The sequence below is a fragment of the Frondihabitans sp. OV104 genome (assembly GCF_057787745.1).
In genome coordinates this window covers 1131880-1189550 of record NZ_CM173541.1, presented here as the reverse complement: position 1 = coordinate 1189550, position 57671 = coordinate 1131880, and the positions used below count along the sequence as shown (strand labels likewise).

At 70.4% G+C, this 57671-nt stretch carries 59 protein-coding genes (2 of these 59 only partly in view); 53 read left to right on the top strand and 6 right to left on the bottom strand.

What is annotated here, in order from left to right:
- From AC3CBB_RS05625 to AC3CBB_RS05560, 14 genes are all read left to right on the top strand, one after another.
- Positions 1-157: the end of a hypothetical protein gene (locus AC3CBB_RS05625; RefSeq protein WP_488626287.1), read on the top strand. The gene continues 1079 nt to the left of window position 1, outside the view; 157 of the gene's 1236 nt are visible here — the last part of the coding sequence; its start codon lies off the left edge, out of view; it ends in the stop codon at positions 155-157.
- Positions 158-191: 34 nt separating this feature from the next.
- Positions 192-2201, top strand: a complete 2010-nt coding sequence (gene thrS / locus AC3CBB_RS05620) for a threonine--tRNA ligase (RefSeq protein ID WP_123504626.1) — start codon at positions 192-194, stop codon at positions 2199-2201.
- Positions 2202-2203: 2 nt separating this feature from the next.
- Positions 2204-2770 carry an HIT family protein gene (locus tag AC3CBB_RS05615; protein WP_370454034.1) on the top strand — a complete coding sequence of 189 codons (567 nt, stop codon included), beginning with the start codon at positions 2204-2206 and terminating at the stop codon, positions 2768-2770.
- A gap of 6 nt (positions 2771-2776) precedes the next feature.
- The gene (gene pdxS / locus AC3CBB_RS05610) at positions 2777-3673 is read left to right on the top strand and encodes a pyridoxal 5'-phosphate synthase lyase subunit PdxS (protein WP_488626286.1); all 897 of its coding nucleotides are present in this window, start codon (positions 2777-2779) and stop codon (positions 3671-3673) included.
- Positions 3674-3683: 10 nt separating this feature from the next.
- Positions 3684-4271 carry a pyridoxal 5'-phosphate synthase glutaminase subunit PdxT gene (gene pdxT / locus AC3CBB_RS05605; RefSeq protein ID WP_488626285.1) on the top strand — a complete coding sequence of 196 codons (588 nt, stop codon included), beginning with the start codon at positions 3684-3686 and terminating at the stop codon, positions 4269-4271.
- A 79-nt stretch (positions 4272-4350) separates the two neighbouring features.
- Positions 4351-5112: a YebC/PmpR family DNA-binding transcriptional regulator gene (locus tag AC3CBB_RS05600; RefSeq protein ID WP_488626284.1), complete on the top strand. Its 762-nt coding sequence runs from the start codon at positions 4351-4353 to the stop codon at positions 5110-5112.
- Between the two features lie 30 nt (positions 5113-5142).
- Positions 5143-5724: a crossover junction endodeoxyribonuclease RuvC gene (gene ruvC / locus AC3CBB_RS05595; protein ID WP_488626283.1), complete on the top strand. Its 582-nt coding sequence runs from the start codon at positions 5143-5145 to the stop codon at positions 5722-5724.
- On the top strand, positions 5721-6332 hold the full coding sequence (gene ruvA / locus AC3CBB_RS05590; protein ID WP_488626282.1) for a Holliday junction branch migration protein RuvA: 612 nt from the start codon (positions 5721-5723) through the stop codon (positions 6330-6332). Before ruvC ends, ruvA begins: the two co-directional genes overlap by 4 nt.
- Complete coding sequence (gene ruvB, locus AC3CBB_RS05585) at positions 6329-7357, top strand: Holliday junction branch migration DNA helicase RuvB (RefSeq protein WP_488626281.1); 1029 nt, start codon at positions 6329-6331, stop codon at positions 7355-7357. Before ruvA ends, ruvB begins: the two co-directional genes overlap by 4 nt.
- Positions 7358-7443: 86 nt before the next feature.
- Positions 7444-7851, top strand: a complete 408-nt coding sequence (locus AC3CBB_RS05580) for a preprotein translocase subunit YajC (protein ID WP_488626280.1) — start codon at positions 7444-7446, stop codon at positions 7849-7851.
- A 91-nt stretch (positions 7852-7942) separates the two neighbouring features.
- A complete protein-coding gene (gene secD, locus AC3CBB_RS05575) occupies positions 7943-9709 on the top strand; it encodes a protein translocase subunit SecD (RefSeq protein ID WP_488626279.1) in 1767 nt (588 codons plus the stop codon).
- Positions 9709-10695, top strand: coding sequence for a protein translocase subunit SecF (secF, locus tag AC3CBB_RS05570; RefSeq protein WP_123504617.1), 987 nt, complete (start codon positions 9709-9711; stop codon positions 10693-10695). The genes secD and secF overlap by 1 nt, the downstream gene beginning before the upstream one ends.
- Positions 10692-11039 (top strand): rhodanese-like domain-containing protein, encoded by a 348-nt coding sequence (locus AC3CBB_RS05565; RefSeq protein WP_488626278.1) that lies wholly within the window; start codon positions 10692-10694, stop codon positions 11037-11039. Before secF ends, AC3CBB_RS05565 begins: the two co-directional genes overlap by 4 nt.
- A gap of 69 nt (positions 11040-11108) precedes the next feature.
- A complete protein-coding gene (locus AC3CBB_RS05560; protein ID WP_488626277.1) occupies positions 11109-13427 on the top strand; it encodes a RelA/SpoT family protein in 2319 nt (772 codons plus the stop codon).
- A gap of 229 nt (positions 13428-13656) precedes the next feature.
- Here AC3CBB_RS05560 and AC3CBB_RS05555 read toward each other — a convergent pair whose 3' ends face one another.
- The 3 genes from AC3CBB_RS05555 to AC3CBB_RS05545 form a co-directional block, all read right to left on the bottom strand.
- A complete protein-coding gene (locus AC3CBB_RS05555; RefSeq protein WP_488626276.1) occupies positions 13657-14160 on the bottom strand; it encodes a hypothetical protein in 504 nt (167 codons plus the stop codon).
- Between the two features lie 122 nt (positions 14161-14282).
- Positions 14283-15515 (bottom strand): DUF349 domain-containing protein, encoded by a 1233-nt coding sequence (locus AC3CBB_RS05550; protein WP_123504614.1) that lies wholly within the window; start codon positions 15513-15515, stop codon positions 14283-14285.
- A gap of 121 nt (positions 15516-15636) precedes the next feature.
- A complete protein-coding gene (locus tag AC3CBB_RS05545; RefSeq protein ID WP_488626275.1) occupies positions 15637-16437 on the bottom strand; it encodes a peptidylprolyl isomerase in 801 nt (266 codons plus the stop codon).
- A 121-nt stretch (positions 16438-16558) separates the two neighbouring features.
- Between AC3CBB_RS05545 and AC3CBB_RS05540 the strand changes: the two genes are divergently transcribed.
- From AC3CBB_RS05540 to mltG, 6 genes are all read left to right on the top strand, one after another.
- A complete protein-coding gene (locus tag AC3CBB_RS05540; RefSeq protein ID WP_488626274.1) occupies positions 16559-17992 on the top strand; it encodes a replication-associated recombination protein A in 1434 nt (477 codons plus the stop codon).
- Between the two features lie 226 nt (positions 17993-18218).
- Complete coding sequence (rpsD, locus tag AC3CBB_RS05535; RefSeq protein WP_123504611.1) at positions 18219-18848, top strand: 30S ribosomal protein S4; 630 nt, start codon at positions 18219-18221, stop codon at positions 18846-18848.
- A 110-nt stretch (positions 18849-18958) separates the two neighbouring features.
- Complete coding sequence (locus AC3CBB_RS05530) at positions 18959-19141, top strand: hypothetical protein (RefSeq protein WP_123504610.1); 183 nt, start codon at positions 18959-18961, stop codon at positions 19139-19141.
- A 50-nt stretch (positions 19142-19191) separates the two neighbouring features.
- Positions 19192-21852 carry an alanine--tRNA ligase gene (gene alaS, locus AC3CBB_RS05525; RefSeq protein WP_488626273.1) on the top strand — a complete coding sequence of 887 codons (2661 nt, stop codon included), beginning with the start codon at positions 19192-19194 and terminating at the stop codon, positions 21850-21852.
- A 4-nt stretch (positions 21853-21856) separates the two neighbouring features.
- The gene (gene ruvX / locus AC3CBB_RS05520; RefSeq protein ID WP_488626272.1) at positions 21857-22381 is read left to right on the top strand and encodes a Holliday junction resolvase RuvX; all 525 of its coding nucleotides are present in this window, start codon (positions 21857-21859) and stop codon (positions 22379-22381) included.
- Between the two features lie 3 nt (positions 22382-22384).
- Complete coding sequence (gene mltG / locus AC3CBB_RS05515; RefSeq protein ID WP_488626271.1) at positions 22385-23854, top strand: endolytic transglycosylase MltG; 1470 nt, start codon at positions 22385-22387, stop codon at positions 23852-23854.
- Positions 23855-23980: 126 nt separating this feature from the next.
- Here mltG and AC3CBB_RS05510 read toward each other — a convergent pair whose 3' ends face one another.
- The gene (locus AC3CBB_RS05510; protein ID WP_488626270.1) at positions 23981-25129 is read right to left on the bottom strand and encodes an epoxide hydrolase family protein; all 1149 of its coding nucleotides are present in this window, start codon (positions 25127-25129) and stop codon (positions 23981-23983) included.
- An 81-nt stretch (positions 25130-25210) separates the two neighbouring features.
- On the opposite strand from AC3CBB_RS05510, the gene aroC reads away from it, so the two are divergent.
- Genes aroC through aroB form a run of 3 tightly spaced genes read left to right on the top strand, consistent with a single transcriptional unit; the run spans position 25211 to position 28085 of the window.
- The gene (gene aroC, locus AC3CBB_RS05505) at positions 25211-26458 is read left to right on the top strand and encodes a chorismate synthase (protein ID WP_123504606.1); all 1248 of its coding nucleotides are present in this window, start codon (positions 25211-25213) and stop codon (positions 26456-26458) included.
- Positions 26458-26988: a shikimate kinase gene (locus tag AC3CBB_RS05500; protein WP_488626269.1), complete on the top strand. Its 531-nt coding sequence runs from the start codon at positions 26458-26460 to the stop codon at positions 26986-26988. Before aroC ends, AC3CBB_RS05500 begins: the two co-directional genes overlap by 1 nt.
- Entirely contained in the window at positions 26985-28085 is a 1101-nt protein-coding gene (gene aroB, locus AC3CBB_RS05495; RefSeq protein WP_488626268.1) for a 3-dehydroquinate synthase, read from the top strand. The genes AC3CBB_RS05500 and aroB overlap by 4 nt, the downstream gene beginning before the upstream one ends.
- 42 nt (positions 28086-28127) lie before the next feature.
- On the opposite strand, the gene AC3CBB_RS05490 is transcribed toward aroB, so the two are convergent.
- On the bottom strand, positions 28128-28556 hold the full coding sequence (locus AC3CBB_RS05490; protein WP_488626267.1) for a hypothetical protein: 429 nt from the start codon (positions 28554-28556) through the stop codon (positions 28128-28130).
- A gap of 36 nt (positions 28557-28592) precedes the next feature.
- On the opposite strand from AC3CBB_RS05490, the gene AC3CBB_RS05485 reads away from it, so the two are divergent.
- From AC3CBB_RS05485 to rpoZ, 14 genes are all read left to right on the top strand, one after another.
- The gene (locus AC3CBB_RS05485) at positions 28593-29399 is read left to right on the top strand and encodes a dienelactone hydrolase family protein (protein ID WP_488626266.1); all 807 of its coding nucleotides are present in this window, start codon (positions 28593-28595) and stop codon (positions 29397-29399) included.
- Between the two features lie 89 nt (positions 29400-29488).
- Entirely contained in the window at positions 29489-30052 is a 564-nt protein-coding gene (gene efp, locus AC3CBB_RS05480; protein ID WP_488626265.1) for an elongation factor P, read from the top strand.
- A 3-nt stretch (positions 30053-30055) separates the two neighbouring features.
- Positions 30056-30472 carry a transcription antitermination factor NusB gene (gene nusB / locus AC3CBB_RS05475; RefSeq protein WP_123504601.1) on the top strand — a complete coding sequence of 139 codons (417 nt, stop codon included), beginning with the start codon at positions 30056-30058 and terminating at the stop codon, positions 30470-30472.
- 157 nt (positions 30473-30629) lie between these two features.
- Positions 30630-31064 (top strand): MarR family winged helix-turn-helix transcriptional regulator, encoded by a 435-nt coding sequence (locus AC3CBB_RS05470; protein WP_488626264.1) that lies wholly within the window; start codon positions 30630-30632, stop codon positions 31062-31064.
- 45 nt (positions 31065-31109) lie between these two features.
- Positions 31110-31553, top strand: coding sequence for an OsmC family peroxiredoxin (locus tag AC3CBB_RS05465; RefSeq protein WP_123504599.1), 444 nt, complete (start codon positions 31110-31112; stop codon positions 31551-31553).
- 156 nt (positions 31554-31709) lie between these two features.
- Positions 31710-32249, top strand: a complete 540-nt coding sequence (pyrR, locus tag AC3CBB_RS05460; protein ID WP_123504598.1) for a bifunctional pyr operon transcriptional regulator/uracil phosphoribosyltransferase PyrR — start codon at positions 31710-31712, stop codon at positions 32247-32249.
- Positions 32246-33196 (top strand): aspartate carbamoyltransferase catalytic subunit, encoded by a 951-nt coding sequence (locus AC3CBB_RS05455; RefSeq protein WP_123504597.1) that lies wholly within the window; start codon positions 32246-32248, stop codon positions 33194-33196. Before pyrR ends, AC3CBB_RS05455 begins: the two co-directional genes overlap by 4 nt.
- An 11-nt stretch (positions 33197-33207) precedes the next feature.
- Positions 33208-34551 (top strand): dihydroorotase, encoded by a 1344-nt coding sequence (locus AC3CBB_RS05450; RefSeq protein WP_488626263.1) that lies wholly within the window; start codon positions 33208-33210, stop codon positions 34549-34551.
- Positions 34548-35078, top strand: coding sequence for a PH-like domain-containing protein (locus AC3CBB_RS05445; protein ID WP_488626262.1), 531 nt, complete (start codon positions 34548-34550; stop codon positions 35076-35078). The genes AC3CBB_RS05450 and AC3CBB_RS05445 overlap by 4 nt, the downstream gene beginning before the upstream one ends.
- Positions 35075-36226 (top strand): glutamine-hydrolyzing carbamoyl-phosphate synthase small subunit, encoded by a 1152-nt coding sequence (gene carA, locus AC3CBB_RS05440; RefSeq protein WP_123504594.1) that lies wholly within the window; start codon positions 35075-35077, stop codon positions 36224-36226. Before AC3CBB_RS05445 ends, carA begins: the two co-directional genes overlap by 4 nt.
- Positions 36226-39531 (top strand): carbamoyl-phosphate synthase large subunit, encoded by a 3306-nt coding sequence (gene carB / locus AC3CBB_RS05435; RefSeq protein ID WP_123504593.1) that lies wholly within the window; start codon positions 36226-36228, stop codon positions 39529-39531. The genes carA and carB overlap by 1 nt, the downstream gene beginning before the upstream one ends.
- Before the next feature lie 2 nt (positions 39532-39533).
- Entirely contained in the window at positions 39534-40373 is an 840-nt protein-coding gene (gene pyrF, locus AC3CBB_RS05430) for an orotidine-5'-phosphate decarboxylase (RefSeq protein WP_123504592.1), read from the top strand.
- Positions 40370-41290 carry a guanylate kinase gene (gmk, locus tag AC3CBB_RS05425; RefSeq protein ID WP_123504591.1) on the top strand — a complete coding sequence of 307 codons (921 nt, stop codon included), beginning with the start codon at positions 40370-40372 and terminating at the stop codon, positions 41288-41290. The genes pyrF and gmk overlap by 4 nt, the downstream gene beginning before the upstream one ends.
- A gap of 8 nt (positions 41291-41298) precedes the next feature.
- A complete protein-coding gene (gene rpoZ / locus AC3CBB_RS05420) occupies positions 41299-41565 on the top strand; it encodes a DNA-directed RNA polymerase subunit omega (protein WP_123504590.1) in 267 nt (88 codons plus the stop codon).
- 174 nt (positions 41566-41739) lie between these two features.
- On the opposite strand, the gene AC3CBB_RS05415 is transcribed toward rpoZ, so the two are convergent.
- Entirely contained in the window at positions 41740-42420 is a 681-nt protein-coding gene (locus tag AC3CBB_RS05415) for an SDR family NAD(P)-dependent oxidoreductase (protein WP_488626261.1), read from the bottom strand.
- Positions 42421-42563: 143 nt separating this feature from the next.
- Here AC3CBB_RS05415 and metK point away from each other — a divergent pair, with 143 nt between their 5' ends.
- The 16 genes from metK to lgt form a co-directional block, all read left to right on the top strand.
- On the top strand, positions 42564-43790 hold the full coding sequence (metK, locus tag AC3CBB_RS05410) for a methionine adenosyltransferase (RefSeq protein WP_488626260.1): 1227 nt from the start codon (positions 42564-42566) through the stop codon (positions 43788-43790).
- Positions 43791-43798: 8 nt separating this feature from the next.
- Positions 43799-45895 carry a primosomal protein N' family DNA-binding protein gene (locus AC3CBB_RS05405; protein ID WP_488626259.1) on the top strand — a complete coding sequence of 699 codons (2097 nt, stop codon included), beginning with the start codon at positions 43799-43801 and terminating at the stop codon, positions 45893-45895.
- Positions 45896-45927: 32 nt separating this feature from the next.
- Complete coding sequence (gene fmt / locus AC3CBB_RS05400) at positions 45928-46863, top strand: methionyl-tRNA formyltransferase (protein WP_488626258.1); 936 nt, start codon at positions 45928-45930, stop codon at positions 46861-46863.
- A complete protein-coding gene (locus tag AC3CBB_RS05395) occupies positions 46860-48335 on the top strand; it encodes an RsmB/NOP family class I SAM-dependent RNA methyltransferase (RefSeq protein ID WP_488626257.1) in 1476 nt (491 codons plus the stop codon). Before fmt ends, AC3CBB_RS05395 begins: the two co-directional genes overlap by 4 nt.
- Before the next feature lie 119 nt (positions 48336-48454).
- Positions 48455-49123: a ribulose-phosphate 3-epimerase gene (gene rpe / locus AC3CBB_RS05390; protein WP_123504584.1), complete on the top strand. Its 669-nt coding sequence runs from the start codon at positions 48455-48457 to the stop codon at positions 49121-49123.
- 4 nt (positions 49124-49127) lie between these two features.
- Positions 49128-49391 (top strand): phosphoribosyl-ATP diphosphatase, encoded by a 264-nt coding sequence (locus tag AC3CBB_RS05385; RefSeq protein ID WP_123504583.1) that lies wholly within the window; start codon positions 49128-49130, stop codon positions 49389-49391.
- Positions 49392-49431: 40 nt separating this feature from the next.
- Complete coding sequence (hisG, locus tag AC3CBB_RS05380) at positions 49432-50271, top strand: ATP phosphoribosyltransferase (protein ID WP_123504582.1); 840 nt, start codon at positions 49432-49434, stop codon at positions 50269-50271.
- A gap of 2 nt (positions 50272-50273) precedes the next feature.
- The gene (hisF, locus tag AC3CBB_RS05375) at positions 50274-51047 is read left to right on the top strand and encodes an imidazole glycerol phosphate synthase subunit HisF (protein ID WP_488626256.1); all 774 of its coding nucleotides are present in this window, start codon (positions 50274-50276) and stop codon (positions 51045-51047) included.
- A 44-nt stretch (positions 51048-51091) separates the two neighbouring features.
- On the top strand, positions 51092-51469 hold the full coding sequence (hisI, locus tag AC3CBB_RS05370; RefSeq protein WP_123504580.1) for a phosphoribosyl-AMP cyclohydrolase: 378 nt from the start codon (positions 51092-51094) through the stop codon (positions 51467-51469).
- Positions 51462-53015, top strand: coding sequence for an anthranilate synthase component I (locus AC3CBB_RS05365; protein WP_488626255.1), 1554 nt, complete (start codon positions 51462-51464; stop codon positions 53013-53015). Before hisI ends, AC3CBB_RS05365 begins: the two co-directional genes overlap by 8 nt.
- Positions 53016-53025: 10 nt before the next feature.
- Positions 53026-53643, top strand: coding sequence for a Trp biosynthesis-associated membrane protein (locus AC3CBB_RS05360; protein ID WP_123504578.1), 618 nt, complete (start codon positions 53026-53028; stop codon positions 53641-53643).
- 78 nt (positions 53644-53721) lie between these two features.
- Positions 53722-53979, top strand: a complete 258-nt coding sequence (locus AC3CBB_RS05355; protein ID WP_123504577.1) for a DUF6704 family protein — start codon at positions 53722-53724, stop codon at positions 53977-53979.
- Positions 53980-54753, top strand: coding sequence for an indole-3-glycerol phosphate synthase TrpC (trpC, locus tag AC3CBB_RS05350; RefSeq protein WP_123504576.1), 774 nt, complete (start codon positions 53980-53982; stop codon positions 54751-54753).
- Positions 54753-55967: a tryptophan synthase subunit beta gene (trpB, locus tag AC3CBB_RS05345; RefSeq protein ID WP_123504575.1), complete on the top strand. Its 1215-nt coding sequence runs from the start codon at positions 54753-54755 to the stop codon at positions 55965-55967. The genes trpC and trpB overlap by 1 nt, the downstream gene beginning before the upstream one ends.
- On the top strand, positions 55964-56761 hold the full coding sequence (gene trpA, locus AC3CBB_RS05340) for a tryptophan synthase subunit alpha (protein WP_488626254.1): 798 nt from the start codon (positions 55964-55966) through the stop codon (positions 56759-56761). The genes trpB and trpA overlap by 4 nt, the downstream gene beginning before the upstream one ends.
- A 72-nt stretch (positions 56762-56833) precedes the next feature.
- A protein-coding gene (gene lgt, locus AC3CBB_RS05335; protein WP_370454060.1) for a prolipoprotein diacylglyceryl transferase crosses the window boundary here: on the top strand, positions 56834-57671 show its 5' portion. The gene runs 176 nt beyond the window's last position; the window shows 838 of its 1014 coding nt (coding positions 1-838); its start codon is at positions 56834-56836; its stop codon lies beyond the right edge, outside the window.

The following is a 57671-nucleotide window of genomic DNA, read 5'->3' as shown; positions in this document are numbered from 1 at the left end:
CACCTGCGACACATCGCCGACCGAGGGCTGTCTGATCGACGTCGAGACCGACGGCTCGTGGCTTCGCGTCGGCCAAGGAGCAGGAGTCGGGTCGGATCGCCTCGGCGTACTGGTGAGGGTCGCCGCCTCGCTGATCGCAGGTCAGAAGGGTCGCTAGGCTGGACGCCACCCCCTGAAGCAAAGGAACAGACGTGTCAGACGCCGGAGAACCCACGACCGCCATCGATCCGATCGAGGTCACGGAGACGACGACGGGCTTCGAGCTGTTCCCGCAGCGCGAGGTGGTGGCTGTCCGCGTCGACGGCGTGCTCTTCGACATGGCCGGCGAGTTCCTGCCCGGGACTGTGGCCGAGCCCGTGCTGATCGACTCGCCGCAGGGCCTCGAGATCCTGCGCCACTCGACGGCGCACGTCATGGCGCAGGCCGTGCAGTCGATCAACCCCGAGGCCAAGCTCGGCATCGGCCCGCCCGTCGTCGACGGCTTCTACTTCGACTTCGACGTCGCCGAGCCCTTCACCCCGGAAGACCTCAAGGCGATCGAGAAGGTCATGGAGCGCATCGTCAAGGCGAACCAGCGCTTCGTGCGCCGAGTGGTCTCCGAAGACGAGGCGCGCGACCTGATGGCGAACGAGCCGTACAAGCTCGAGCTGATCGGCCTCAAGGGCGGCACCGACCTCGACCAGGACGCCGGCGAGGCCGGCGTCGAGATCGGCGGCGCGGAGCTGACCGTCTACGACAACGTCGACCCCAAGACCGGCGACGTCGTCTGGCGCGACCTCTGCCGCGGCCCTCACCTGCCGTCGACCCGCCTGATCCAGAACGGCTGGAAGCTCATGCGCAACGCCGCGGCCTACTGGCGCGGCTCGGAGAAGAACAAGCAGCTCCAGCGCATCTACGGCACCGCCTGGGCCACGAAAGACGACCTGCGCGAGCACCTCGCCCGCCTCGAGGAGGCCGCCAAGCGCGACCACCGCAAGCTGGGCGCCGAGCTCGACCTGTTCTCGTTCCCCGACGAGCTGGGCTCCGGCCTCGCCGTCTTCCACCCCAAGGGCGGCATCATCCGCCGCGCCATGGAGGACTACTCGCGCCAGCGCCACGAGCAGGAGGGCTACGAGTTCGTCTACACGCCCCACATCACCAAGGCGAACCTCTACGAGACCTCGGGCCACCTCGACTGGTACAAAGACGGCATGTTCCCGGCCATGCACCTCGACGAGGCGCGCAACGAGGAGGGCGAGATCGTCCGCCAGGGCGCCGACTACTACCTCAAGCCGATGAACTGCCCGATGCACATCCTCGTGTACCGCTCGCAGGGCCGCTCGTACCGCGACCTGCCGCTGCGCCTGTTCGAGTTCGGCACCGTCTACCGCAACGAGAAGTCCGGCGTCATCCACGGCCTCACCCGCGTGCGCGGCATGACCCAGGACGACGCGCACATCTTCACCACCCGCGAGGAGATGGCGAACGAGCTCAAGAACACGCTCGGCTTCGTGCTGTCGCTGCTCAAGGACTACGGCCTGAACGACTTCTACCTCGAGCTCTCGACGAAGGATCCCGAGAAGTACGTCGGCGACGACGCCACCTGGGAGGAGGCGACCGAGACGCTGGCGCAGGTCGCTCGCGAAACCGGCCTCGAGCTCGTGCCCGACCCCGCGGGCGCTGCCTTCTACGGCCCGAAGATCTCCGTCCAGGCGCGCGATGCGATCGGCCGCACCTGGCAGATGTCGACCGTCCAGCTCGACTTCAACCTTCCTGAGCGCTTCGACCTCGACTACACGGCGGCCGACGGCACTCACCAGCGCCCCGTCATGGTCCACCGAGCGCTGTTCGGCTCGATCGAGCGCTTCTTCGGCGTGCTGACCGAGCACTACGCCGGCGCCTTCCCGGTGTGGCTGTCGCCCGTGCAGGTCGTCGGCATCCCGGTGGCCGACGAGTACGGCCCCTACCTCGACGAGATCGCCGCACAGCTGCGCGCCGAGGGCGTGCGCGTGCAGATCGATCACGGCAACGACCGCATGCCGAAGAAGATCCGCACGCACACCAAGGCCAAGGTCCCGTTCCAGCTCATCGCCGGCGAGGAGGACCGCGCGGCCGGCAGCGTGAGCTTCCGGTACCGCGACGGCTCGCAGGAGAACGGCATCCCGGTCGCCGACGCGATCGCGAAGATCGTCGAGGCCATCGAGACCAAGGCGCAGGTCTGACCGTGCCGGAGGCCGGGGCGGAGTCCTCCGCCGACTTCGCCGCGGCTCCCGACGCGTTCCAGCGCCTCTGGACCCCGCACCGCGCCGTCTACGTCGAGAAGGGGCAGGGCGCGCACGACGACGACTGCCCGTTCTGCAGCGCCCCGTCGAAGCCCGACGCCGAGGTCCTGATCGTCGCGCGCGGCGAGCACGCCTACGCGCTGCTGAACCTCTTCCCGTACAACCCCGGCCACCTGCTCGTCTGCCCTTACCGCCACATCGCGAACTACGACGAGGCCACGGCCGAGGAGGTCGCCGAGATCGGCGAGATGTCCCAGACCGCGATGCGCGTGCTGCGCGAGGTCTCGCACGCCCAGGGCTTCAACCTCGGCATGAACCAGGGCTCGGTGGGCGGCGCCGGCATCGCCGCGCACCTGCACCAGCACGTCGTGCCGCGCTACGGCGGCGACTCGAACTTCTTCCCGATCATCGCCGAGACGAAGGCGATCACGCAGCTGCTCGGCGACGTCCGCGAGGCGGTCGCGACCGCGTGGCCACCGCGCACCGGGAGGCCGCGCACCGTAAGCTAGGGGACCATGAGCGACAGCACCCCCACCACCGGATCCTCCCTCGTCAAGCGCGGCCTCGCCGACATGCTCAAGGGCGGCGTCATCATGGACGTCGTCAACGTCGAGCAGGCGACCATCGCGCAGGAGGCCGGCGCGACCGCCGTCATGGCCCTCGAGCGCGTGCCCGCCGACATCCGCGCGCAGGGCGGCGTCGCTCGCATGTCCGACCCCGACATGATCGACGAGATCATCAAGGCCGTCGACATCCCCGTCATGGCGAAGGCCCGCATCGGCCACTTCGTCGAGGCGCAGATCCTCGAGACCCTCGGCGTCGACTACATTGACGAGTCAGAGGTGCTCAGCCCGGCCGACTACGTGAACCACATCGACAAGTGGAAGTTCACCGTGCCCTTCGTCTGCGGTGCCACCAACCTGGGCGAGGCGCTCCGTCGCATCACCGAGGGCGCGGCCATGATCCGCTCCAAGGGCGAGGCCGGCACCGGCGACGTCTCCGAAGCCACGAAGCACATCCGGACGATCACGAAAGAGATCGCCGCCCTGCGCCACCTCCGCGACGACGAGCTCTACGTCGCCGCCAAGGAGCTCCAGGCCCCGATCGAGACCGTCCGCGAGGTCGCCGCCACCGGCAAGCTCCCCGTCGTGCTCTTCACGGCGGGCGGCGTCGCGACGCCCGCCGACGCCGCGCTCATGATGCAGCTCGGCGCCGACGGCGTCTTCGTCGGCTCCGGCATCTTCAAGTCGGGCGACCCGGCCGCCCGCGCCGCCGCGATCGTCAAGGCGACCACGTTCTTCGACGACGCCACGATCGTCGCCGAGGCCTCCCGCGGGCTGGGCGAGGCCATGGTGGGCATCAACGTCGCAGACGTGCCCGCGCCGCACCGCCTCGCCGAGCGTGGCTGGTAACGGCCCGAGAGTGCGCATCGGGGTCCTGGCCCTCCAGGGCGACTTCCGCGAGCACCTGCACGTCGTCTCGTCTCTCGGCGAGACCGCGGTGCCCGTCCGGCGCGAGGCCGAGCTGGCCGAGGTCGACGGGCTGATCATCCCCGGCGGCGAGTCCAGCGTCATGGACAAGCTGTCGCGCACGTTCGGCCTCGCCGAGCCGCTCAAGGCCGCCATCGCCGCGGGCCTGCCCGTCTACGGCACCTGCGCCGGCCTCATCATGCTGGCCGACCGCATCCTCGACGGCATGGCCGGCCAGCAGACGCTCGGCGGCCTCGACGTCGCCGTCCGCCGCAACGCGTTCGGCTCGCAGCGCGACTCGTTCGAAGAAGACCTGAGCGTTCCGGCCCTGCCCGGCGACACGGTGCACGCGGTGTTCATCCGCGCACCCGTGGTGGAGTCCGTGGGGGAGCGCGCGACTCCGCTGGGCACCCTGGCCGACGGCCGGGTCGTCGCGGTCGAGCAGGGCGACCTGCTCGGCACGTCGTTCCACCCCGAGATGACGAACGACTACCGCTTCCACGAGTACTTCCTCGGCAAGGTGCGTGCTCGCACGACCTGAACGCCCCGCCGGTACACTTATCGAGACTTTCGTACCAGAGCAACGCAGACTCAGAGAACAGAGCAACGACAGGAGCACCGTGTCCGGGCATTCCAAGTGGGCGACGACCAAGCACCAGAAGGCCGTCGTCGACGGTCGGCGGGCGAAGTCGTTCGCGAAGCTGATCAAGAACATCGAGGTCGCGGCCAAGATGGGCGGAGCCGACTTCGAGGGCAATCCGACCCTGGTCGACGCCGTCCAGAAGGCCAAGAAGACCTCGGTCCCCAAAGACAACATCGACCGCGCCGTCAAGCGCGGTGCCGGCCTCACAGGCGATGCCGTCGACTACCAGACGATCATCTACGAGGGCTACGCGGCCAACGGCATCGCCCTCATGATCGAGTGCCTCACCGACAACAAGAACCGCGCGGCCGCCAACGTCCGCACCGTCATGAGCCGCAACGGCGGCACGATGGCCGACCCGGGCAGCGTCGCCTACAACTTCGCGCGCAAGGGCGTCATCACCGTCATGAAGACCGACGGCCTCACCGAAGACGACGTCATGGGTGCCGTCCTCGACGCGGGTGCCGAAGACGTCATCGACCAGGGGTCCGGCTTCGAGGTGCAGACCGACCCGAGCGACCTGGTCCCGACCCGCACGGCTCTCCAGGCCGCCGGCATCGACTACGACGCCGCCGACATCGAGTTCGTTCCGGGCCTCAAGGTCGAGGCCGACGTCGAGACGGCACGCAAGGTGTTCCGCCTCATCGACGCGCTCGACGACGACGACGACGTGCAGAACGTCTACTCCAACATCGACGTCACGGCCGAGGTCCAGGCCGAGCTCGACGACGACGAGTAGTCGCACGTCCATGAGGGCGGGGGCTCGGGCGTGAGCCTCCGCGTCCTCGGGGTCGACCCGGGCCTCACCCGCTGCGGCGTGGGCATCGTCGAGGTGGCCGCCAACCGGGTGCCCCGCCTGGTGTCGGTCCACACGATCCGGTCGGCCTCCGATGCTCCGCTCGAGCAGCGCCTGATGATCATCGCGCGCGGCATCGAGGCGCTGGTCGACGAGTTCCATCCCGACGCCATGGCGATCGAGCGCGTCTTCGCGCAGAACAACGTCCGCACCGTCATGGGCACGGCCCAGGTCAGCGGCCTCGCGCTGCGCGCCGCCGCCGAGCGGGGCATCCCGGTCGCGCTCCACACGCCCTCCGAGGTGAAGGCCGCCGTCACCGGCTACGGGAACGCCGACAAGAAGCAGGTCGGCGCGATGGTCGCCCGTCTGCTCGGCCTCGCCGAGGTGCCCAAGCCCGCCGACGCCGCGGACGCCCTGGCCCTCGCCATCTGCCACGCCTGGCGCCGCAACACCCCCGATTCCGTCGCAGGAACGCCTGGCGGGTCCCTCACCCCCGCCCAGCGTGCGTGGCGCGACGCCGAGAAGTCGGTCCGCACTCCTAGGCTTGGGGGATGATCTCCAGTCTCCGCGGCACAGTCGCCGTCGCCGCCGGGTCCACGGTCGTCGTGGAGGTCGGGGGAGTCGGGCTGAAGGTCGCCGTCACGCCCCAGGTCGCGCTGACGATGCCCGTCGGCACGGTCGCCCACCTGTTCACGACCCTCATCGTCCGCGAGGACGACCTCTCGCTCTTCGGGTTCCAGACCGCCGACGAGCTCGAGGTGTTCGACCTCCTCCGCGGCGTCACCGGCGTCGGCCCGAAGTCGGCGCTCGGCGTGCTCGGCCACCTCACGCCGTCGCAGATCGCCCAGGCCGTCGCCGCGGAAGACGACGCGGCATTCCGCCGAGTGTCGGGCATCGGCCCCAAGACGGCGAAGCTGATCATCGTGCAGCTCACCGGCAAGCTCGACATCCGCGTGCAGGCGCCGAGCGTCACCGCGACGACCACCACGTCGGCCGACGTGCTCACCGCCCTCATCGGCCTCGGGTGGTCGGAGCGCGACGCGGGGGCCGCGATCGATGCGGTGCTCGAAGACGCTGATCCGTCGGTGACCGGCGCAGTTCCTGCGCTCCTCAGGGCAGCGCTGACCCGCCTCGGGCCGCAGCGCGCCGGATCCACTCGATGACCGCCGCCCCGGTGGACGACGACCTCACCAACCCCGAGCCCGAGTCCGACGCCGAGCTCGCCTTCGAGGGGGCACTGCGCCCGAAGTCGCTGATCGAGTTCGTCGGCCAGACCAAGGTGCGCGGCCAGCTCGAGCTGCTGCTCAAGGCCGCAGCGATGCAGGGCCGCACCCCCGACCACATCCTGCTCGCGGGCCCTCCCGGCCTCGGCAAGACGACGCTCGCCATGATCGTGGCGCACGAGAGCAACCGGCCGCTGCGCATGTCGTCGGGCCCGGCTATCCAGCACGCGGGCGACCTCGCGGCCGTGCTGTCGTCGCTCGTGCCGGGTGAGGTGCTGTTCATCGACGAGATCCACCGCATGGCGCGGTCGGCCGAAGAGATGCTCTACCTCGCGATGGAGGACTTCCGCATCGACATCATGGTCGGCAAGGGCGCGGGTGCGACGAGCATCCCGCTCGAGCTGTCGGCGTTCACGCTGGTCGGCGCCACGACGCGCTCCGGCCTCCTGCCGAACCCGCTGCGCGACCGCTTCGGATTCACCGCGCACCTGGAGTTCTACGACGAGGCCGAGCTCGAAGAGGTGATCCGCCGGGCGGCGAAGCTGCTCGACATCGACATCGACACGGCCGCTCTCGCCGAGATCGCCGGCCGGTCGCGCGGCACGCCCCGCATCGCCAACCGCCTGCTCCGCCGCGTGCGCGACTACGCGCTGGTGCACGGTCAGGCCGCCGACATCCGCACGGTGAAGGCGGCGCTGGAACTGTACGACGTCGACGCTCTCGGCCTCGACCGACTCGACCGCGCCGTCCTCGAGACCGTCCTGACCCGCTTCGACGGCGGCCCGGTCGGCCTCAACACCCTCGCGGTCTCCGTCGGGGAGGAGTCCGACACGATCGAATCCGTGGTCGAGCCGTTCCTCGTCCGGGTCGGCCTGCTCACCCGCACGCCCCGGGGCCGCATCGCCACACCGGAGGCCTGGGCGCACTTCGGGCTGACGCGGCGCACAGGAGGGCTGTTCGACTGATGTCCTATAATCCTCGAAGGCTTCCAGCGGTCGTGTCTGATTCCACGCGGCAACACCTTCCCTCACCTGCGAAAGAAGACTGATTCATGTCGAATGCCACCACCTACGTGATGCTCGCCCTTCTGGTGGTGCTGATCTTCTTCATGTTCCGCAACCGCCGCAAGCGCGCCGCCGAGCAGCAGAACCTGCAGAGCAAGCTCGTGCCCGGCGTCGAGGTCATGCTGACCTTCGGCCTGTACGGCACGATCGTCTCGATCAACGACGACGAGAACATCGCCGAGGTCGAGGTCGCCCCCGGCACGATCATCCGCGTGCACCGCCAGACCCTGGGCCGCGTCGTCGAGCCGGTCGTCGCCGTCGACGAGCCCACCGTCGCCGAAGAGTCGTCGGCGAGCTACTCGCTCAACAAGGACTCGGCCATCCCGGCCACCGACCCCTCGTACGGCGAGCGTCTCGACCAGACTCCCACGACCGACGACGACACCAAGCACTGACAGTCCAGCGCTCGGCCTTCCGGCTGGGCACCGAACCGGCGCGGGCCGCTCCTGAGAGAGCCCGCGCTGCCTGAGAAAGCTGAGTTCCTCCGTGGCACGATCGACGCCCGCGAAGAAGGCCATTCGCTCACTGACGTGGCTCCTGATCATCATGGCCGCGATCGCCGCGCTCAATGGTGCAGCGACCATCCTGCACAAGACGACGAACACCACCGACGGGTGGTGGAGCAACGCCAGCTTCGTCCCGGAGCTCGCGCTCGACCTCCAGGGCGGCACGCAGATCACCCTCCAGGCGCAGCTGCAGAGCGGCAAGACCGTCTCGTCCGATCAGCTCAACCAGGCCGTGTCGATCATCCGCCAGCGCGTCAACGCCAACGGCGTGAGCGAGGCCGAGATCAACACGCAGGGGCGAAACAACATCGTCGTGTCGATTCCCGGCAGGCCCGACGCCGAGACCCTGAAGCGGATCGAGTCGGCCGCGCGCCTGACCTTCCGGCCCGTGCTCTACACCGAGACCGTCGCCGACTCCTCCGTGGGCGCGTCGGCGTCCGCGTCTGCGACGCCGTACGTGCCCAGCAAGACGCTCGAGGCGACTCCGACCGCGAAGCCGACCGATGCCTCCGACATCAGCTGGATCAGCGCCCGCCTGGCCGACCTCTACACGAACTACAACTGCGCCGCTCCCGACGACGTCACGAACGCGCCCGACTCCGAACCCCTCGTCACCTGCTCCACCGACGACAGCGGCGCGACGTCGAAGTTCATCCTCGGACCGGTCGAGGTCGAGGGCTCCACGATCAGCGACGCGACCAGCGGCCTCGCCACCAACTCCCAGGGCAACAGCACCGGGCAGTGGGCCGTCAACATCAACTTCAACGGCAAGGGCACGACCGAGTTCAAAGACGTCACGAGCCGCCTGGTCTCGCTGACCGCTCCGCGCAACCAGTTCGCGATCGTCCTCGACGGCCTGGTCATCACGGCCCCGTCGACGAACAGCGCCATCACCGACGGCTCGGCCCAGATCACCGGCTCGTTCACCTCCGACTCCGCGAAGACGCTCGCCGACCAGCTCAAGTTCGGCGCGCTGCCCATCAGCTTCGACGTCCAGAGCACCGAGGTGATCTCCGCCACGCTCGGCACCACCCAGCTGCTCTCGGGCCTCATCGCCGGCCTGGTGGGGCTGATCCTGGTGATCATCTACTCGATCATCCAGTACCGCGCCCTCGCCTTCGTCACGATCCTGTCGCTGGCGATCTCGGGTGGCATCACGTATCTGACCATCGACTTCCTCTCCTGGCACGACGGCTACCGCCTGTCGCTGGCGGGCGTGGCAGGTCTGATCGTGGCGATCGGAATCACGGCCGACTCGTTCATCGTCTACTTCGAGCGAATACGAGACGAGCTGCGTGACGGCAGGCCGCTCGAATCGGCCGTGGAGCACGGCTGGTCGCGCGCCATCCGCACGATCCTGGCGTCCGACACCGTCAACTTCCTGGCCGCGGTCACGCTGTACGTCCTCGCCGTCGGCAGCGTCAAGGGCTTCGCTCTCACCCTGCTGCTGACCACGCTCGTCGACATCGTCGTCGTGGTGCTGTTCACGCATCCGATGCTGCGCCTCATCGCGCGCACCAACTACTTCGGCAGCGGCCACCGGTTCTCGGGCCTCGACCCGAACGCGCTCGGTGCCGTCTATCGAGGCCGCGCCCAGTTCCGCGCTCCCGTCGAGCCGGGGCGCAAGCGCGCCGGCGGCAAGGAGGCGGCCATCCGCCAGACGATCGCCGAGCGCCGGGCCGCCGAGAAGGCCCGGGGCGACCAGGGCACCACCACGAACACGAACGACTCGGAGAAGGACTCCTGATGGCCAGCTTCTCGCAGTTCGGCAACGACCTCTACACCGGCGCCCGCTCGGTCAACATCGTCGGGCGCCGCAAGATCTGGTACGCGATCGCCGCGTTCCTGGTCCTCGCGTCGATCCTGATCCCGATCGCCCGCGGCGGGTTCCAGTTCAGCATCGACTTCACCGGGGGCTCGGAGTACCAGATCTCCGGCGTCGCCGATCCGAAGCAGACCACGGCGATCGACACGGTGACGGCGTACAAGGCCGACGCCACGCCTCTCGTCTCGGTGGTCGGCGGCGACACGGTCCGCGTCCAGGTCAACGACCTGACCACCCGCCAGACCGACGCTCTCGGCATCAAGCTCGCCGAGGCTTACAACGTGCAGGAGAAGAACGTCGCCACGTCGTTCATCGGCGCGACCTGGGGCGGCGACATCACCACGCAGGCCATTCGAGGTCTGGTGATCTTCCTGATCCTCGCCGCGATCTTCATGACGATCTACTTCCGCACCTGGAAGATGGCCGCGGCCGCCATGATCTCGCTGATCCACGACCTCGTCATCACGGCGGGCGTCTACGGCATCCTCGGCTTCCAGGTGTCGCCGGCGGCCGTCATCGGCTTCCTGACGATCCTCGGCTACTCGCTGTACGACACCGTCGTGGTCTTCGACAAGATCCGCGAGAACAACGCCGAAGACAAGAACGGCTCGGCCCGGACGTTCGGCGAGTCGGTCAACCTCGCCGTCAACCAGACGCTGGTCCGCTCGATCAACACCTCGGTCGTGGCCCTGCTCCCGGTCGCGGCGATCCTCTTCATCGGCTCGCTGCTGCTCGGAGCCGGCACGCTCCGCGACATCTCCCTCTCGCTGTTCATCGGCATCCTGGTCGGCACGTACTCGACCATCTTCATCGCGGCCCCGGTCTACGCGCAGATCCGCGGCCACGAGACGCTGATCAAGAAAGCCGACGACAAGAAGACGAAGGCGCACGAGGTCGTCTCCCAGTGAGCACTCCCACGGGCCGAGAAGAGATCACCGCTGTCGAGGCCGTCGAGGCCGTGAAGTCCGGCGCCTACCTGATCGACGTGCGCGAGCAGCACGAGTGGGACGCCGGGCACGCCCCTGACGCACACCTGCTGCCGATGTCCGAGCTCGGCGAACGCCTCGACGAGGTGCCCGATGACCGCGAGGTCCTCATCGTGTGCCACGTCGGCGGCCGCTCCTTCCGCGTCACCCAGGCCCTGCGCCAGCGCGGCATCGACGCCGTCGACGTGCTCGGCGGAATGCTCGCCTGGCGTGACGCTCAGGGCGAACTGGCGAGCGAGAACGGCGCCGAACCGTCCGTCGGCTGACGCCGAGCGCCTATCCTGGACGAAACTCGGCCGCACTGCGTCCGAGCGGCTCGAACGACGGAGGCCCGGATGACGACCGAGATCACCACGGCTGAGACACCTGCGCCCGGCGAGTCCGGTCGACCCGGCTCCGCGCCGGGCGGTCAGCCCTCCACCGCGACGCTGCGCACTCTTCTGCCGCGCCTGTTCTCGCGCAGCCAGCCCGCCGGCGCCGTCGACCGTCTGATCAAGACGGTGCGGATGCACCACCCCAAGGCCGACCTGTCGATCATCGACCGGGCCTACGTCACCGCCGAGCGCGCTCACACGGGGCAGTTCCGCAAGAGCGGCGAGCCCTACATCACGCACCCCGTCGCGGTCGCGCAGATCCTGGCCGACCTGGGCATCGGGGCCAAGACGATCGCCGCCGCGCTCCTCCACGACACCGTCGAAGACACCGACTACGCGCTCGACACCCTGCGCCGCGACTTCGGCGACGAGATCGCCATGCTCGTCGACGGCGTCACCAAGCTCGACAAGCTGAAGTACGGCGACAGCGCTCAGGCCGAGACCGTCCGCAAGATGGTCGTCGCCATGTCGAAAGACATCCGGGTCCTGGTCATCAAGCTGGCCGACCGCCTGCACAACGCGCGCACCTGGGGCTTCGTCGAGTCCTCCTCTGCCAACCGGAAGGCCACCGAGACTCTCGAGATCTACGCGCCGCTGGCTCACCGCCTCGGAATCCAGACGATCAAGTGGGAGCTCGAAGACCTGAGCTTCGCCGTGCTGCACCCGAAGCTCTACGTCGAGATCGACAGCCTGGTGAAGCAGCGCACGCCGCAGCGCGAGCAGTTCGTGCAGAACGTCATCAACGCCGTGAAGTCCGACCTCAAGTCGTCGAAGATCCGCGGCGACGTCGTCGGCCGGCCGAAGCAGTACTACTCGATCTACCAGAAGATGATCGTGCGCGGTCGCGAGTTCGACGAGATCTACGACCTCGTCGGCATCCGCGTGCTGGTCAACTCGCTGCGCGACTGCTATGCAGTGCTGGGCTCGATCCACGCGCGGTGGAACCCGATCCCGGGCCGCTTCAAGGACTACATCGCGACGCCGAAGTTCAACCTGTACCAGTCGCTGCACACGACCGTGATCGGCCCCAAGGGCCGCCCCGTCGAGATCCAGATCCGCACGCACGAGATGCACCAGCGCGCCGAGTTCGGCGTCGCAGCGCACTGGAAGTACAAGCAGCGGATGAACGGCGGCAAGGACAACCTCACCGACCCCAAGACCGAGACCGACATGGCGTGGCTCGCCCACATCTCGGACTGGCAGGCCGAGACGGCCGACCCGGGGGAGTTCCTCGACAGCCTCCGCTTCGAGATCGGCGCCAAGGAGCTCTACGTCTTCACGCCGCAGGGCAAGGTCATCGGCCTGCCCAACGGCGCGACCCCGGTCGACTTCGCCTACGCCGTGCACACCGAGGTGGGCCACCGCACCATGGGCGCCAAGGTCAACGGCCGCCTCGTCCCGCTCGAGTCGACCCTGACCTCGGGCGACGTCGTCGAGGTCTTCACGTCGAAGAATCCCGACTCCGGCCCGTCGCAGGACTGGCTGAACTTCGTCAAGAGTCCCCGCGCCCGCAACAAGATCAAGCAGTGGTTCACCAAGGAGCGCCGCGACGAGGCCGTCGAGCAGGGCAAGGACGCTATCGCCCGCGCCATGCGCAAGCAGAACCTCCCGCTGCAGAAGCTGATGAGCCAGGACTCCATCGCCGAGGTCGCCACCGCCATGCGGTACGACGACATCACCGCGCTCTACGCAGCTGTCGGCGAGGGCCACATCTCGACGCAGTCGGTCATCGAGAAGATCCTCGCGGCCGTGCAGACGCAGACCGACGACGACACCGACCTCGACCTCGAGTTCCCCTCGAAGGGCAAGCAGCGGCCGCTCCGCAACAGCGACTCCGGCGTGCTGGTCCGCGGGGCGCCCGACATCCTGGTCAAGCTCGCCAAGTGCTGCACGCCGGTGCCGGGCGACGGGATCGTCGGCTTCATCACGCGCGGCCAGGGAGTCAGCGTGCACCAGGCCAGCTGTCACAACGTGCAGAGCCTGATGACCGAGCCCGAGCGCATGATCGAGGTCTCGTGGGCCCCCTCGTCGAAGAGCGTGTTCCTCGTGCAGATCCAGATCGAGGCGCTCGATCGGTCGGGGCTGCTGTCGGACGTCACGCGCGTGCTGTCGGAGCACCACGTGAACATCCTCTCGGCGACCGTGTCCACGTCGTCCGAGCGGCTGGCCCTCAGTCGCTTCGTGTTCGAGATGGGCGACACCACCCACCTCGACCGGGTGCTCAACGCCGTCCGGCGCATCGACGCCGTCTACGACGTCTACCGCGTCTCGGGCGGCTAGGCCGAGCGGAGGCCCTGGCGCAGCTCACGGCGCACCCGCGTGCTGTCGTGCATCGCGGCGCAGTCGCCCTCGTCCTCATCAAAGGACGCCTGTTGCGCTGACAAGGAGCAGCGGCGTTCTCTGCGCGCCCGAGAAGGAATTCGCGCCCTGCGTGCACGCCCCACAAGGACGCACCCCGTCGAGATCCTCGCCAACGAACACGCATCGTGAGCGCCACAGCGCCACGACATCACAGCACGGCCGCCAGCCGCGCCGCCGCAACCCGCGCGTTCGGCAGATGCGCGCACCGCGCCAGCGCCGCCTCGCACGCCGCCCGGTCGACCCGGTGCAGCCGTGCGAGTCGGCCGGCAGCGCGCAGCGTGCCCGATCGCGATCCGCCTTCGCGCAGCAGATCGACGACCGTGCGCGCCGGCGCTGTGACCGCGACCGAGCCGAAATCGACCCGGTCGAGTTCGTCGAGGCGATCCCGGCTGCCGCGTGCCATCTCGTCGAGCGCGGGTGCACCGTCGACCGCGCCCCACACCCAGGCCGCTGAGAGCCGGGCCAGCACGGCGCCCGACTCGAGCACGCCCCGCTCGTGGACGGCCGCGGCCCGCCGCCAGGGCACGTCGAACTCCGCGACCGAGCAGAACAGCTCGTCGATCCGATAGACGTCGCCGTCGAGGGCGAGGGTCTGCAGCTCGGCGGCGGGCAGGTCGGCGGGGGAGAGCAGATGCGGGAGCGTCGTCGTCATGCCACCAGAGTGGCTGAGCGGAGACGACGACGGGCGGCCCTCCACGAATCTGTGGAGAACCGCCCGTCAGCGATGAAACTTCAGCGATGGAACTTCAGCGATGGAACGTCTGCGCCGAGGCGTCAGGAACCGAGCGCGTCGAGCCAGATGCGGCGGGCGTCCAGGGCCTCCTGGGCGTCCTTGATCGCGCGCTTGTCACCGGAGGCCTGAGCGGCCTCCAGCTCGTTCTCGAGCTTCGCGATCGCGCTCTGCAGCTGACCGGCGAGACCCTCCGAGCGAGCCTTGCGCTCCGGGTTGTTCTTCTGCCAGAAGTCGTCGTCGAGCTGCCGCACGTGACTCTCGAGCTTGCGCAGGCGGTCCTCGACCGGGCGGACCTGGTCGCGTGGCACCCGGCCGATCTCGTCGAACTTCGTCTGCAACGCGATCAGGGCGTCGCGAGCGGCGACCCGATCGGTCAGCGCGAGGATGCTCTCGCCCTCGTCGAGGAGAGCCTTCTTCGCCTCCAGGTTGACGCCGTACTCGGCTTCGTCCTGCGCGACGATCTCGTTCTTGGCGCCGTAGAGCACGTCGCCGGCGGCCTTGAAGCGGGCCCAGAGAGCGTCGTCGTACTTCTTTCCGGCGCGGCCGGCGCGCTTCCAGTCGTCGAGCAGCGAGCGGTAGACGGGAATCCCGTCGGCGCCCTTCGGGGCCAGAGCGTCGGCCTGCTCGACCAGTGCCTGCTTGCGCTGGCGCGCGTCGCGGTGAACGGAGTCGAGCTCGGCGTAGAACGCCTTGCGGTGCGTGTCGATGGTCGAACGGGCGCCGCGGAAGCGCTTCCAGAGGTCGTTGCCCTCGCCCTTGGGAATGCGCGGGCCCTCCTGCTGGTGCTTCTGCCAGCGGGCGAAGATGTCGTCGATGGAGGCGGTCACCTGCTTCCACTGCACGCGAGCCGGATCTTGCGCAGCCAGGGCCTCGGCCTCGACGACGAGACCGGTGCGGTACGCGATGGCCTCGTTCTGCGCCTCCTGCGCCTCGGCGCTCTGCTGCTGCGTGAGCTCGACCACGGTGGTGTCGAGAGCGCCGACCCTCGAGCGGAGGTTCTCGATGTCGCCGACCGCACTGGGCTCGGTCAGCGCCTCTTTGAGGTGCGCCACGGCCTTCGACACGTCGGACGCACTCGCACCGCGCTTGACGCGCTGCTCGAGGAGGGTCACCTGCCCGGCGAGCTCCGTGAACTTGCGCTGGTAGTAGGCGAGAGCCTCTTCGGGCGTGGCGTCCGGGTACTGGCCGACGGCCCGTTCGCCCTCTGCCTCGCGGACGTAGACCGTCCCGTCGTCATCGACTCGGCCCCAGGGCGCCTGATCGTTCGTAGCCACAATTCCACCTTGCTGGATCTGATCTGTCGAGGGGCGCAACTGGCGATTCGCAGTCGTCCCTAGCGATGGATGTTCAGCCTATTGCACAAGGGCGAACCCTGTGCGGACGCGTGGAGCGTGGCTACTTGATCGTGGCGGCCGTGATCGTCGTCGCCACCTTGGGCGACCCGTCGGTCTCGCTGTTGACGGCAGTCAGGCCCTTGTCGGTGATGTCCTTCTCCATCGACGACAGGCCGCTGGTGACCTTGCCGACGACGGTGTAGCCGCCGGTCGAGCCGTCGAGCACGGTCGAGCCGTAGACGATGAAGAACTGCGTGGCCTGCGAGTACGGGTCGGTCGAGCGCGCCATGGCGATGACGCCCGTGTCGTACGTGTTGTCGGCGGGCACGTTCTCCAGAGGTCCGAACGCGAACCCGGCGTCGCCCGACCCGTCCGCCTTGGAGGCGCCGCACTGCAGGAACTTGGCCGTCGCCGCGTTGCTCATCCGCCAGCAGTGCGTGCCCTCGTAGAAGTCCTTCTCGATCAGCGTGATGAGCACCGACGCCGCCTGAGGGGCCTTCGTGCCGTCGAGCTCGATCCCGAGCTCGACGTCGCCGTTCAGCGTCATCGAGCCGGTCCAGGTGCGGCTCTTCGCCACCAGCTTCGAGGGGACCTCGCCGGTGTTCGTGCCGGCGGCCGCCGTCGACGACGCCGTCGGCGTGGCGCTGGCCGAGGCCGTCGCCGAAGGCTTCGGGTCGAAGCCGCCGTTGGCGTAGACGATCTGCGTGCCGGTGCCCAGGGCGCCGATCACGACGACCGCGATGATGGCCGAGAGGTTGTCGCGGAAGCGCCGCTTGACCTGGTGCTGGTGGACCTTCTGCCGAGCCGTGTACCGCCGCAGCCTCTCGCGTGCTTCGCGGCCGTCGTTCTTGCTCGGTGTCACGGGGTGTCCTCCAGTAGGGCATCGGCTCTCAGCCTGAACTGTAACGGAGGGGCTCATCGGCCGCCTCCGGCACGCGTGCGCCGCCTCAGACTGTCGGAGGTCCGGTCTACCATGAAGCCCTATGACACCGCTTCCCACGAGCCAGGCCGTCCGGTCGAGCTCGACGCCTCTCGCCGTGCGGATGCGCCCGACGAGCCTCGACGAAGTGGCCGGTCAGAAGCACCTCCTGCGGCCGGGGTCTCCGCTCATCAAGCTCGCCTCCGACACCAGCGGGGCGTCCGGTGCCGTGTCCGTCATCCTCTGGGGCCCGCCCGGCACCGGCAAGACGACGCTCGCCCAGGCGGTCGCGCACAGCTCCGGCCGCCAGTTCGTCGAGCTCTCGGCCGTGACCGCGGGCGTGAAAGACGTCCGCGCCGTGATGGAGAAGGCCCTGGCGAACCGCGACCTCTACGGCACGACGACGGTCCTCTTCCTCGACGAGATCCACCGCTTCACCAAGGCCCAGCAGGACACCCTGCTGCCCGGCGTCGAGAACGGCTGGATCATCCTGATCGCCGCGACGACCGAGAACCCGTCGTTCTCCGTCATCACGCCCCTGCTCTCGCGATCTCTGCTGCTCACGCTCGAGCAGCTCAGCGACGACGACCTCGGCGAGCTCGTCACCCGGGCCGTCCACGACCAGCGCGGCCTCGCCGACACGGTCGAGCTCGACGACGAGGCCCTCGCGATGATCGTGCGGCTCGCCTCGGGCGACGCACGCCGCGCCCTCACCGCGCTCGAGGCGTCGGCGCAGTCGGCGTGGGCCCTCAGCGACATCGCGCGCCTGACGGCGGGGGAGGGCGACGACGACGACGCCGAGCTGCTCGACGAGGTCGACGACGGCGACGCAGTTCCTGCGCCCGAGGCGTCCACGCGGGCTGTCATCACGGCCGAGCTGGTCGCGCAGTCGGTCGACCGCGCCCTGCTCCGCTACGACCGCAACGGCGACGAGCACTACGACGTCATCTCGGCGTTCATCAAGTCGGTGCGGGGCAGCGACGTCGACGCGGCACTGCACTACCTGGCGCGGATGATCGAGGCCGGCGAAGACCCGCGCTTCATCGCCCGACGCATCATCGTCTCGGCCGCTGAAGACATCGGGATGGCCGACCCGCAGGCCCTCGTCATCGCCATGGCCGCAGCCGACGCCGTGCAGATGATCGGCATGCCCGAGGGGCGGATCCCTCTGGCCGAGGCAGTGGTCTACCTCGCCACCGCGCCGAAGTCGAACCGGTCGTACCTCGGCATCGATCAGGCCATCGCCGACGTCCGGGCGGGCAAGGCCGGTCGCGTGCCGAAGCACCTCCGCGATGCGCACTACCCGGGCGCCAAGCGGCTCGGGCACGGCAAGGGCTACAAGTACGCCCACGACTACGACTTCGGCGTGGCCGAGCAGCAGTACCTCCCCGACGAGCTCGTCGGCACCACGTACTACGACCCGACGGTCAACGGCAATGAGCGCGATGTGGCGGCGCGGCTCGAGAAACTGCGGCGTATCACCAGAGGTGATCAGTAGGCACAGGACCAGAGGTGATCAGTAGGCACAGGACCAGAGGTGATCAGCAGGCACAGGCCGCGGGGTGATCAGTAGGCACAGGACGCGGGGTGAATGACGTTCGCCCGCGTCGGTCGTGTAGTCTTTACAGGTTGCCCTTTTCGGCATCATCCATCTCTTGTTGTGCCGACCGGCGCTCGCGCGCCTGATCGACGCTCCATTTCGACAAGATCAGTGAGGAACACCTGTGTCCACCAAGTCCCGCACCCGCTCCAAGACGCGCCTCTCGCGCGCCCTGGGCATCGCACTCACCCCGAAGGCCGCCCGCTACCTCGAGAAGCGTCCGTACGCTCCCGGCGAGCACGGCCGCACCAAGCGCAAGACCGACAGCGACTACGCCGTCCGTCTCCGCGAGAAGCAGCGTCTGCGCGCCCAGTACGGCATCCGCGAGGCCCAGCTCAAGATCATCTTCGAAGAGGCCCGCAAGGCCAAGGGCCTGACTGGCGAGAACCTGGTCGAGCTGCTCGAAGAGCGTCTCGACGCCCTGGTCCTGCGCTCCGGCTTCGCCCGCACCACCGCCCAGGCCCGCCAGATGGTCGTGCACCGTCACATCCTGGTCGACGGCAAGCTCGTCGACCGCCCCTCCTTCCGCGTGAAGCCGGGCCAGATGATCCACGTCAAGCCGAAGTCCGAGTCGATGGAGCCCTTCCAGGTCGCCGCCGCCGGTGGACACCTCGACGTGCTCCCCAAGGTCCCGGGCTACCTCGAGGTCGAGATCGACAAGCTCCAGGCGAAGCTCGTGCGTCGCCCGAAGCGCGCCGAGGTCCCCGTGACCTGCGAAGTCCAGCTCGTCGTCGAGTACTACGCCGCCCGCTAAGCAGCCAGCGACGAAGAACCACCAGAGAGGGAGCAGCCCGCCACGCGCGGCCTGCTCCCTTTCTGCATCTCGGTAGGATTGACGGCAGTTCACGCAAAGGAGATCGCCCCGTGAAGTTCCTGTTCACCCTCGGCGTCGGCACCGGCCTCGGCTTCGTGCTCGCCCACCTCGTCAACCAGACGGCGAGCGGTCGCCGGTTCTTCACCGGGCTCGACAGCCGCCTCCAGGCCTTCACGACGGCCGTCGTCGACGGGTACACCACCCGCGACGCCGAGCTGCGCGACCAGGCGTAGCCCTCGTCCGCCGCTCCGCACTCCTTCCCCTCCCGATCTGAAAGACGCCCATGCAGACCGCTGAAATCCGCAACCGCTGGCTGAAGTTCTTCGGCGACCGCGGCCACACCGTCGTGCCGTCCGCGTCGCTCGTCAGCGACGACCCGAGCCTCCTCTTCGTCGTCGCCGGCATGGTGCCGTTCATCCCGTTCATGACGGGGCTCATCCCGGCGCCGTACCCGCGCGCCACCAGCGTGCAGAAGGTCATCCGCACCAACGACATCGAAGAGGTCGGCAAGACGCCGCGCCACGGCACGTTCTTCCAGATGAACGGCAACTTCTCGTTCGGCGACTACTTCAAAGAGCAGGCGATCACCTACGCGTGGGAGCTCCTGACCGGCAGCGAGGCGGACGGCGCACTCGGCTTCGATCCGAACGACCTCTGGGTCACCGTCTACAAAGACGACGACGAGGCCATCGAGCTCTGGAAGCGCATCGCTGGCCTGCCCGACGAGCGGATCCAGCGCCTCGACAAAGACACGAACTACTGGCACACCGGCCAGCCCGGACCCGCGGGCCCGTGCTCCGAGATCTTCTTCGACCGCGGCCCGGCCTACGGCATCGATGGCGGCCCCGCCACCGACGACGACCGATACGTCGAGATCTGGAACCTCGTGTTCATGCAGTACCAGATCGAGAACGTCACCTCGAAGGTCGACTTCGACATCGTCCGCGAGCTGCCCAACAAGAACATCGACACCGGCATGGGCCTCGAGCGTGTCGCGTTCCTCAAGCAGGGCGTCGACAACATGTACGAGATCGACGAGGTGCGCCCTGTCCTCGACAAGGCGGCCGAGCTCTCGGGTCGCACCTACGGCGCCGACCACGACGACGACGTCCGCATGCGCGTCATCGCCGATCACGTGCGCTCGGCGCTCATGCTGATGAGCGACGGCGTCACCCCGTCGAACGAGGGCCGCGGCTACATCCTGCGTCGTCTGCTCCGCCGCAGCATCCGGTCGATCCGCCTTCTCGGCGTCGAGGGCCCGAGCTTCGCCGAGCTGTTCGCGGTCTCGCGCGACGCGATGAAGGCCTCGTACCCTGAGGTCGAGCGCGACTACGACCGCATCTCGCGTCTGGCTCTCGCCGAAGAAGAGACGTTCCTCCGCACGCTCGCGGCCGGCACGCAGATCCTCGACGGCGCGGTCGACGAGACCAAGGCGGCGTCGAAGAACGAGCTCCGCGGCGACACCGCGTTCCTGCTCCACGACACGTTCGGCTTCCCGATCGACCTGACCCTCGAGATCGCTGAAGAGGCGGGACTCACCGTCGACCGCGCGGCGTTCGATTCTCTGATGCAGGATCAGCGGTCGCGCGCGAAGGCCGACGCGAAGTCGCGCAAGACCGCCCTCGCCGATCTCAGCGTCTACTCCGCCTTCCGCGCGCACGGCGAGACGACCTTCACCGGCTACGACTTCCTCAACACCGAGTCGACCATCCTGGGCATCATCGTGGGCGGCGAGTCGGTCACCAAGGCGGTCGCCGGCGACATCGCCGAGGTGATCCTCGCCGAGACCTCGCTGTACGCCGAGTCGGGCGGCCAGGACGCCGACGAGGGCTCGATCGTCGGCAACGGCTTCGACCTCGAGGTGCTCGACGTGCAGAAGCCCGTCAAGGGCCTCATCAGCCATCGAGTGCAGGTGCGCTCGGGCGAGGTCGGCGTGGGCGACGCGGCGACCAGCGTCGTCGACCCGACCTACCGCCGCGGCGCCACGCAGGCGCACTCGGCGACCCACCTGATCCACGCGGCCCTCCGCGAGGTGCTCGGGCCGGAGGCCCACCAGGCGGGATCGTACAACAAGGCCGGCTACATGCGGCTCGACTTCAACTGGTCGAACCCGCTGTCCGTCGACACCCGCACCGAGATCGAAGACATCGCCAACTCGAAGATCCGCGACGACCTCGAGGTCACCACCCGCATCCTCCCGCTCGACGAGGCGCGCGCGGCCGGCGCCATGGCCCTGTTCGGCGAGAAGTACGGCGACGAGGTGCGCATGGTCGACATCGGCGGCCCCTGGTCGCGCGAGCTCTGCGCCGGCACGCACGTGTCGCACTCGTCGCAGATCGGCCTCATCAACCTGGTCGGCGAATCGTCGATCGGCTCGACGAACCGCCGCGTCGAATCGCTGGTCGGCGTCGACGCGTTCCGCGACTTCGCCACCGAGCGCGCACTCGTGAACCAGCTCACGTCGTCGCTCAAGACGCCGCGCGAGCAGCTTCCCGACCGGATCGCCGACCTGACGCAGAGTCTCAAGGCGGCTGAGAAGAAGATCGCCGAGTTCGAGGCGAAGGCGCTCCAGACCCGCGTGCCCGCGCTGGTCGGCGCGGCCGCCCCGGTCGGTTCGCTGACCGTTGTCGCCGAGAGCATCGGCGCCGTGGGCTCGAGCGACGACCTGCGGTCGCTGGCGATGTCGGTTCGCGACCGCCTGGGCCAGGGCTCGACCTCGGTCGTGGCCCTCGCCGCCGACGTGGCGGGCAAGCCCGCGGTGATCGTCGCGACCACGGCCGGCGCGCGAGACGCCGGCGCCAAGGCGGGTCAACTCGCCCGCACCGCCGCCGGCATCCTCGGCGGAGGCGGCGGCGGCAAAGACGACCTGGCGCAGGGCGGCGGCTCCGACGTCGCCGCGATCCCGGCGGCGCTCACAGCCATCGTCGACGCGCTCCGCAGCTGATCCGTTGACACCGTTCGACACCGCCGACGATGGCGACCGAGCCGGCTTCCGCAGGGGAGTCCGGCTCGGCGTCGATGTCGGCAAGGTCCGGATCGGCGTGGCACGCACCGACCCCGACGCCCTGATCGCCACCCCGGTCGAGACGGTCGCCCGTTCCGGCGACACCGGCGCCGACCTGGCGACGATCCTCGGCCATGCGACCGAGCTCGGCGCCGTCGAGATCATCGTCGGGCTGCCGCTGTCGCTCTCGGGCGGCGACACCGCGTCGACCGGCGACGCCCGCGGCTTCGCCTCCCGGCTCGCGGCCGCGACCGGCCTTCCCGTGAGGATGGTCGACGAGCGGCTCTCCACCGTGACCGCCCAGAGCGCTCTCCGCGCGTCGGGCCGTTCCGCCAAGAAGCAGCGCTCCGTGGTCGATCAGGTGGCCGCCGTTATAATCGTGCAGCACGCCATCGACCTCGAACGATCGAGCGGACGTCCACCGGGCACCCTCGTCACGAGCGACGCAGACCCCGACGAGAGACGGTAATCCGTGGCAGACGAACCCTCCTGGGACGAGATCTTCACCGGCAGCGTCCGGACGGACGAATCGGGCAAGCCCAACGACTCCGGCACGTCGGGCGCAGCGGCCGATCGCGGCGAGGACGCGCGACGCGCCCCGCGGGCCCCCGGGGCGCAGGGCGGCTCCGCGACGGGGTCGGGGTCGGGCGGCGGTTCCGCAGTTCCTGCGCCGCCGATGTCACGGCGTCAGCTGCGCGAGCAGCGCGAAGAGGAGGAGCGACGACGAGGTCGCTCGGCCAAGCCCGCCCGGCCCGCTCGGGTCGAGGCGACGGCCGTCGGTGCCGCACCGGCTGCGGCGGCCTCTGAGGCCGCTCCTGCCACGGCCGCTTCGAAGGCGCAGCGGACCAAGCAGACCAGGCCGCCGCGTGTCTCGCGCTGGCGCAAGCCCGGCACCTGGATCCTGATCGGCGTGCTCGTCGTCGTGCTCGGCGGCGGCACCTACGGGGTCACGACCCTCTACAAGCAGCTCCAGCCCATGGTGGCCTCGCTCGTCGGCGGCAAGCCCAGCGACGACTACACCGGCTCCGGCGACGGCACGAAGGTCGAGTTCACGATCGTGTCGGGCGACATCGGCTCGACGATCGCGTCGAAGCTGGCGAAGGCGGGCATCACCAAGTCGGCCGAGGCGCCCTACAAGCTGCTGCTGGCCGATACCGAGATCTCGTTCCAGCCCGGCACGTACTCGATGTTCAAGGAGATGAGCGCGCAGTCGGCCATCGACCGGCTGCAGAGCGACAAGGCCCGCATCACGACGAAGCTCGTGATTCCCGAGGGCACCTCGCTCAACGGCATCATCGGCCTCATGGCGAGCGCCACCAAGATCCCCTCGGCGAAGATCAAGGCCGCCGCGGCCGACTACAAGTCGTTCGGGCTGCCGTCGAACGCGAGGAGCCTCGAGGGCTACCTCTTCCCGGCGACCTACGAGCTCGAGCCGAACAAGACGGCGCACGCGTACCTGCAAGACATGGTCGACACGATGGAGACCCACCTCACGGACGCCGGGGTGCCGAAGTCGAAGTGGGAGCACACGATCATCTTCGCGTCGCTGATCCAGCGCGAGGCCGGCCTCGCCGCCGACTTCCCGAAGGTGGCGCGGGTGTTCCAGAACCGCATCGACCAGGGAATGCTCCTGCAGTCCGACGCCACCGTGGCCTATGGTGCGGGCAGCACCGACCGCGTCACGACGACCGACGCCGAGCGCGCCGACGCGAGCAACAAGTACAACACCTACGTGCACAAGGGGCTGCCGGTCGGCCCGATCTCGAACCCCGGCGACATCGCGATCCAGGCCGCCGTGAAGCCTGCCACCGGCTCGTGGCTGTACTTCGTGACCGTGAACCTCGACACCGGCGAGACGGTGTTCTCGAACACCTACGCGGAGCATCAGCAGGCGGTCGCGAAGTTCCAGTCGTGGCTGCGGGCGCACCCGGACTACCAGTAGCACGTGGCCGTCAGCCAAGGACTTTCGCGGAGGCCATCCTTCGTGATGCGCGCGACACGCCGCCGAGTCCTTGCCAGCGCTGCACGGGAGGCCGTGAATCCTTCGCCAGCGACGATGCATCCTTGCCTAAGGACGACGATCACGGTACGGACGGAAGAACTCCCGCAGCTCCCGCGCGTAGAGCTCCGGCTCCTCGAACGGCGCGAAGTGGCCGCCGCGCGGCATCTCGCTGACGCGCACGAGCTCGGTCGTGCGCTCGAGCCAGGCCCGGGGCGGCGTCACCAGGTCGGCGGGGAAGAGCGCGAACCCCGACGGCGTCTCGACGCGTCGCTCGGCCTGCTCTGCGGGGATCGCCGCGTTGGCGCTGTACATCCGCATAGCCGAGCCGATCGTGTTGGTCAGCCAGTAGATCGTCACGTTCGTCAGGATCTCGTCTCGGGTGAAGCTCGACTCGACGTCGCCGTGGCAGTCGCTCCAAGCGCGGAGCTTCTCGACTATCCAGGCCAGCAGCCCGACGGGCGAGTCGGCGAGACCCACGGCGGCCGTCTGCGGCTTCGTGCGGTGCATTGCCGCATAGGCGCCTTCGCGATCCCGCCACGAGTCAGCAGCGCGCAGGAACTCGCGCTCCTCCTCCGACAACTCCGAGCGATCGCCCGTGAAGGTCGGCATACCCGCGTCGATCCGGTGGACGGCCGACACGCGCGTCGGATGGTCGAGCGCCAGGTAGCGCACGACGCCGCTGCCGATGTCGCCGCCCGCCGCGCCGAACGTCTCGTACCCGAGCGTCGTCATCAGATCGGCGTAGAGGCCTGCCACGTCGACGGTCGACAGCGGATCGCCGACGGGTGCGGGGGAGTAGCCGTACCCGGGCATGTCGGGCACGACGACATCGAACGCGTCGGAGGGATCGCCGCCGTGGGCCCCGGGATCGGTCAGGAGGTCGATCACCTTCGAGTAGCGCCAGAAGGAGTCGGGCCAGCCGTGGGCGAGCAGCAGCGGATAGCCCGAGGCGCCGGCGCGAGCGTGCACGACGTGGAGGTCGTGGCCGCCGACCTTGACGCGGACGTGCGGCAGCGTGTTCAGCGCCGCCTCGTGCTCTGACCAGTCGAAGCCGTCGGCCCAGTACGCGGCGAGGTCGCGGAGGTACTCGATGTCGGCGCCGAGCCCCCAGCCCGGCCCCGACCCGGCGTCTGGCCACCGCGCGGAGCGCAGACGCGCGCGGAGGTCGTCGAGCGCGGCGGGGTCGGTCGTGAGCGTGAACGGAGTGACGGTCATGGGCGCACGCTACGCCCGGCCACCGACACCGGACGACGCCGCGTCCTCGACCACGGACACGGCCCCGGTAGAATCGATGCCATGCTTCGTTGGTTGACCGCCGGTGAGTCTCACGGCCCCGAATTGATCGCTGTCCTCGAAGGACTCCCGGCCGGTGTGCCGGTGTTCGCCGAAGACATCCAGGCCGACCTCGCCCGTCGCAAGCTCGGCTACGGCCGGGGCTCGCGCATGAAGTTCGAGCAAGACGAGCTGCACATCTCGGGCGGGGTCATCCACGGCCGCAGCATCGGCAGCCCGATCGCCGTGCGGGTGGGCAACACCGAGTGGCCCAAATGGGAAGAGGTCATGAACCCGGCCCCCGTCGAGGTGAGCGAGGCGTCCCGCGGTCGCAGCGCACCCCTGACCCGTCCGCGACCCGGGCACGCCGACCTCGTCGGCATGCAGAAGTACGGCTTCGACTCGGCCCGCCCGATCCTCGAGCGCGCCAGCGCCCGCGAGACCGCGGCCCGCGTCGCCCTGGGCGCCGTCGCCAAGTCGTTCCTCGCCGAGCTCGGGATCGAGCTCGTCAGCCACACGCTCGCCATCGGCCCCGTGCGCGTGCCCGAGGGGCGCGCCCTGCCGACGCTCGACGACCTCGAGGCGCTCGACGCCGATCCGCTGCGCTGCTTCGACGCCGAGACCAGCGCGGCGATGGTCGCCGAGGTCGACGACGCGAAGAAGTCCGGCGACACGCTGGGCGGCGTCGTCGAGGTCCTCGCCTACAACCTCCCTCCGGGCCTCGGCTCGCACGTGCAGTGGGACCGCCGGCTCGACTCGCTCCTCGCTGCCGCTCTCATGGGCATCCAGGCGATCAAGGGAGTGGAGGTCGGCGACGGCTTCCTGACCACGACGCGCCGCGGCTCCGAGGCGCACGACGAGCTGTTCCAGACGGCTCAGGGCATCTCGCGCGACACCGACCGCGCCGGCGGCGTCGAGGGCGGGATGTCGACGGGCACCGTGCTGCGCGTCCGCGCCGGCATGAAGCCGATCGCGACCGTGCCGCACGCACTGGCGACGGTGGATGTCGCGACCGGCGAGACCGCCAGCGCGCACCACCAGCGCTCGGACGTCTGCGCAGTTCCTGCGTCCGGGGTCGTCGCCGAGGCGATGGTGGCGCTGGTGCTCTCGAACGCGATCCTCGAGAAGTTCGGGGGCGATTCGATCGACGAGACGAGCCGCAACCTGACGAACTACCTCGACGCGATCCCGCCTCTCCTGACGACGACGAGCGCGCCCGTCGCGCACGACCCGGCCGACAGCGAAGCCGCCTCCGCCGCGCCGCAGCTCTGATGCCCCCCGAGCTCGACCGGCCGGTGGTCATCATCGGCCCGATGGGCGCGGGCAAGACCAGTGTGGGCAAGCGCGTGGCGAAGGCGCTCGGCGCGACGTTCATCGACACCGACAGGGCGATCGTGCGCGAGCACGGTCCGATCCCTCGCCTCTTCGAGACGCTCGGAGAGCCCGCGTTCCGCGCGATCGAGCGAGACGCCGTGGCGACGGCCCTCGGTTCTCCTGCTGTCGTCTCGCTCGGCGGAGGTGCCGTGCTCGACGACTCGACGCGCGATCGCCTCGGCGGCCACCGAGTCGTGCTGCTCACCGTCACCCCGGAGGCCGTCGAGAGCCGCATCTCGGGCTCGGACCGCCCCCTGCTCCACCACGACGGGATCGCCGCGTGGAAGGCCATCGCCGCCGAGCGCGCACCGATCTACGCGGCTCTCGCCGACATCACCCTCGACACCTCGCACCGGCCCCTCTCGCATGTCGTCGACGACATCGTCTCGTGGGTTCGGACCGCGGGGCCCCAGAAAGAAGACTCATGAGCGACCAGCACGCCGAAGGCATCCCCACCACCGTCATCCCCGTCGGCGGCACGTCGCCCTACGAGGTCCGGGTGGGCCGCGGTGTCGTCGCCGAGCTGCCCGACCTGCTGGGCCCCCAGACGAAGAAGGTCCTGATCGTGCACGCGCCCCCGCTCGGCGCCAAGGCCGAGACTCTGCGCGCCAGCCTCATCGAGCGCGGCTACGAGGCCCTCATCGCCGAGGTGCCCGACGCCGAGGCCGGCAAGCGGGTCGAGGTCGCGGCCTTCTGCTGGCAGATCCTCGGGCAGTCCGACTTCACGCGCACCGACGCCGTCGTCGGCCTCGGCGGGGGAGCGACGACCGACCTCGCCGGCTTCGTGGCCGCCACCTGGCTCCGCGGCGTGCAGCTGGTCCAGATCCCGACGACGGTCCTCGGCATGGTCGACGCGTCCGTCGGCGGCAAGACGGGCATCAACACCGCCGAGGGCAAGAACCTCGTCGGCTCGTTCTACGCGCCCGTGGGCGTCCTGGCCGACCTCGACATGCTCGACGGACTCGGCCGCAACGAGATCCTCGCCGGGTTTGCCGAGATCGTGAAGGCCGGCTTCATCGCCGAGCCCGAGATCCTCGACATCGTCGAGGCCGACGTCGACCGCGTGATCGACCCGACGACGCCGGAGTTCCGTCGCGTCGTCGAGCTCGCCATCGCCCTCAAGGCGCGGGTCGTCGGCGAGGACTTCAAGGAGGCCGGCCTCCGCGAGATCCTGAACTACGGCCACACGCTGGGCCACGCCATCGAGCACGCCGAGCGATACCAGTGGCGCCACGGCGCGGCCGTCTCGGTCGGCATGGTCTTCGTCGCCGAACTCTCCCGCCTCGCCGGCCGGCTCTCCGACGAGGTCGTCGACCGCCACCGCTCGATCCTCACGTCGCTCGGCCTGCCGATCAGCTACCCCGCCGGCCGCTGGCAGACGCTGCTCGCCACCATGCAGCGCGACAAGAAGGCCCGCGCCGGCCACCTGCGCTTCATCGTCCTCGACGACATCGCGCGCCCCACCGTGCTCGAGGCGCCCGACACCAGCCTCCTCTTCGCCGCGTATCAAGAGATCGGCTCCTAGCCTCGCAGCGCACGGGCGCAGGAACCTCCTTGCGGCCCACCCTCAGGCGGCGGCTCGCCCCCACCGGAACATCCGCCCGGCGTACGCCGCGACGAGCGCCGCCTGCCCGAGCCCGAACAGCGCGAGGGCAGTGCCGACCGACACCGGCCAGGCGCCCGACAGCGCGGCGACCATCGCAGCGGCGAAGACCAGGACGCCGACGACGGCCACCACCCGCAGCCCGACGCCCGGCAGAGGCCGCAGCCGCCCCCGCAGCACCACCGCGTAGAACGCGAGGAACCAGGCCAGCGCGCCGCACGCCACGCCGACGTTGATCAGCGGGTCGACGCCGCGAAGGACGGTCAGCCCGGCGACGACGCCGGCGAACAGCACGACCTCCGTCGCCCAGAGCCCGATGGCGAACGCGCGCGTGTCGGTGTTCGTCGGCCCGAACGAGACGAGGTCGCTGTGGTCGGGGTGCGGGCGGGGCATGCCCGCAGACTACCCGGGCGGCCTACGATGAGCGCCATGCCGCCCACAGCCCCCGAATCCGATCTCACCGGCTGGGCCGCGGCCCCGTTCACCGGCGGCGGCCTGACCTACGACTGCTACGAGAAGGGCTCCGGCCCCGGCGTCGTCCTCATCCCGGAGGCGCCGGGAATGACACCCGAGGTGCTCGGGCTCGCCGACCACCTCGTCGACCAGGGCTTCACCGTCGTGATCCCGTCGCCCTTCGGCGAGCCCGGGCACGCCCCGACGATCGGCTACACGCTCCGCACCGTCGTCCGGCTCTGCGTCGCCGCGGAGTTCCGCGCCTTCGCCATCGGCGCTCATCGCCCGATCACCGACTTCCTGCGCGCAGTCGCCGCCGATCTGGCAGCCCGCACGCCCGGCACCGGCGTCGGCGTGATCGGCATGTGCTTCACCGGCGGCTTCGCCCTCGCCGCGGCCGTCGACGACTCCGTCAGCGCGTCGGTGCTCAGCCAGCCGTCGGTCCCCTTCCCGATCTCGAAGGCCAGGGCGCAGGATCCCGGCCTCTCTCCGACGGAGCTCGACCGCGTCGCCGCTCGCGCCGACGCCGGCGAGCTCTGCGCCCTCGGGCTGCGGTTCAGCATGGACCGCGCCTCCCAGCCGGCCCGTTTCGCGACCCTGAAGAGCCGCCTCGGCGACGCCTTGGAGGTCATCCAGCTCGACTCGTCGCCGGGCAACGAGTGGGGGTTCGCCCGCACGGCGCACTCGGTGCTCACCCACGAGGTGCGCGACGAGAAGGGCCACCCCGCGCTCGAGGCCCGGAGCCGGGTGGTCGAGTTCCTGCGCTCCCGGCTCTCGCGCTAGGCGTCGGGTAGAGTGGTCGCTGGCTTCACCGCCCCGTGCCCTCGCGCACCCGCTCCCTCTTCATATCGATCTTCAAAGGACGTCCCAGCATGGCCACTACCAACGACATCAAGAACGGCGCCGTTCTCAACCTCGACGGCCAGCTCTGGAACATCATCGAGTTCCAGCACGTCAAGCCGGGCAAGGGCGGCGCGTTCGTCCGCACCAAGATGAAGAACGTGATGAGCGGCAAGGTCGTCGACAAGACCTTCAACGCCGGCACCAAGGTCGACTTCGCGAACGTCGACCGCCGCGAGTACCAGTACCTCTACGCCGAGGCCGACGGCTACGTGTTCATGGACACCACCGACTACGACCAGATCAACGTGCCCGCCACGATCGTCGGCGACGCCAAGAACTTCATGCTCGAGAACCAGAACGTCCAGATGGCCCTCCACGACGGCAACCCGCTCTACATCGAGCTGCCCGCCTCGGTCGTGCTCGAGGTCACCTACACCGAGCCCGGCCTGCAGGGTGACCGCTCGACCGGCGGCACCAAGCCCGCCACCGTCGAGACCGGCTACGAGATCCAGGTGCCGCTGTTCCTCGAGACCGGCACCAAGGTCAAGGTCGACACGCGCGACGGCAGCTACCTCGGCCGCGTCAACGACTAGTCGATGAGCGCCCGGACCAAAGCCCGAAAACGAGCACTCGACGTCCTGTACGTCGCCGACATCCGCCAGATCTCGATCGACGACGCGCTCGTCCAAGAGACCCAGCGGGCCATGGACACCCCCGAGCGCAAGTCGAGCTGGGCGTACGCCCGCGACATCGTGCAGGGCGTGATCGAGAACCGCCCCGAGATCGACGAGCTGATCGAGACGTACTCGCAGGGCTGGACCCTGTCGCGCATGCCCACGATCGACCGTGCCATCCTGCGCATCGGCATCTGGGAGCTCACGCACAACGATGAGATCCCGAACGCGGTGGCGATCTCGGAGGCCGTCGAGATGGCTCAGAGCCTGTCGACCGACGACTCGGCCAGCTTCGTGAACGGCCTGCTGGCGCGGATCTCCTCGACCACGGCGTCCTGAGCCTCAGACCGCGAGGGCGCAGGGCTGCTCTTTACTAGGCGCAGGAACGGGCAGCACCCCCGACGGGGTCCTGCCCGTTCCTGCGCCTTCACCCTGTGTTCGGCCCTCATTTAGATTGTGTGCAACCAAGTTGTCCGCAACGTGCTAGGTTGACTCCATGACCACGGCGACCCCGCTTCTCGACGAGCAGATCTGCTTCGCGCTCTACAGCGCGTCGCGTGCTCTGACGAGCCGGTACCGCGAGCTGCTCGAGCCGCTCGGGGTGACCTACCCCCAGTACCTCGCGCTGCTCGTGCTGTGGGAGGACGGCCCTGTGACCGTCGGCCACCTCGGCGATCGACTGCAGCTCGACTCGGGCACGCTGTCGCCGCTGCTCCGTCGGCTCCAGGCTGCGGGCTTCGTCACGCGTACTCGCACCGAGGGCGACGAGCGCGTCGTCGAGGTCGGTCTGACCCCGTCCGGCGAGGCGCTCCGGGCGAAGACCGCACCCATCCAGGCCGGCATCTGCGAGGCCACGGGGCTCGACCCCGACGATCTCGTCGCCCTGCAGAAGCAGATCGCCTCGGTCGCCACGCACGTGCGCGCCGCCTGAGCACCCCAGAACCCCTACGACCCCACCCCAACCGAAGGAGACACCATGCCCACTCGCACCGCACGCACCGCCTGGAACGGAACGCTCGAAGAAGGCTCCGGCCAGGTCGAGCTCAGCTCGTCGAAGGTCGGCACCTACGACGTGTCGTTCCCGAAGCGCGCCGCTGAGGACGCCGACGGCACCACCAGCCCCGAAGAGCTGATCGCCGCGGCCCACTCGGCCTGCTACGCCATGCAGTTCTCGGCGATCCTCGGTGCCGCCGGAGGCACCATCGAGGCGCTCGACGTCAAGGCCGACGTCTCGCTCGGCCCGGACTCGTCCGACGGCGGCTTCAAGCTCACCGGCATCAAGCTCACCGTCCGCGGCGAGGTCACCGGCATCGACGCCGAGCAGTTCGCGAAGGCCGCTGCCGACGCGAAGGCCGGCTGCCCCGTGTCGAAGGCGCTCACCGGCGTCGAGATCACCCTGGACGCCCAGCTCGAGGCGTAAGGCTGCATCCTTCCACCACCGTTCCGCGGTTCACCCCGCGTTCCAGCACCGGCCCTGAGCCGCGGCATTGCGCCGGTGCCGGAACGCGGGGTTTTCGCATGTAGGCTCGGAGCACCACCTTTAACGCCGTCCAGAGAGACGGAGAAGGGAGGCCCGTTGAGCACCCGAACCGTGCTGAGCCAGGCTGACATCCACCGGGCGCTGACCCGCATCGCCCACGAGATCCTCGAGGGCAACAGGGGCGCCGACGACCTCGTCGTGATGGGCATCCCCACTCGGGGCGTCCTCCTCGCCGACCGGATCGGCGACGCGCTCCGGGCCATCAGCGGCCAAGCGGTCCCCGTCGGCGCCGTCGATGCGACGCTGTTCCGCGACGACCTGCGCCGCCAGCCGACCCGAGCGCCGCGCCCGACGACCGTCCCCGACGGCGGCATCGACGGCAAGACGGTCGTGCTCGTCGACGACGTTCTCTACTCGGGCCGCACGATCCGCGCCGCCCTCGACGCACTCAGCGCCATCGGCCGACCCCGCGTCGTGCGCCTGGCCGTGCTCGTCGACCGCGGTCACCGCGAGCTGCCGATCCGCGCCGACTACGTGGGCAAGAACCTGCCGACGTCGACCTCCGAGCGCATCTTCGTGCGCCTCGACGGCATCGACGACGCCGAAGAAGTGGCGATCGAGGGGGGCGACCGGTGAAGCACCTCCTGAGCACCGCCGACCTCGGGCTCGACGAGGCCATCCGCATCCTCGACATCGCCGAGGACATGGCCGACGTCTCGACCCGCGAGGTCCGCAAGCTTCCGACGCTGCGGGGCATCACGGTCGTCAACCTCTTCTTCGAGGACTCCACCCGCACCCGCATCTCGTTCGAGGCCGCCGCCAAGCGCCTGAGCGCCGACGTCATCAACTTCTCGGCCAAGGGCTCGAGCGTGTCGAAGGGCGAGTCGCTCAAAGACACCGCGCAGACCCTGGCCGCCATGGGCGCCGACGGCATCGTGATCCGGCATCCCGCCTCGGGTGCGCCGCGTGTGCTCGCCCACTCGGGCTGGGTCGAAGCCGGGGTGGTCAACGCCGGCGACGGCACGCACGAGCACCCCACGCAGGCCCTCCTCGACGCGTTCACCATGCGCCGCCGCTTCCACGGTGCCGCTGCGCGGGGCAGAGACCTCGCAGGAACCCGGGTCCTCATCGTCGGCGACGTCCTGCACTCGAGGGTGGCTCGCTCGAACGCGTGGCTCCTCAAGACGCTGGGTGCGGAGGTCACGTTCGTGGCTCCGCCGACGCTCCTGCCCAACGGCGTCGCGGCCTTCGGGGTCGACGTGTACTACGACCTCGACGAGGCGCTCGCCCGGGTGCAGCCCGACGTCGTGATGATGCTGCGCATCCAGCAGGAGCGCATGAACGCGGCGTTCTTCCCGAACGGCCGCGAGTACGCGCGCTCCTGGGGACTCTCGGCCACCCGCCTGCACGGCCTCCCGGAGCGCACCCTCGTGATGCACCCCGGCCCCATGAACCGCGGCCTCGAGATCAGCGACGAGGCGGCCGACTCGCCGCGCTCGACCGTGCTCGAGCAGGTCACGAACGGCGTGTCCGTGCGCATGGCCGTGCTGTACCTGACGCTGGCCGCCGGCGAGACGAACTGAGAGAGACGACCATGAGCACCACCGACCACATCCTCAAGGGCGCCACCCTCAGCGACGGCCGCACCACCGACATCCTGATCGGCGGGGGCGTCGTCAAGGCGCTCGGCACGAACCTCACCGAGGCCGCCGCGACCGTCATCGACGCCGACGGCCTCCTGGCCCTGCCCGGCCTCGTCGACCTCCACACGCACCTCCGCGAGCCCGGCTTCGAGGGCAGCGAGACCGTCCTGACCGGCTCGCGCGCCGCTGCCAAGGGCGGCTTCACGGCCGTCAACGCCATGGCGAACTCGTCGCCCGTCGCCGATACCGCAGGCGTCGTCGAGCAGGTGCAGGCGCTCGGCGACCGCGCCGGCTTCGTCACGGTCCGCCCGATCGGCGCCGTGTCGCAGGGCCTCGCCGGCACGCACCTCTCCGAGATCGGCGCGATGGCGAACTCGCGCGCCCGGGTCCGCGTCTTCTCGGACGACGGCTCCTGCGTCGCCGACCCGCTGCTCATGCGCCGCGCCCTCGAGTACATCAAGGGCTTCGGGGGAGTGCTCGCCCAGCACGCCCAGGAGCCGCGCCTGACCGAGGGCGCCCAGATGAACGAGGGCGAGCTCAGCGCCACTCTCGGGCTCGGCGGCTGGCCTGCCGTGGCCGAGGAGGCCATCATCGCCCGCGACGTCCTGCTCGCCCACCACGTCGGCGCTCGCCTGCACATCTGCCACGTGTCGACCGCCGGCAGCGTCGAGGTCGTCCGCTGGGCGAAGTCGCGCGGCTTCGAGGTCACGGCCGAGGTCACGCCGCACCACCTGCTGCTCACCGAAGACCTCGTCTCGACGTACGACGCCCGCTACAAGGTGAATCCGCCGCTGCGCCGCTCCGAAGACGTCGAGGCGCTGCGGTCGGCCCTCGCCGACGGCACCATCGACATCGTCGCGACCGACCACGCCCCCCACACGATGGAGGCCAAGTCGTGCGAGTGGGACAACGCCGCGAACGGCATGGTCGGCCTCGAGTCCGCGCTCAGCGTCGTGCAGAAGACGATGGTCGACACCGGCCTCATCGACTGGACCGACGTGGAGCGCGTGCTCTCGGCCGCTCCGGCGCGGATCGGACAGGTCGCCGGGCACGGGATTCCGATCGGCGTGGGATCGCCGGCCGAGATCACGCTCTACGATCGAAGTGTGACCAGCATTTTCTCGGTAGACGACCTCGCCGGCAAGAGCATCAACTCGCCCTACCTCGAGCGCGAGCTCCCGGGCCGGGTCGTGGCGACCTTCCACGCCGGCTACGCGACCGTCCTCGACGGCGCCGTGCTCGACTCCGACCTCGTCGCCGCGAACGCGTCGGCCGCCCAGACGGCCGCCAAGTGATCCGCTGGCTGATCGGCGCAGGGTTCCTCCTGCTCTTCGTGGCCTTCTTCCTGCTCATGAGGGCGGGATGGAAGGGTCGGGGCCGTCGGCAGGCGGGGATCACCGCGCCGACGCTCGCGCCGCAGTTCCTGCTGTCCGAATCCGCGCTCCAGGCCGCGACGGCGGTGAGCGACCTCTTCTACGTCGCCACCACCAAGGCCGCCGACCGCCTCGATCGGATCGTCGTCGGCGGCCTCGGCTTCCGCGGGCGCGCCATCGTGTCGGTGCACTCCCAGGGGGTCGTGCTCGACATCGCGGGCTCTGAAGCTGTGCTGATCGCCGCCGCCGACCTCCGGGACGTCGGCCGCTCGACCTGGACCATCGACCGCGTCGTCGAGACCGACGGCCTGATCCGACTCGGGTGGCGCCTCGGCGACCTCGACGTCGACACCTACCTCCGCAGCGACGAGCCCGACGAGCTCCTCGCCGCCATCCGAACCATGCTTGCCGCGCAGGCCACCGACACCACTCAGGAGAAGACCCAGTGACAGACGCCTCCCTCGCCGAAAGGGCCGTGCTGGTCCTCGAAGACGGAAGCCGCTTCGTCGGCCGCCCGTACGGCGCCACCGGTCGCACCCTGGGCGAAGCCGTCTTCGCCACCGGCATGACGGGCTACCAGGAGACCCTCACCGACCCGTCGTACGCCGGACAGATAGTCGTCATGACGGCGCCCCACATCGGCAACACCGGCGTGAACGACGAAGACCCCGAGTCGAGCCGCATCTGGGTGGCCGGCTATGTGGTCCGCGACGCCAGCCGCGTCGTCTCGAACTTCCGCGCCCAGGGCAGCCTCGACGACCAGCTGGTCGACGACGGCATCGTCGGCATCCGCGGGGTCGACACCCGCGCGATCACGCGCCGCCTGCGCGACACCGGCTCGATGAAGGCCGGCATCTTCTCGGGCGCCGACTACGCCCTCGGCGACGACGAGCAGCTCGCCGCCGTGCGCGAGGGCCGCGACATGCGCGGCCTCAACCTCTCGAGCGAGGTCTCGACCAGGGAGCGCTACGACCTGCCCGCCGAGGGCGAGCGCATCGGCTCGGTCGCCGTGCTCGACCTGGGGGTCAAGACCTCGACTCTCCGCTACCTCGCTCAGCGCGGCTTCGACGTGATCGTGCTGCCCCAGTCGGTCACCGCCGACGAGCTCCGCGCCATCGCGCCCGATGCGCTCTTCTACTCCAACGGCCCCGGCGACCCCGCGGCCTCCGACGCGCAGGTCGAGCTGCTGCAGGGCGCCCTCCGCGACGGCCTCCCGTTCTTCGGCATCTGCTTCGGCAACCAGCTGCTCGGCCGCGCGCTCGGGTTCGGCACCTACAAGCTGCCCTTCGGCCATCGCGGCATCAACCAGCCGGTCTGGGACAAGACGACCGGCACCGTCGAGATCACCAGCCAGAACCACGGCTTCGCGGTCGACGCGCCCATCGACGGCGTGCTCGAGTCGCCGGCCGGCTTCGGCCGCGTCGAGGTCAGCCACTTCTCGCTGAACGATCAGGTCGTCGAGGGCCTCCGCGCCCTCGACATCCCCGCCTTCTCGGTGCAGTACCACCCGGAGGCGGCCTCCGGCCCCCACGACAGCAACCACCTCTTCGACCGGTTCCGCGAACTGGTCGTCTCGCGAAACCAGGACGCCAACTAATGCCCAAGCGCACAGACATCAACTCCGTCCTCGTCATCGGCTCCGGCCCGATCGTCATCGGCCAGGCGGCCGAGTTCGACTACTCCGGCACGCAGGCCTGCCGCGTCCTCCGCGAGGAGGGCGTCCGCGTCATCCTGGTCAACCCGAACCCGGCGACCATCATGACCGACCCCGACTTCGCCGACGCGACCTACATCGAGCCGATCACCTCCGAGGTGCTCGAGTCGATCATCATCAAGGAGCGCCCCGACGCCGTCCTGCCGACCCTCGGCGGCCAGACCGCCCTCAACGCGGCGATCGCGCTCGACGAGGCCGGCATCCTCGAGAAGCACGGCGTCGAGCTCATCGGCGCGAAGGTCGAGGCCATCCAGAAGGGCGAGGACCGCCAGATCTTCAAGGAGCTCGTGCTCGAATCGGGCGCCGACGTCGCCCGCTCGCACATCGTGCACCGCCTCGACGAGGCCCTGGCCGCGGCCGACGATCTCGGCTACCCGCTCGTGGTCCGCCCCTCCTTCACGATGGGCGGCCTCGGCTCGGGCTTCGCGCACACGCCCCAGGAGCTCACCCGGATGGTGACCGACGGGCTGCACTCCAGCCCCACCACCGAGGTGCTGCTCGAGGAGAGCATCACCGGCTGGAAGGAGTACGAGCTCGAGCTCATGCGCGACACGGCCGACAACACCGTCGTCATCTGCTCCATCGAGAACTTCGACCCGGTCGGCGTCCACACGGGCGACTCGATCACCGTCGCGCCGGCGCTGACCCTGACCGACCGCGAGTACCAGAAGCTCCGCGACATCGGCATCGACATCATCCGCCGCGTCGGCGTCGACACCGGCGGCTGCAACATCCAGTTCGCGATCGACCCGGCCGACGGCCGCATCATCGTGATCGAGATGAACCCGCGTGTGTCGCGCTCGTCGGCCCTGGCATCGAAGGCCACCGGCTTCCCGATCGCCAAGATCGCCGCGAAGCTGGCCATCGGCTACCGCCTCGACGAGATCCAGAACGACATCACGAAGGTCACGCCCGCGTCGTTCGAGCCCACGCTCGACTACGTCGTCGTCAAGGTGCCGCGCTTCGCCTTCGAGAAGTTCCCCGCCGCCGACACGACGCTCACCACGACGATGAAGAGCGTCGGCGAGGCGATGGCCATCGGCCGCAACTTCACGCAGGCGCTGCAGAAGTCGCTCCGCTCGCTCGAGAAGCGCGGATCCAGCTTCCACTGGGTCGGCGAGACCGGCGACGTCGACGAGCTCCTCGAGCTCGCCAGCGTCCCCACCGACGGCCGCATCGTCACCGTCCAGCAGGCCCTCCGCGCCGGCGCGACGGCCGAGCAGGTCTTCGACGCGACCAGGATCGACCCCTGGTTCATCGACCAGATCGTGCTGATCAACGAGGTCGCCGAGCGCATCCGCACCGCGTCCGAGCTCGACTACGACACCATGGCCGAGGCGAAGGACCACGGCTTCAGCGACGCGCAGATCGCCCAGATCCGCGGCCGCCTGGAGCACGACATCCGCGACCACCGCCACTACCTGGGCCTGCGCCCGGTGTTCAAGACGGTCGACACCTGCGCCGGCGAGTTCCCGGCACTCACGCCCTACCACTACTCGTCGTACGACTTCGAGACCGAGGTGATCCCGAGCGACCGCCGCAAGGTGATCATCCTGGGCTCCGGCCCGAACCGCATCGGCCAGGGCGTCGAGTTCGACTACTCGTGCGTCCACGCCTCGTTCGCCCTGTCGGACGCCGGGTTCGAGACGATCATGATCAACTGCAACCCCGAGACGGTCTCGACCGACTACGACACCAGCGACCGGCTCTACTTCGAGCCGCTCACGCTCGAGGACGTCCTCGAGATCGTCCACGCCGAGAGCCAGGCGGGCGAGCTGGTGGGCGTCGTCGTGCAGCTCGGCGGCCAGACCGCCCTCGGCCTCGCCCAGGGCCTCGCCGCCGCGGGCGTCCCCATTCTCGGCACCAGCCCGGACGCGATCGACTCCGCCGAGGAGCGCGGCCTGTTCTCGCAGATCCTCGAGCAGGGCGGCCTCCTCGCCCCGCGCAACGGCACCGGGGTCGACTTCGAATCGGCCGTGGCCGTCGCCGACGAGATCGGGTACCCCGTGCTCGTCCGCCCGTCGTACGTGCTCGGCGGCCGCGGCATGGAGATCGTCTACTCGGCCGACCTGCTCGCCGACTACTTCGAGCGCACCCGCGACGAGGTCGTCATCGGCCCCGGCCAGCCGCTGCTGGTCGACCGCTTCCTGGACGACGCCGTCGAGATCGACGTCGACGCGCTCTACGACGGCACCGAGCTCTACATCGGCGGCATCATGGAGCACATCGAGGAGGCCGGCATCCACTCCGGCGACTCCAGCTGCACCCTGCCGCCGGTCACGCTCGGCAAGGGCGAGATCGACCGCGTGCGCGAGGCGACCCTGAAGATCGCCGAGGGCGTGGGCGTCTCGGGCCTGCTCAACGTCCAGTTCGCGATCGCCGCGGGCGTCCTCTACGTGCTCGAGGCCAACCCGCGCGCCAGCCGCACGGTGCCCTTCGTCTCGAAGGCGCTGGGCATCCCGCTCGCCAAGGCCGCATCGCGGATCATGGTCGGCGCCTCCATCCGCTCGCTCGTCGAGGAGGGCCTGCTGCCCGTCCAGGACGGCAGCGACGTGCCGCTCGACTCGCCGATCTCGGTGAAGGAGGCCGTCCTGCCCTTCAAGCGCTTCCGCACGAAGGAGGGCCAGGTCGTCGACAGCGTGCTCAGCCCCGAGATGCGCTCCACCGGCGAGGTCATGGGCATCGACCGCGACTTCCCGCTGGCCTTCGCGAAGAGCCAGACGGCCGCGTACGGCGGGCTGCCCACCTCGGGCGTCGTCTTCGTGAGCGTCGCCGACCGCGACAAGCGCGCGATCGTCCTCCCCGTCCTGCGCCTCCAGCAGCTCGGCTTCGAGATCACGGCGACCGAGGGCACCGCGACGGTCCTGATCCGCAACGGCATCCAGACCCGCATCGTCGGCAAGTACTCCGAGGGCGGCGAGTCGGTCGTCGACCTGATCAACCGCGACGAGGTCGACATCGTGATCAACACGCCGTCGGGTTCGTCCGGCCGCGCCGACGGCTACGAGATCCGCGCCGCCACGGTGGCCGCCGACAAGGCCCTGTTCACGACGATGGCGCAGCTCGCCGCAGCCGTGGCCTCGATCGAGTCGATCCACACCGGCTACACGGTCACCAGCCTCCAAGACTATGCAGTCGAGCGCGCCGACAACCTCGCGAAGGCCCAGGCGAAGGCCGAAGCCCTGTGACGATGGCCTTCGGCACCCGGCTCGCCGCCTCCTTCGAGGCGTTCGGCCACGTGTGCGTGGGCATCGATCCGCACCCGTTCCTCCTCGAGGAGTGGGGGCTCCCGATCTCGGCCGCGGGCGCCCGCGACTTCGGGCTGCGAGTGGTCGAAGCGAGCGCAGGAACCGCCCCGGCCGTCAAACCGCAGGTGGCCTTCTACGAGCGCTACGGGTCGGCGGGCTTCGCCGCGCTCGAAGACGTGCTCGAGGCGGCGCGCTCCACCGACCTCCTGGTCGTCGGCGATGCGAAGCGGGGCGACATCGGCACGACCATGGACTCCTACGGCGACGCCTGGTTCGCCGCCGACTCGCCCCTGCGCGTCGACGCCCTGACGGTCGCGGCGTATCAGGGCCTCGGTGCCGATTCCGGCCTCATCGCCCGAGCGCGGGCTGCCGGCGCAGGCGTGTTCGTGCTGGCCGCGACGTCGAACCCGGAGGCGCGTCTCACCCAGACGGCGAGCCTCGAGTCGGGAAAGACCGTCGCAGCCGGTATCGTCGACGACGTGCTCCACGACAATACGGCCTCTGACCAGGGGGTCTCGTTCGGTTCCGTCGGCCTGGTCCTCGGGGCCACCGTCGCCCTGACCGACTACGGCATCGACACCGCCGACCTCGCCACCACGCCCATCCTCGCCCCGGGCTTCGGCGCGCAGGGCGCGCGCTACGCCGACGTGCGCAGCCTGTTCGGCCCCGCTGCCGGCAGCGTCCTCGTGTCTGCGTCCCGCTCGATCCTCGGCGCCGGGTCCGACGGGGTCGCCGCCGCCGTCCGCGCCGCCTCGGACGAGGTGACCGCGTGCCTCGCATGACCCCGCCGCCGGTGGACCGCGCCGCGGCCGCCAAGGCCGCCGTCGCGGCGCGCCGCGCCCGAGCCGAGGTCAAGCGCGCCGTCGCCGAGCGCACCCGCACGGCTCTCGACGTGGCCGACACGGCGTGGACCGGCGAGGCCACCGCCCCCGAGGCGACGCTCCGCGTCCGCGAGCTCCTCACCTCGATCCCCGGCATCGGGCCGACCCGCGTCGCCCGCATCATGGATCAGCTCGGCATCGCCGACTCCAAGCGGGTGGGCGGCCTGGGCGTGCGCCAGCGCGTCATCCTCGGCGACTGGCTGTCCCAGCGCGAGGCGCGCGGCCGTGTGAAGTCGCGGCTCGTCGTGCTGGCCGGCCCGACCGCGGTCGGCAAGGGCACGGTCTCGAGCTTCATTCGCGACAATCACCCCGACGTGCTTCTCTCGGTGTCCGCGACGACGCGCAGGCCCCGCCCCGGCGAGGTCGACGGCGTGCACTACTACTTCGTCTCGGACGACGAGTTCGACCGCATGATCCGCGACCGCGAGCTGCTCGAGTACGCCACCGTGCACAACTCGCACCGCTACGGCACGCCGCGGCCGCCGATCGACGCCGCGCTCGACAAGGGCCGCAGCGTCCTGCTCGAGATCGACCTGCAGGGGGCGCGCCAGGTGCGCACCGTCATGCCGGAGGCCGTCCTGGTCTTCCTGCTGCCGCCCACGTGGGAGGAGCTCGTGCGCCGCCTCATCGGCCGCGGCACGGAAGACACGGCCGAGCAGCAGCGTCGGCTCGAGACCGCCAAGGTCGAGCTCGCGGCCCAGGACGAGTTCGACGTGAAGGTCGTGAACAACGACGTCGCGACCGCGGCCCAAGAGGTCGTAGACTTGATGGCACTGCCTGCGGCCACCTCGAAGACCGCTCGGGCACACGAAGCTTAGGAGGCACCATGGCCGACAGGAACAAGGGCATCATCGACCCGCCCATCGACGACCTGCTCTCGAAGGTCGAGTCGAAGTACGCACTCGTCATCTTCGCGTCGAAGCGCGCGCGTCAGATCAACGACTACTACGCCGACCTCCACGAGGGCTCGCTGTTCGACAACGTGGGGCCGCTCGTCGACTCGACGATCGACGACAAGCCGCTGTCGGTCGCGATGCACGAGATCAACGAAGACAAGCTGACCTCGAAGCCCCTCGCGCCGGTGGCCGAGTAGTCGCTCAACCGAGAAGTCACGCAACCGAGAAGTCACGCAACCGAGAAGTCACGTAACCGAGACAGCGGGTCGCCCCTTCAGGGCGGCCCGCTTTCTTATGCCCGCGACTCTTCCCGGTCTGGGCAAGACGCCCAGCTGTGTACCCGGATCGGGGATTCCCGAGGCGCGGGACGGTCAGAACGACGACGACGGGAGATCGCGCTCATCGTCTGCGATGGCGCGCACGATGCGAGCCGCGACGGCGTCCGGGTCGAGCGCCGAGCCGAGGGGCGGTGCCTGGCCCGCGATCGGATGAGTCGAGAGGTCCGTGCCGACGTGCCCGGGCCGGGCGTCCAGCAGGCGGATGCCCTGGCGCCGGTACTCGCGGGACGCCGCGCTCATGAATGCCGCCAGCCCGGCCTTGCTCGCGGAGTAGGCGGCCATGCCGGCGGTCGGCGACTCCGCGACGATCCCGCTGAGAGTCACGACGAACGGGCCCGACCCGCGCGCGGCCGAGTCGGCCAGCGACGGCGTCGCCGCGCGGATCAGCTCGATGGGCCCGGACAGGTTCGTGGCGAGGAGCTCCTCGACGGTCGCCGTCTCCACCTCGGCGGCGGATCCGAAAGCGACGACGCCCGCGGCGATGACGACCCCGTCGAGGCGGCCGTGCGAGGCGAGGGCCGCCGCTACCAGCGACGCCGGGCCGTCCGCGGTGCCGAGGTCGGCCAGGTACGCGTCGGGTCCGGTCAGTCGCTCCGGGTCTCGACCGGCGCGGACCACCGCGGCCCCTTCGGCACCGAGCTGAGCGGCGATCCGGGAGCCCAGCCCTCCCGACGCTCCGACCACCAGCACCACCGAGTCACGGAGTTGAGTCATGCCCGGAGCCTACGCGCGCGCCTCTCACGGCGGCGTGTGACGGACGGCGACGGCCGCGACGGGGACTGTCGGTGGGTGCCGACTACAGTGGGGGAGTCCGTTTCAGCGGCCTCCCCATCGGCACCTCTTCACCAAAGGACAGCGTGACTCCAGCTTCCAGCCTCCGCCTCTTCACGTCCGAATCCGTTACCGAGGGGCACCCCGACAAGATCTGCGACCAGATCTCCGACGGCATCCTCGACGCGCTCCTGGCGGTCGACCCGCACAGCCGCGTCGCGGTCGAGACGCTGGTCACCACGGGGCTCGTCCACGTCGCCGGCGAGGTCACCACCACCGGCTACGTCGACATCCCCACCATCGTCCGCGACCTCATCACCGGCATCGGCTACAACGACTCGTCCGTGAGCTTCGACGGCCGCACCTGCGGCGTCGAGGTGTCGATCGGCGCGCAGTCGCCCGACATCGCGCAGGGCGTCGACGTCGCCCGCGAGGCCCGCACCGGTACCTCGACCGAAGACCCGCTCGACCTCCAGGGCGCCGGCGACCAGGGCATCATGTTCGGCTTCGCGACGACCGAGACCCCGCAGCTCATGCCGCTGCCGATCTGGCTCGCGCACCGCCTGGCCGAGCGCCTGACCGCCGTCCGCAAAGAGGCCCTGCTCGACTATCTGCGCCCCGACGGCAAGACCCAGGTCACCGTGGGCTACGACGGCTACGACCCCAAGACGGTCGACACCGTCGTGCTCTCGACGCAGCACTCGCCGTCGGTCACGATGGAGCGCCTCGAGGCCGACGTCATCGAGCACGTGATCCTGCCCGTCCTCGAGGCGGAGGCGCCGCACCTCGACACCACGACGACGAAGTTCATCATCAACCCGACCGGCCGCTTCGAGATCGGAGGGCCGCAGGGCGACGCCGGCCTCACCGGCCGCAAGATCATCGTCGACACCTACGGCGGGGCCTCACGCCACGGCGGCGGCGCGTTCTCGGGCAAGGACCCGTCGAAGGTCGACCGCTCGGCCGCCTACGCCATGCGCTGGGTCGCCAAGAACGCCGTCGCGGCCGGCTTCGCCGAGCGCCTCGAGTTCCAGATCGCCTACGCCATCGGCCAGGCCGCTCCCGTCGGCTTCTACGTCGAGACCTTCGGCACCGGCCACGTCGACGACGAGACGATCATCGCCGCGGTCCGCGAGGTGTTCGACCTGCGCCCCGCCGCGATCATCCGCGACCTCGACCTGCTCCGCCCGATCTACGGCAAGACCTCGACCTACGGCCACTTCGGCCGCGAGGGCTTCTCGTGGGAGGCCCTCGACCGCGTCGACGCCCTCCGCGAGGCCGCCGGCCTGAACGCCGGCCCGGCCGCGTCGTAGGCTCCGCCGTGCCCCGGGCCGTCGCGCGGGTGCTGGTCGACACCCCGCTTCCGCAGCTCGACCGGCTGTTCGACTACGCCATCCCGGAGCGCCTCCGCGGCACGGTCGGGCCCGGAATGCGGGTCAAGGTGCCGTTGCGCTCGGCGGGCCGCATGGCCGACGCCTTCGTCATCGAGGTCGCCGCCAGCTCGGAGCACGAGGGCTCGCTCAGCGAGGTCGACGAGCTGATCTCCGAGGTGCCCGTGCTCGCCCCCGAGGTGTGGCGGCTGGCCCGCGCCCTCGCCGATCGCGCCGGCGGCTCGGCGAGCGACGTGCTGCGGCTCGCGGTGCCCACCCGACAGGTGCGGGTCGAGAAGGCGTGGCTGGCGGCGCGCGCGGCGAAGGCGGACGCGGCCGTGCGGCCAGAAGCGGCCGACGGTGATCCCGAGGCCGACGGCGGCCCGGAGACAGGCAGCGGCGCACGGGCGCAGGATCAGGCCGGCTCGCCCGTTCCTGCGCCCCCGCTCTCGGTCGCGGGCTACCGCAGTGCCGATCTCGCCGCCGCCGTCCGGGCCCGGGCACGGCTGGCCCTCGACGCGGTTCCCCTCGTCGTCGAGCTCCCCGCGTCGGGCGACGCCGCCCCGCGCTGGGTGGGGCGCTGGGCCGTCACGCTGGCCGAGCTCGCGGCGGTCGCCCTCGCCGACGGCGACAGCGCGATCCTGGCGGTGCCCGACTACCGCGACCAGGAGCAGCTCGTCGCGGCGCTCGAGGCCGTCGTGCCGCCCGAGCGGATCGTGCGCCTCGACGCCAGGCAGTCGAACCCCGACCGGTACCGCGGGCTGCTGCGGGCGCGCGGTGACGAGGCCCTGGTGCTGGTCGGCAACCGGTCCGTGCTGCTCGCCCCGGCGGCGCACCTCGGCCTGATCGCCGTGTGGGACGACGGCGACCCGCTCTTCTCCGAGCCGCTCAGCCCGTACGCACATGCTCGTGACACGGCTCTGCTGCGGTACGAGCAGCAGGGCCCGGCCCTCGTCTTCGCCGGGCACGCGCGCTCGACCGACGTGCAGCGGCTGGTCGAGATCGGCTGGCTCACCGAGGCGCTGCCCGACCCGCGCTACCAGCCGCGGGTGATCCCCACGACGCAGCAGGGCTCGCGCGAGGGCTTCGCGGCGAACGCCCGCATCCCCTCGACGGCGTGGACCGAGGCGAAGGCCGCCGTCGAGTTCGGGCCGGTGCTCGTGCAGGTGGCTCACCCCGGCTACGCCCCGCGCCTCGCCTGCACCGAGTGCGGCGACACCGCCCGCTGCCTGCGCTGCAGCGGCCCGCTCCAGCAGAAGGCCGCCGGCGCGACCCCGGCCTGCGCCTGGTGCGGCGCCCTGGCGGTCGGCTGGCACTGCACGACCTGCGAGAACACGAAGATGCGCACCGTCGGCACCGGGGCCGGCCGCACCGCCGACGAGCTGGGCCGCGCCTTCCCGGGGGTGCGGGTCATCGTCTCTGACGGCACCCGGCAGGTGCTCGAGATCGACGACGAGCCCGCCATCGTCGTGGCGACCCGAGGCGCGGAGCCGATCGCGCCGGGCGGCTACCGCGCCGTGCTCCTGCTCGACGGCGAGCGGATGCTGGCCCGCGAGAGCCTGCGGGTCGCCGAGGACTGCCTCCGCTGGTGGGCCGACGCGACCGCCCTCGCACGGCATCGGGCGCCGATCTTCCTGGTCGGCGTCGGGGGAGCGCTCGCCTCGGCCCTCTCGACCTGGAACCTCGCCCGCTTCGCGTCGTCAGAGCTGGCCGACCGCCGTGAGCTGCGCTTCCCGCCCGCCGTGCGCGTCGCGACCGTGACCGGCCAGACCGTCACCGTCGAAGAGGCCCTCGACGACCTGCCCGAGCCCATCCGCGCCGAGACTCTGGGGCCGGTCGACGTCGAGGGCGGCACGGTCCGCGCGATCGTCCGGTTCGACTACGCGGCCGGGCATGACGTCGCGTCGATCCTGCGCGGACGCGTGATCCGGGCGGCCACCAGCCGCCGCAAACTCGTGCCGGGCGACCCGAAGGCCGCGACCAGGCGCTCAGTCGCTCCTACACTCAGAGTGCGGTTCGACGACGTCGAGCCGTTCGCCGAGCAGTAGCTCACCCGCACCACTCCCACGAAAGTCCTGATTTGCGCCTCGTCTTCGCCGGCAGCCCCGCCGCCGCCGTCCCCTCCCTCCGTGCCCTCGCCGCAGGCCCGCACGAGGTCGTCGCCGTCCTCACCCGCGACGACACCCCGCAGGGGCGCAAGCGCGTGCTCACCCCGACTCCGGTGGCCGAGGCCGCCGACGAGCTGGGCATCCCCGTGATCAAGGCGCGCAGGATCACCGACGACGTCACCGCGGCCATCGCCGACGCGGAGGCCGACCTCGGCGTCATCGTCGCCTACGGAGCCCTCCTCCGCGAGCCGCTCCTCTCGACGCCCCGCCTCGGCTGGATCAACCTCCACTTCTCCCTCCTGCCGCGCTGGCGCGGCGCGGCCCCGGTGCAGCGCGCGCTCATGGCCGGCGACTCCGAGACCGGAGCCGCCGTCTTCCAGCTCGTCCCCGAGCTCGACGCCGGCGAGGTGCTCGGCGTCGTCCGCAAGCCGCTCACGGGCGACGAGACCGCCGGGCACCTGCTCGGCGAGCTCGCGATCTCGGGGGCCCTGCTTCTGACGCGGGTCGTCGACGAGCTGGCCGCGGGGCGCGAGACGCGCACGGTGCAGATCGGCGACGTGACGCTCGCCCCGAAGCTGGCGCTCGACGACGCCGCGCTCGACTTCGGTGCGCCGCTGGCCGACGTGTACGACCGGTTCCGCGGCGTGACGCCCGAGCCCGGCGCCCACGCCCTCCTCGACGGCGACCGGTTCAAGCTGCTCGACGTGCGGCCCGCCGGCGACGGCCGCGACGACCTGGCGCCGGGCGCGATCCTGCTCGACCACCGTCGCGTGCTGGTCGGAACGACGACTCGGGCCCTCGAGCTGCTGACCGTGCAGCCGGCAGGCAAGAAGCCGATGGCGGCGGGGGACTGGCTGCGCGGCGTGCCCGACCGCGACGGGCTGCGCTTCGACGGGAGCCCCTCGTGAGCGGCGACGGACGCCAGGGCACGGGTCGGCCCGGCGGCGGCAGCGGTAGCGGCGGACAGCCCGGCAGCGGCCGCCCGAGCCGCGGCCAGCGCGCCCCGCGCCCCGAGCCGCACGTGCAGCCCGCCCGCCAGGTCGCGCTCGACGTGATCCGCGCAGTCGAGCACGACGACGCCTACGCCAACCTCCTGCTGCCCCAGCGCATCGCGCGGGCCGGCCTCGACGCCGCCGACGCGGGCCTCGCCACCGAGCTCACCTACGGCACCCTGCGCATGTCGGGCTACTACGACCGCGTGATCGCGATCGCCGCCCGCCGCCCGACCTCCGAGATCGACCCGGCCCTGCTCGACGTGCTCCGTCTGGGCGCGCACCAGCTGCTCTCGACCCGCGTCGCCCCGCACGCGGCTGTCGACGAGTCGGTGTCGCTCGCCCGCCAGGTCGGCAGCCGCTCCGGCACCGGCTTCGTGAACGGCGTGCTCCGCACGATCTCGCGCACCGAGCCCGGCGTGTGGCTGGAGCGCGTGCTGGAGCTCGCGACGAGCGTCGACGACGCCCTGGCCGCCCGGTACTCGCACCCGGAGTGGGTCGTCCGCGCCCTGCGCGGAGCCCTGGCCGCCGAGGGGCGCGCCGACGAGCTCGAGACGCTGCTGGCCGCCGACAACGAGCCGGCGCGCGTGAGCCTCGTCGCCCTCCCCGGTCTGGCGAAGGTCACCGGCGAGTCCGGCCGCTTCTCGCCTCTGGCCATCACCGCTCCCGCCGGCGATCCCGGCGCCCTGCCCCGGGTGGCATCCGGCAAGGTTCGAGTGCAAGATGAAGGTTCGCAGCTCGCCGCCCTCGCCCTGTCGCGAGTCGCGCCGGTCGCGGCGGGCGAGCGCTGGCTCGACATGTGCGCGGGGCCTGGCGGAAAGGCCGCGCTGCTCGCAGCCGAGGCCGCGATGGGCGGCGCCGTCCTCACCGCGAACGAGATCGTCCCCGGGCGCGTGGGGCTGGTCCGCCAGGCGCTCTCGGCTGTCGCTCCCGACGTGGCCGTGCGCCAGGGCGACGCGACGCTCATCGGCGGGGCCGAGCCCGAGTCGTACGACCGGATCCTCCTCGACGCCCCGTGCACCGGCCTCGGAGCGCTCCGCCGCCGACCCGAGGCCCGCTGGCGCAAGCAGCCGCGCGACGTCGCCGAGCTCACCGGCCTACAGTCGGCGCTGTTCGACTCGGCCCTCGCCGCGCTCGCCCCCGGCGGGACCCTGGCGTACGTCACCTGCTCGCCGCACACCGCCGAGACCCGCGCGGTCGTCGAGGCCGGCCTCAAGCGGTGGTCGCGCGACGGCGGGGCCGCGGTCGAGACGCTCGACGCCACGGCCGTGCTCGGAGGGATCGCCACGGCGCCGCTCGACCTCGGCGCGGGCCCCTTCGCCCAGCTCTGGCCGCACCGCCACGGCACCGACGCGATGTTCGTCGCGCTGCTCCGCAAGGCGCGCTGACCGCCGCCGCGCCCGCCTGCACCACACCACGATCAGGACTCCGCCCCACGCAACACGGTGGTGCCCAGTCCCGATCGTGGTGCCGAGGCGCCAAACGACGACCCGATAGGCTTGCCCCCGTGCCAATCCGCATCAGCCCCAGCATCCTCTCGGCCGATTTCGCGAACCTCGAGCGCGACCTGAACCGCATCAGCACCGCCGACCTGGTCCACGTCGACGTGATGGACGCCCACTTCGTGCCCAACCTCACCCTCGGCCTCCCGATCGTGCAGCGCATCCAGGAGGTGAGCCCCGTGCCGCTCGACGTGCACCTGATGGTGGAGGACGCCGACCGCTGGGCCCCGCAGTACGCCGAGACCGGAGCCAGCTCGGTGACGTTCTCGTTCGAGGCCGCGGCAGACCCGCGTTCCTGCGCCCGTGCCATCCGAGCCGCCGGCGCCCGCGCGGCGATCGCCGTCAAGCCCGGCACGCCCGTCGAGCCCGTGCTCGAGCTGCTCGACGAGATCGACATGATCCTCGTGATGACCGTCGAGCCGGGCTTCGGCGGGCAGTCGTTCATCAGCGAGACCATGCCCAAGCTGCGCGCGGCCCGCGCCGCGATCGACGCGTCGGGCCACGACGTCTGGCTCGAGGTCGACGGCGGCATCAACGACCAGACGATCGTCACCGCCGTCGAGAACGGCGCCGACACGATCGTCGCCGGCTCCAGCGTGTACGGCCCGGCCGGGAGCCCCGAGCCGGCCGAGCGCATCGCCGCACTCCGTGCCGCCGCGAGCCAGGTAGCCTAGGCCCGTGAAATCGTTCGACGACCTGTTCGCAGAGCTCAGCGCCAAGATCGCTGAGCGCCCCGAGGGCTCCGGCACCGTGACCGAGTTCGACGCGGGGGTCCACCAGATCGGCAAGAAGATCGTCGAAGAGGCGGCCGAGGTGTGGATGGCCGCCGAGTACGAGGGCGACGTCGCCACCGCCGAGGAGATCTCGCAGCTGCTCTACCACCTGCAGGTGCTGATGCTGGCGAAGGGCCTGACCCCGGCCGACGTGTACCGACATCTCTGAGACCGGCCCCGCTCCCGTCACCTCAACAGAAATCGGACCAATGCTCCGCGTCGCAGTACCGAACAAGGGCTCGCTCAGCGAGACCGCTTCCCAGATGCTCTCCGAGGCCGGCTACTCCGGCCGACGCGACCCCAAGTCGCTGTACCTCTCCGACGACCGCAACGGCGTCGAGTTCTTCTACCTCCGGCCTCGCGACATCGCGACCTACGTCGGGTCGGGCGCCCTCGACGTCGGCATCACCGGCCGCGACCTGCTGCTCGACTCGGGCTCGTCGGCCAAGGAGGTCGCCGCCCTCGACTTCGGCTCGTCGACGTTCCGCTTCGCCGGGCCCACCGGCACGTACCGAGAGCTCGCCGACCTCCAGGGCGTGCGGGTGGCGACCAGCTACTCGGGCCTCGTGGGCGACTTCCTCGCTGAGAACGGCATCACCGCCGAGCTCGTCCAGCTCGACGGAGCCGTCGAGAGCGCGGTGCAGCTCGGCGTCGCCGACGCGATCGCCGACGTCGTCGAGACCGGCACCACGCTCCGCGCTGCGGGCCTCGAGATCTTCGGCCCCGTGATCCTCAAGTCGACGGCCGTGCTGATCGCGTCCGACGAGGCGACAGCGGGCCTCGACGTGCTCCAGCGCCGCCTGCAGGGAGTCCTCGTGGCCCGCCAGTACGTGCTGATGGACTACGACCTGCCCGTGCGCCTCCTCGACGAGGCGACCAGGCTCGCGCCCGGCATCGAGTCGCCGACCGTCTCGCCGCTGCACGACCCCGAGTGGGCCGCCGTCCGCGTGATGGTGCCGCGTACGGACACCAACCAGATCATGGACGCCCTGTACGACCTGGGCGCCCGCGCGATCCTGGTCAGCCCTATCCACGCCGCAAGGCTGTAGCCGTGAGTGCGGATTCCACCCTCGCGGTCCGGGTCATCCCGTGCCTCGACGTGGCTGCCGGCCGCGTGGTCAAGGGCGTCAACTTCCTGAACCTGCGCGACGCCGGCGACCCGGTCGAGCTCGCCCGCAAGTACTACGAGCAGGGCGCCGACGAGGTCACCTTCCTCGACGTGACCGCGACTGTCGAGGAGCGCGCCACGATGTACGAGGTCGTGCGGGCCACGGCCGAGCAGGTCTTCATCCCGCTGACCGTCGGCGGGGGAGTCCGCTCCACCGACGACGTCGCGCGCCTGCAGGCGTCCGGCGCCGACAAGGTCGGCGTCAACAGCGCCGCCATCGCCCGCCCCGACCTGCTCGGCGAGATCGCCGACCGCTTCGGTGCGCAGGCGCTCGTGCTGAGCCTCGACGTCAAGCGCTCGGATGCCACGCCGTCCGGCTTCGTCGTCACGACGCACGGCGGCCGCCAGGAGACCTCGCTCGACGCCCTCGCCTGGGCCCGCGAGGCCGTCGAGCGCGGCGCCGGCGAGCTGCTCGTCAACTCGATCGACGCCGACGGCACGAAGCAGGGCTACGACCTCGAGCTCGTCGCCCTCATGCGCGAGGTCTCGAGAGTCCCGGTGATCGCCTCGGGCGGCGCAGGGTCGCTCGAGCACTTCGCGCCGGCTGTCCGGGCGGGCGCGGATGCTGTGCTCGCGGCCTCCGTGTTCCACAATGGAGAGCTGACGATCGGCGAGGTCAAGCAGAGCCTCGCCGAATCCGGCGCGATCGTCCGCTGACACTGCGTCAGCCAACGACCAGCCACCCGAGAGAGAACGAGACCATGGCCGAGCAGCTCACCCGCGAGACCGTCGAGCCCGTCATCGAGCGCGCGGCATTCGACGCCAAGGGGCTGCTGCCGGCCATCATCCAGGAGGCCTCGACCAGAGACGTCCTGATGATGGGGTGGATGGACGCCGAGGCGCTCCGCCGCACGCTGACCGAGGGGCGCGTGACCTTCTGGTCGCGCTCCCGCCAGGAGTACTGGCGCAAGGGCGACACCTCGGGCCACTTCCAGTACGTCCGCAGTGCCGCCCTCGACTGCGACGGAGACACCCTCCTGGTGACCGTCGACCAGGTCGGAGCCGCGTGCCACACCGGCGAGCACGCCTGCTTCGACGTCGACCCCCTCGACCCCACGATCGGCTCTCCGAATGACTGACACCGCGACGGCCTCGGCCGAACCGCACACCACGACGCGCTCGGAGTTCGACGCGCTCCTCGACGGCCATCGCGTCATCCCGGTCGTCCGCAGCCTCTTCGCCGCCGAAGAGACCCCGGTCGGCATGTACCGCAAGCTCGCCGACTCCCGTCCGGGCACCTTCCTGCTCGAGTCCGCCGAGCAGGGCGGCATCTGGTCGCGGTACTCGTTCGTGGGCGTCTCCTCCTTCGGCGTCCTCACCACCGAGGCGGGCGCAGGAACCGCCACGGCCTGGATCGACTACGGCATGTCGGGCGCTCGCGCCTTCGGAGACGCCGTCGGGCAGCCGCTCGAGGTGCTCTCCGCCCTCTTCGACCGCTGGAAGACCCCGGTGATTTCGGGGTACCCGCCGCTCACGGGCGGGCTCGTCGGCTTCATCGGGTGGGAGGCCGTCCGTCAGCTCGAGCACCTGCCCGACGCCCCGCCGGCGGAGTTCGACGTTCCTGCGCAGGCTCTCTGCTTCGTCTCGGAGCTCGTGGTCATCGACCACCGCACGGGCACGGCGCTGCTGATCGCGACCGCGCTCAACGACGGGACCGACGACGCCGACACGCTGTGGAGGGCAGCCCAGGCGCAGCTCGACGCCCTGCAGACGACGCTGGCCCAGCCGAGCCCCGCGCACCTCGCCGACGTCGACATCAGCATCGATCCGCAGCCGGTGCGGCGCTCGACCGACGCCGAGTACGCCGAGGCCATCGAGCGGTCGAAGGGGTTCATCCGCGACGGCGACGTCTTCCAGGTCGTCATCTCGCAGCGCTTCGACCACGAGCTGACGGCCCCCGCCATCGACGTGTACCGCGTGCTGCGCACGCTCAACCCGAGCCCGTACATGTACCTCGTCAGCCTCGAGGACACCGACGGCAAGCCGTACCAGATCGTCGGATCGAGCCCCGAGGCCCTCGTCAAGGTGCAGGGCACGCGCGCGTACTCGCACCCCATCGCCGGCTCGAAGCCCCGCGGGGCCACGCCCGAGGAGGACCTCGCGCTGGCCACCGCCCTCGAGGGCGACGAGAAGGAGCGCGCCGAGCACCTGATGCTCGTCGACCTCGCCCGCAACGACCTGCTGAAGGTGTGCCGCCCGGGCTCGGTCGAGGTGACCGAGTTCATGCACGTCGAGCGGTTCAGCCACATCATGCACCTCGTCTCGAGCGTCGAAGGCGACCTCATGCCCGGCACGAACGCGATCGACGCGTTCCGCGCCACGTTCCCCGCCGGGACCCTCTCGGGTGCGCCCAAGCCGCGCGCCCTCGAGATCATCGACGAGCTCGAGCCCGCGCAGCGCGGCGTCTACGGGGGAGTCGTGGGCTACTTCGACTTCGCCGGCAGCGCCGACGTCGCCATCGCGATCCGCACCGTGCTGCTGCAGCCCGGCGTGGCCCGCGTCCAGGCCGGGGCAGGCCTCGTGGCCGACTCCGACCCGGCCTCCGAGAACCAGGAGGCCCGCAACAAGGCGGCGGCCCCCCTCCGCGCGGTCGCCGTCGCGAACGCCATGATCAGCCTCCACTGAATCGACCCCCATGAGAACCCGCTCCACCAAGCTCCCCTCGATCCTGATCGGCTTCGCGCTGTCGGGGGTCGTGCTCCTCGCCTACACGCAGACCTGGGTCAGCGTGAACGTCACGAGCCCCAGCGGCGGCAAGGTCGACGTCGCCGCCGCCGGCAGCGCCGCGGCCCCCGCACTGTCCGCCCTGTCGCTGGCCGGCCTCGCCCTGTTCGGAGCGATCACGATCGCCGGCCCGGTGTTCCGCGTCGTGCTCGGCGCCCTCGAGGTGCTGCTCGGCGGCTGCGTCGTCCTCTCGGCGATCCTCGCGACCGTCGATCCCGTGGCCTCCGCCACCACCGCCATCACCAAGGTGACGGGCATCGCGGGCCGCGACTCGGTCGCGACCATCGTCAACTCGCACTCGATGACCGCGTGGCCCTGGGTGGCCCTCGTCGCCGGGCTGGCCATGGCGGCGCTCGGCGTCGCCGTGATCACGACGTCGCGCCGCTGGCCGGCGTCGGCCCGTCGCTACCAGGCCGTCCGCCTGGTCGCCGCCGACCAGACCGCCGACCCCGTCGTGGCTTGGGACACCCTCACCACCGGCTCGGATCCGACGGCGGCATCCGGCGACAGGCCCGACGACGCCCGCTAGAGATCGCCGCACCCGATAGACTCGGGGCGAACCCCCAGCAATTCAAGGAGCACCGTGAGCACAGGTACATCGAACAGTGTGGCCCCGGCTGAGTCGAGCACCGACGACAGCCACGACGCCGGCGAGGGCCACGGCAACTCGCCCGCCGCCTGGACGGCCGTCGTCATCATGCTCGTCGCGTTCGCCGTGGGCACCATCGCGTTCTGCTTCGACGTGCCCATCGTCGTCTGGATCGCCGCGGGCTTCGAGATCGTCGGCCTGCTCGTCGGCCTCGTCATGAAGCGGATGGGATACGGCGTCGGCGGTCACCGCTACGTGCCGAAGGCCCACCACTAAGTGCTCGACGACCTCTACGCGGGGGCCCTCGCCGACGCCGCCGCGCGTCGCGACCTGCTCCCTCTTGCCGACGTCGAGCGCGCAGCACTGGCGCAGACTCCGGCCATCGACGCCCGAGCGGCCCTCCAGCCGGCCGATCGCGTCAAGATCATCGCCGAGGTGAAGCGTGCGAGCCCCTCGCGCGGCGCCCTCTCCGACATCGCCGATCCCGCGTCGCTGGCCCACTCGTACGAGACCGGCGGTGCCAGCGCCATCAGCGTGCTGACCGAGGGTCGCAAGTTCAAGGGCACGCTCGCCGACCTCGAGGCCGTTCGCGACGCCGTGTCGGTGCCGGTCCTGCGCAAGGACTTCATCGCCGAGCCCTACCAGGTCTTCGAGGCGCGTGCCGCCGGCGCCGATCTCGCACTGCTCATCGTCGCCGGCCTGCCCCAGCAGAAGCTCATCGAGCTGCACGAGCTCGTGCTCGAGCTCGGGATGACCGCGCTCGTCGAGACCCACTCCGCCGAGGAGGTCGTCCGCGGGCTCGACGCCGGCGCCACCGTCCTGGGAGTCAACGCCCGCGACCTCACCACCTTCGAGCTCGACCAGGATCTCTTCGGCAGCCTCGCCGACAGCATCCCGTCGGGTGTCGTCCGCGTCGCCGAGTCGGCCGTCAAGTCACCGGCCGATGTAGCGCACTACCGCCGTTCCGGCGCCGACGTCGTCCTCGTGGGCGAAGCCCTCGTGGTCCACGGCGACCCCGTCGACGCGCTCACCACCTTCCTGGAGATCTGATGCCCAACCTGCGCGACGTCGTCGGCCCCTACTTCGGCGACTTCGGCGGCCGATTCGTTCCCGAGTCGCTGATCGCCGCGCTCGACGAGCTCGACGAGGCCTACAAGGCCGCGGCCGTCGACCCCGCGTTCCAGGCCGAGCTGCTCGAGCTCCACAAGACCTACACGGGCCGCCCCTCGATCATCACCGAGGTGCCCCGCTTCGCGGAGCACGCCGGCGGCGCCCGCATCATCCTGAAGCGCGAAGACCTCAATCACACCGGCTCGCACAAGATCAACAACGTTCTCGGTCAGGCACTCCTGGCTCGACGACTCGGCAAGACGCGTCTCATCGCCGAGACCGGGGCCGGCCAGCACGGAGTCGCGACGGCGACCGCCGCGGCGCTGTTCGGCATGGAGTGCGTGGTCTACATGGGCCAGGTCGACACCGAGCGCCAGGCGCTCAACGTCGCCCGCATGCGCCTGCTCGGTGCCGAGGTCGTGTCTGTCGCGACCGGCTCGCGCACGCTGAAAGACGCCATCAACGACGCCCTGCGCGACTGGGTCTCCAGTGTGGAGACCACGCACTACGTGCTCGGCACCGTCGCGGGCCCGCACCCGTTCCCGACGATGGTGCGCGATTTCCACAAGATCATCGGCGAAGAGGCCAAGGTCCAGGTCCGGGAGCTCACCGGCGGGCTGCCCGACATCGTCGCGGCCTGCATCGGCGGCGGCTCCAACGCCATCGGCATCTTCGACGCGTTCCTCGACGACCCCTCCGTCGAGCTCCGCGGCTTCGAGGCCGGCGGCGACGGCATCGAGTCCGGCCGCCACGCCGCGTCGATCACCCTGGGTCGCACTGGCGTGCTCCAGGGTGCGAAGTCGTACCTCATGCAAGACGAAGACGGCCAGACCGTCGAGAGCCACTCCATCTCGGCCGGTCTCGACTACCCCGCGGTCGGTCCCGAGCACGCGTGGCTCTCGAAGATCGGCCGCGCGCAGTACGAGCCCGTCACCGACGCCGACGCGATGGAGGCCTTCCGGCTCCTCACTCGCACGGAGGGCATCATCCCGGCCATCGAGTCGTCTCACGCCCTTGCGGGCGCTATCCGCCTCGGCCGGGACCGCGGGCCGGGCACCACGATCCTCGTCTCGCTCTCCGGCCGCGGCGACAAGGACGTCGCGACGGCGTCTCGCTACTTCAACATCCTCGACGAGGGGGCCGAGCAACTGTGATCAGCGCCTCCAGCAAGCTCGGCTCCGCTATCCACTCCCGCACCGACGCCGGATCGGGAGCCGTCATCGGCTACCTGCCCGCCGGGTTCCCCGACCTCCAGACGTCCATCGACGCGGCGGTCACCCTCGTGAACAACGGCGTCGACGTCATCGAGCTCGGCCTGCCGTACTCCGACCCGGTCATGGACGGCCCGGTCATCCAGGCGGCCACCCAGCGCGCCCTGGCCGAAGGCTTCCGCGTCCGCGACGTGTTCCCCGCCGTCCGCGAGATCACCTCGCAGGTCGCGGCGCCCGTCGTCGTCATGACCTACTGGAACCCGGTCTCGCAGTACGGCGCCCAGCGCTTCGCCGACGACCTCGCATCTGCCGGGGGAGCCGGTCTCATCACGCCCGACCTCGTTCCCGACGAGGGCGCCGAGTGGATCGCCGCCGCGAACGCCGCCGATCTCGACCGCGTCTTCCTCGCCGCGCCGTCGTCCAGCGACGCCCGCGTCGCCCAGGCCGTCGAGGCGAGCCGCGGCTTCGTCTACACCGTCTCCACCATGGGCATCACCGGCACCCGCGAGGGCGTCGACTCGGCCGCGGCCACTCTGGTCGCTCGCCTGCGCGCGGCCGGCGTCGACAACGCCTGCGTGGGTCTCGGCATCTCGACCGCCCAGCAGGTCCGCGAGGTACTCGAGTACGCCGACGGCGCCATCATCGGCTCCGCGTTCGTCCGGGCCCTGGCCGAGGGCGGGCTCGAGCAGCTCGCGCGCGTGTCGGCGGATCTGGCTTCGGGCAGTAGAGTCTCCTAGCGTGTCCCGCGTGCCACGGCGCGCCTGCACTCCTCGATTCACACGACGAAAGGCACCTGAACGTTGTTGCCCCTGAGCATCCCGAGTCCCTCTGCCGATTGGCAGTACTTCGATCTCACGGGATGGATCAACAAGACGTTCAACGCGTCGCTGTCGTTCGACATCCGCATCCACGCCTACGCGATCTGCATCCTCCTGGGGATCGTGGCCGCCGTGCTGTTCACGAACGCCCGCCTCAACCGCCGCGGCGCCGAGCGCTGGGTCATCATCGACCTCGCCATCTGGTGCGTGCCCTTCGGAATCGTCGGCGGCCGCGTCTTCCACGTCGTCACGCACCCCGACGACTACTTCAACGGGCAGGCCCTCTGGCACGTCTTCGCGATCTGGGAGGGCGGACTCGCCATCTTCGGCGCCCTGATCTTCGGCGCTCTCGGCGCCTGGCTCGGCTGCCGCCAGACCGGTCTCCGCTTCTCCGTATTCGCCGACGCCCTCGTGCCCGGCCTCATGCTGGCCCAGGCCTTCGGCCGCCTCGGCAACTACTTCAACCACGAGCTCTTCGGCACCCCGACGACTCTGCCGTGGGGACTCGAGATCGAGTCCACCAACGCCGCCTACCCGGTCGGGCTGCCCGCCGGCACCCTGTTCCACCCGACCTTCGCCTACGAGATCCTCTGGAACCTCTTCGGCCTCGCGGTCATCCTGCTGATCAACAAGAACGTCAAGCTCGAGTGGGGCAAGACGCTCGCCCTGTACTTCATCTGGTACGGCTCCGGCCGCATGTGGTTCGAGTCGATCCGCACCGACTACAGCCAGGTGTTCCTCGGATTCCGCGTCAATGTCTGGGCCGCGGCCGCCGCAGTCGTGCTCGGCCTGATCATCTTCATCGTGCAGAGCCGCCGCCACACCGGCC

What these genes read in the sequence shown, in the direction of transcription:
- pdxS (WP_488626286.1), top strand. Translation starts at nt 2,777, where the DNA reads ATGAGCGACAGCACCCCCACCACCGGATCCTCCCTCGTCAAGCGCGGC.
- ruvA (WP_488626282.1), top strand. Translation starts at nt 5,721, where the DNA reads ATGATCTCCAGTCTCCGCGGCACAGTCGCCGTCGCCGCCGGGTCCACG.
- ruvB (WP_488626281.1), top strand. Translation starts at nt 6,329, where the DNA reads ATGACCGCCGCCCCGGTGGACGACGACCTCACCAACCCCGAGCCCGAG.
- AC3CBB_RS05580 (WP_488626280.1), top strand. Translation starts at nt 7,444, where the DNA reads ATGTCGAATGCCACCACCTACGTGATGCTCGCCCTTCTGGTGGTGCTG.
- secF (WP_123504617.1), top strand. Translation starts at nt 9,709, where the DNA reads ATGGCCAGCTTCTCGCAGTTCGGCAACGACCTCTACACCGGCGCCCGC.
- AC3CBB_RS05560 (WP_488626277.1), top strand. Translation starts at nt 11,109, where the DNA reads ATGACGACCGAGATCACCACGGCTGAGACACCTGCGCCCGGCGAGTCC.
- AC3CBB_RS05555 (WP_488626276.1), bottom strand. Translation starts at nt 14,160, where the DNA reads ATGACGACGACGCTCCCGCATCTGCTCTCCCCCGCCGACCTGCCCGCC.
- AC3CBB_RS05540 (WP_488626274.1), top strand. Translation starts at nt 16,559, where the DNA reads ATGACACCGCTTCCCACGAGCCAGGCCGTCCGGTCGAGCTCGACGCCT.
- alaS (WP_488626273.1), top strand. Translation starts at nt 19,192, where the DNA reads ATGCAGACCGCTGAAATCCGCAACCGCTGGCTGAAGTTCTTCGGCGAC.
- AC3CBB_RS05510 (WP_488626270.1), bottom strand. Translation starts at nt 25,129, where the DNA reads ATGACCGTCACTCCGTTCACGCTCACGACCGACCCCGCCGCGCTCGAC.
- aroC (WP_123504606.1), top strand. Translation starts at nt 25,211, where the DNA reads ATGCTTCGTTGGTTGACCGCCGGTGAGTCTCACGGCCCCGAATTGATC.
- AC3CBB_RS05500 (WP_488626269.1), top strand. Translation starts at nt 26,458, where the DNA reads ATGCCCCCCGAGCTCGACCGGCCGGTGGTCATCATCGGCCCGATGGGC.
- aroB (WP_488626268.1), top strand. Translation starts at nt 26,985, where the DNA reads ATGAGCGACCAGCACGCCGAAGGCATCCCCACCACCGTCATCCCCGTC.
- AC3CBB_RS05490 (WP_488626267.1), bottom strand. Translation starts at nt 28,556, where the DNA reads ATGCCCCGCCCGCACCCCGACCACAGCGACCTCGTCTCGTTCGGGCCG.
- AC3CBB_RS05485 (WP_488626266.1), top strand. Translation starts at nt 28,593, where the DNA reads ATGCCGCCCACAGCCCCCGAATCCGATCTCACCGGCTGGGCCGCGGCC.
- efp (WP_488626265.1), top strand. Translation starts at nt 29,489, where the DNA reads ATGGCCACTACCAACGACATCAAGAACGGCGCCGTTCTCAACCTCGAC.
- nusB (WP_123504601.1), top strand. Translation starts at nt 30,056, where the DNA reads ATGAGCGCCCGGACCAAAGCCCGAAAACGAGCACTCGACGTCCTGTAC.
- AC3CBB_RS05470 (WP_488626264.1), top strand. Translation starts at nt 30,630, where the DNA reads ATGACCACGGCGACCCCGCTTCTCGACGAGCAGATCTGCTTCGCGCTC.
- AC3CBB_RS05465 (WP_123504599.1), top strand. Translation starts at nt 31,110, where the DNA reads ATGCCCACTCGCACCGCACGCACCGCCTGGAACGGAACGCTCGAAGAA.
- AC3CBB_RS05450 (WP_488626263.1), top strand. Translation starts at nt 33,208, where the DNA reads ATGAGCACCACCGACCACATCCTCAAGGGCGCCACCCTCAGCGACGGC.
- carB (WP_123504593.1), top strand. Translation starts at nt 36,226, where the DNA reads ATGCCCAAGCGCACAGACATCAACTCCGTCCTCGTCATCGGCTCCGGC.
- pyrF (WP_123504592.1), top strand. Translation starts at nt 39,534, where the DNA reads ATGGCCTTCGGCACCCGGCTCGCCGCCTCCTTCGAGGCGTTCGGCCAC.
- gmk (WP_123504591.1), top strand. Translation starts at nt 40,370, where the DNA reads ATGACCCCGCCGCCGGTGGACCGCGCCGCGGCCGCCAAGGCCGCCGTC.
- rpoZ (WP_123504590.1), top strand. Translation starts at nt 41,299, where the DNA reads ATGGCCGACAGGAACAAGGGCATCATCGACCCGCCCATCGACGACCTG.
- AC3CBB_RS05415 (WP_488626261.1), bottom strand. Translation starts at nt 42,420, where the DNA reads ATGACTCAACTCCGTGACTCGGTGGTGCTGGTGGTCGGAGCGTCGGGA.
- hisG (WP_123504582.1), top strand. Translation starts at nt 49,432, where the DNA reads ATGCTCCGCGTCGCAGTACCGAACAAGGGCTCGCTCAGCGAGACCGCT.
- hisI (WP_123504580.1), top strand. Translation starts at nt 51,092, where the DNA reads ATGGCCGAGCAGCTCACCCGCGAGACCGTCGAGCCCGTCATCGAGCGC.
- AC3CBB_RS05365 (WP_488626255.1), top strand. Translation starts at nt 51,462, where the DNA reads ATGACTGACACCGCGACGGCCTCGGCCGAACCGCACACCACGACGCGC.
- AC3CBB_RS05360 (WP_123504578.1), top strand. Translation starts at nt 53,026, where the DNA reads ATGAGAACCCGCTCCACCAAGCTCCCCTCGATCCTGATCGGCTTCGCG.
- trpB (WP_123504575.1), top strand. Translation starts at nt 54,753, where the DNA reads ATGCCCAACCTGCGCGACGTCGTCGGCCCCTACTTCGGCGACTTCGGC.